A 55737-nucleotide genomic window follows, 5' to 3' on the forward strand; every position below is an offset into this window, starting at 1 on the left:
AAGCCTTCGCCGCTGATCGTCGAGCTGGTCGAGCGCGGCGCGGATTTCGCGAGCCTGAACCACATCGACTGAACGCCCACCGCCTTCGCAACGGACTTACGATGGACCTCAATTTCACTCCCGAAGAGGAAGCGTTCCGCGCCGACGTGCAGCGCTTCCTCGCCGCCGAACTGCCGGCGCGCACCGCGCGCAAGGTGAAGGGCGGCCTGCATCTGACGCGCGACGACATGCGCGAATGGCACGCGATCCTGAACGCCCGCGGCTGGCTCGCGAGCCACTGGCCGCGCGAGTACGGCGGCCCCGGCTGGAGCGTCGCGCAGAAGTTCCTGTTCGACAACGAATGCGCGCTCGCGGGCGCGCCGCGCATCGTCCCGTTCGGCGTCAACATGCTCGGGCCCGTGCTGATCAAGTACGGCAGCGAAGCGCAGCAGCGCCACTGGCTGCCGCGCATTCTCGACGGCACCGACTGGTGGTGCCAGGGCTATTCGGAGCCGGGCGCCGGTTCCGATCTCGCGTCGGTGAAGACGAGCGCGGTGCGCCACGGCGATCACTACGTCGTGAACGGCCAGAAGACGTGGACCACGCTCGGGCACTACGCGAACATGATCTTCTGTCTCGTGCGCACCGCGACCGACGTGCGCAAGCAGGAGGGCATCAGCTTCCTGCTGATCGACATGAATACGCCCGGTGTCGAAGTGCGTCCGATCATCACGTTCGACGGCGAGCACGAGGTGAACGAAGTGTTCTTCACCGACGTGCGCGTGCCCGTGGAGAACCTGGTCGGCGAAGAGAACCGCGGCTGGACCTGCGCGAAATACCTGCTCACGTACGAGCGCACCAACATCGCCGGCATCGGCTTCTCGACGGCCGCCCTCGAGCGGCTGCGCGCGGTGGCCGCGAAGGTCACGAAGAACGGCCGGCCGCTCGCGGACGATCCGTTCTTCGCGGCGCGCGTCGCGCGCGTCGAGATCGAGCTCGAGAACATGCGCACGACCAACCTGCGCGTGCTGGCCGCGGTCGCGGGCGGCGGCGTGCCGGGGGCCGAGAGCTCGATGCTGAAGATCCGCGGCACGCAGATCCGCCAGGAGATCACCGCGCTGATGCGCCGCGCGATGGGGCCGTACGCGCAACCGTTCGTCGACGATGCGCTCGACGCCGACTACGACGGCGAGCCGGTCGGCCCGGAGGGGGCCGCGAGCGCCGCGCAGCAGTACTTCAACAATCGCAAGCTGTCGATCTTCGGCGGCTCGAACGAGATCCAGAAGAACATCATCGCGAAGATGATGCTCGGGCTGTAACGAGGAGCGCGACGATGGATTTCCAGCACACAGAAGACCGCCGGATGCTGGCGGACACGTTGAACCGCTTCATCGCCGAACAGTACGCGTTCCCGGTGCGCGATCGCATCGCGCAGTCGGCCGACGGGTTCGATCGCACGATGTGGCAGCGCTTCGCCGAACTCGGCGCAGTCGGCGCGCTGTTCGCCGAGGCCGACGGCGGCTTCGGCGGCGCGGGCTTCGACATCGCCGTGGTGTTCGAATGCCTCGGGCGCGGGCTCGTCGTCGAGCCGTTCCTCGGCGCGCTGCTCGCGGGCCGCGCGCTGTCGCTCGCCGGCGGCGCCGCGCATCGCGAGCGGCTTGCCGCGCTGATCGACGGCAGCGCGAGCGCCGCGTTCGCGCACGACGAGCCGGGCTCGCACTACGAACTGACGACGGTGCGCACGCGCGCCGAGCGTGCCGGCGACGGCTGGGTGCTGACGGGCGCGAAGGGCGTCGTCGATCAGGCCGCGCAGGCGGCGTTCTTCGTCGTCAGCGCGCGCGTGTCCGGTCACGAAGACGACGCGGCCGGCATCGGCCTGTTCGTCGTGCCGGCCGACGCGCCGGGCGTGTCGCTGCGCGACTACCGGAAGATCGATGGCGGCCGCGCGGCCGAAGTGCGTTTCGAGCGCGTCGCGCTGCCGGCCGATGCCGCGCTCGGCGCGCCGGATGCGCACGACGGCGAAGCGGGCGCCGCGCTGCTCGAACGCGTGCTCGGCTACGGGCTGCTCGCGCTGTCGGCCGAAGCGCTCGGCGCGATGGACATCGCGAAGGAATACACGCTCGACTACCTGCGCACGCGCAAGCAGTTCGGGATGCCGATCGGCAGCTTCCAGGCGCTGCAGCACCGGATGGCCGACCTGCTGCTCGAAGTCGAGCAGGCGCGCTCGGCGGTGATCAATGCGGCCGCGCAGCTCGATGCGCCGCGTGCGGTGCGCGAGCGCGCGCTCGCGGCGGCCAAGTACAGCATCGGCCGGATCGGCACGCTGGTCGCCGAGGAAAGCATCCAGCTGCACGGCGGGATCGGGATGACGTGGGAGCTGCCGCTGTCGCACTACGCGAAGCGGCTGGTGATGATCGATCACCAGCTCGGCGACGAGGATCATCATCTCGCGCGCTATATCGCGCTGTCGAAACAGTAAAGACGAACGACGCGAATGGAGGAGACAACGATGACGAACGACCCGCGCGCATTGCCGCTGGCCGGCGTGAAGGTGCTCGATTTCTCGCGCGTGCTCGCGGGCCCGTGGAGCGCGATGGTGCTCGCCGATTTCGGCGCGGACGTGATCAAGATCGAGCATCCGGCGCGCGGCGATGACACGCGCGACTGGGGGCTGCGGATCGGCGACACCGAGACGACCTACTTCAACAGCGTGAACCGCAGCAAGCGATCGATCTGCGTCGACCTGCAGACGGAAGCCGGGCGGCGCATCGCGCGCGAGCTCGCCGCGCAGGCCGACGTGCTGATCCACAACTTCAAGGCCGGCGGCGCGGAAAAGCTCGGGCTCGGCTACGACGCGCTCGCCGAGCTGAATCCGCGGCTCGTGCATTGCGCGATCTCGGGCTACGACCGTTCGGGCCCGGAGGCCGAGCGGCCCGGCTACGACCTCGTCGTGCAGGGCGAGGCGGGGCTGATGGCGCTGAACGGCGAGGCCGACCAGCCGCCGTTGAAATTCGGCGTCGCGGCGGTCGATCTCTTCACCGGCATGTATTCGGCGCAGGCGATCCTCGCCGCGCTGTACGAGCGCCATGCGACGGGGCGCGGACGGCAAATCGAGATGGCGCTGTTCGACTGCGGGCTGATGATCACCGCGTACTACGGACTCGACGCGCTGCTGATGGGCGAGGATCCGCCGCGCTACGGCAACGCGCATCCGTCGATCGTGCCGTACGGCGTGTTCGATGCGGCCGACGGCCCGCTCGTGATTACGGTCGGCAACAACACGCAGTTCGCGCGTTTCTGCGACGCGATCGAGCGGCCCGACCTCGCCGCGGACGAACGCTACAGGACCAACCTCGGCCGTTCCGCGAATCGCGCCGAGCTGCTGCCGGAGATTCGCCGCGAGCTTGCGCGTCGGCCACGCGCGACGCTGCTCGCGGCGCTTTCCGGGGCGGGCATTCCGTGCGGCGAGGTGCTCGGGCTGCACGACACGCTGACGTCGGAGCGCGCGACCCGCGCGGGGCTCGTCACGCGGCAGCCGCATCCGGTCGCGGGCGGCGTCGACGTGCTCGCGCCGCCGTACCGCTTCGACGGCGCGCGCCTGCCGGTGCGCGGTGCGCCGCCGGTGCTCGGCGCCGATACGGACGACGTGCTCGGCGGCTGGCTCGGGCTGTCGACGGACGAGCTGGCGCGGCTGCGCGCCGAGCGCATCGTGTAGACCGCTTTTGCCGCCGCGGCGCGGGCGGAGCAGTCGCGCGCCGGCCATCCAACAGACACCGCTCGCAATGACGAGGCGGTTGCCCTGCGGGGACTGGAGTACGCGCTAAAGCGCCAACTCTGGTCGACCGCGAAGCATGGGACCCGGGTAAGCGCTGAAGCACTAACTCTGGTCGACAGGAGGAGACACCATGGAGCTTTCCGTCATCGAATCGGTCACGGCGTGCCGTGACTACCAGCAGCTCGTGCGTGCGCGGCGCCGCTTCAGCTTCACGCTGACGGCGCTGATGATCGCCACCTACTACGGCTTCATCCTGCTCGTCGCGCTCGCGCCGCACGTGCTGGCCGCGCCGCTGTACCGCGGCGCGACGACCACGGTCGGGATCGTCGCGGGCGTCGCGATCATCCTGGTCGCGATCGGCCTGACCGCGTGCTACGTGCTGCGCGCGAACCGTGCGTTCGACCGCCGCGTCGCCGCGATCCTGCAGCGTTCCTGATGGAGGCCCCCATGCGACTCACTTCAAGCGCGCTCGGCGCGCTGGCCGTTCTCGTTTCCTCCGCCGCGCACGCGACCTCGGTCGCGGGCCCGATGCCCGACAAGGTCGAGCTGAACCCGGTCGCGATCGCGATGTTCTTCGCGTTCGTGTTCGCGACGCTCGCGCTCACGCGCTGGGCCGCGCGCCGCACGCGCTCGACGCGCGACTTCTACACGGCCGGCGGCGGCGTCACCGGGCTGCAGAACGGGCTCGCGATCGCGGGCGACTACATGTCGGCCGCGTCGTTCCTCGGGCTCTCGGGGATGGTGTTCATGTTCGGCTTCGACGGGCTGATCTACTCGATCGGCTTCCTGGTCGGCTGGCCGTTCGTGATGTTCCTGATCGCCGAGCCGCTGCGCAATCTCGGCAAGTTCACGTTCGTCGACGTCGTCGCGTACCGCTTCGCGCAGCGGCCGATCCGGCTGCTGACGTCCGCGAACGCGCTGACGATCGTCGTGCTGTACCTGGTCGTGCAGATGGTCGGCGCGGGCAAGCTGATCCAGCTGCTGTTCGGGCTGTCGTACGGCACGGCCGAGCTGATCGTCGGCGTGCTGATGGTCGTCTACGTGTTCTTCGGCGGGATGACCGCGACCACCTGGGTGCAGGTGATCAAGGCCGTGCTGCTGCTGTGCGGCGCGACGCTGCTCGTCTTGCTCGCGCTCGGGGAATTCGGCTTCAGCATCGACGAGATGTTCCGCCGCGCGGTGGCCGTGCATCCGGGCGCGCTGTCGATCATGGGCCCCGGCAAGCTGATTCGCGACCCGGCCAACGCGCTGTCGCTCGGCATCGCGCTGATGTTCGGCACGGCCGGCTTCCCGCACATCCTGATGCGCTTCTTCACGGTGCCGAACGCGAAGGAGGCGCGCAAGTCGGTGCTGTACGCGACCGGCTTCATCGGCTACTTCTATTTGCTGACCTTCGTGATCGGCTTTTCGGCGATCGTGCTGCTCGCGCAGCATCCGGAATTCTTCCGGCTCGGCGCGAACGGCACGTTCAACCTGACGCACGACCTGCTCGGCGGCTCGAACATGGTCGCGGTGAAGCTCGCGCAGGCGGTCGGCGGCAACTGGTTCTACGGCTTCATCGCGGCCGTCACGTTCGCGACGATCCTCGCGGTGGTCGCCGGGCTGACGCTCGCCGGCGCGACCACGATCTCGCACGACCTGTATGCGCAGATGTGGGCGCGCGGCAAGCCCGACGAGCGGCTGGAAATGCGCATCTCGCGCGCGGCGACGATCGGGTTGTCGGCGATCGCGATCGCGTTGTCGATCCTGTTCGAGCACGTGAACGTCGCGTTCATGGTCGGCCTCGTCGCGGCGGTGGCCGCCAGCGCGAATTTCCCGGTGCTCGCGATGTCGATCTTCTGGCGCGGGATGACGACGCGCGGCGCGGTGCTCGGCGGCGGCCTCGGCCTCGCGTCGGCGGTCGCGCTCACTGTGCTGTCGAAGTCGGTGTGGGTCGACGTGCTGCACCACGCGCATGCGCCGGTATTCCTCGACAACCCGGCGCTCGTGTCGGTGCCGCTCGCGTTCTTCGGGATCGTCGTCGGCTCGCTCGCGGACCGCGGCGAGCGCGCGCGGCGCGAGCGCGACGCGTTCGCGCAGCAGGAGTTCTACGCGCAGACGGGCGTGCTGGCCAGCCGCGCCGTGCAGCACTGATCCGTCCGACGAATGGCCGAATCCGTCCGGATCGCCGGACGGATATTTTCCGGAAATCCGGAATCCCGGATTTCCTTGCCTGCCGTATTATGAGAAATACAATGAAAACAACGGCTTGAGGGGTTCCGGAAACCTGGCATCGACCTTGCGATATAAACAGCACGGCCGTCCCCCCGGCCTGACTATTAAACCAAGGAGACAATCGATGACCAATGCCTTCCTCCCCTGTCGGATGACTTGAGGCATCGCTTGTTGCGGCACGGCAGCCGCGCGGGCGAATGTTTCTTTCCCCCTGACATTCGCCTGCGCGCGTGACGCCGTTTCCACCGGCTCATCTACTTCAGCAGGAACCATCGTGAAGAAGAAACCCTTCTACAAAGTGCTCTATGTGCAGGTGATTTTCGCCATCATCGTCGGCGTGATCCTCGGCCACTTCTATCCGGCGCTCGCCACCGACATGAAACCGCTCGGCGACGGCTTCATCAAGCTGATCAAGATGGTGATCGGGCCGATCATCTTCTGTACGGTCGTCACCGGCATCGCCGGCATGGAGGACATGAAGAAGGTCGGCCGCGTGGGCGGCAAGGCGCTGCTGTACTTCGAGGTCGTGTCGACCTTCGCGCTGCTGCTCGGCCTGGCGGCCACGCACATCCTGCGTCCGGGCGTCGGCTTCAACATCGATCCGGCGACGCTCGACGGCAAGGCCGTCGCATCGTACGCGGCGAAGGCGCACGGTCAGTCGACGGTCGACTTCCTGCTGCACATCATCCCGAACACGATGGTCGATGCGTTCGCGCAGGGCGAAATCCTGCAGATCCTGCTGATCGCGCTGCTGTTCGGCAGCGTGCTCGCGCACCTCGGCGAGCGCGGCAAGGTCGTCACCGACTTCATCGACGGTCTCACGCGCGTGCTGTTCGGCATCGTGCACATCGTCACGAAGCTGGCGCCGATCGGCGCGTTCGGCGCGATGGCGTTCACGATCGGCAAGTACGGCGTCGGCTCGCTGGTGCCGCTGCTCAAGCTGATCGGCACGTTCTACCTGACGTCGATCGTGTTCGTGCTGGTCGTGCTCGGCACGATCGCGCGCGTCACGGGCTTCTCGATCATCCGCTTCGTGTCCTACATCAAGGAAGAGCTGCTGATCGTGCTCGGCACGAGCTCGTCGGAAGCCGCGCTGCCGCAGCTGATGGAAAAGCTCGAGAAGGCCGGCTGCTCGCGTTCGGTCGTCGGCCTCGTCGTGCCGACCGGGTACTCGTTCAACCTCGACGGCACCAACATCTACATGACGATGGCCGTGCTGTTCATCGCGCAGGCGACCAACATCGAACTGACGTGGATGCAGCAGCTCACGCTGCTCGCGGTCGCGATGCTGACGTCGAAGGGCGCGAGCGGCGTCACGGGCGCGGGCTTCATCACGCTCGCCGCGACGCTCGCCGTCGTGCCGACGATCCCGCTGTCGGGCATGGTGCTGATCCTCGGCATCGACCGCTTCATGAGCGAATGCCGCGCGCTGACCAACATCGTCGGCAACGGTGTCGCAACGGTGGTCGTGTCGGCGTGGGAGAAGGAGCTCGACCGCAACAAGCTGCGCCAGGCGCTGACTGGCGGCGGCGAAGTCAAGACGACCGAGGCGGCCGGCGTCTGACACCATGAACGAGCAGGCGGCGGCACCGCCCGCGGCCGCCGCGCCGCGCGGCGGCCGGGGCGGCCAGGGCGGTGATGCGGAGCCCTATGACACAATAGGCGATCCGCATCGCCAGGAAGTCACGTCCGTGAAGCGCCGCCTGCTCATCCTCGTCGTGCTTGCCGTCGCGCTCGCGGCGGCGTGCGCGCTGACGTGGACCATCACGTGGCGGCGCGGCGTCGCGGAGCTGCAGCGCAACGCCGCGGTGCGCGTCGACCGCACCACCAACGCGCTCAAGAGCACGCTCGACCGCTACGAATCGCTGCCTTATCTGCTCGGCAGCCATCCGTACGTGCAGGACCTGCTCGCCGAGCCGAAGCGCGCCGATTTCACCGGGCGCGCGAACCGCTATCTCGAAGACCTCAACGAACACGCGCACGCGACCGTCACCTACGTGGTCGGCGCGGATGGCCTGTGCGTCGCTGCCAGCAACTGGCGCGCGCCCGACAGCTTCGTCGGGATCGAATACCGCTTCCGTCCTTATTTCATCGACGCGATGAACGGCCGGGTCGGCCGCTTCTTCGGGATCGGTACGATCTCGCGCGACCCCGGCTACTACATCTCGCAGCCGGTGTGGCGCGACGGCAAGATCGCGGGTGTCGTCGTCGTGAAACTCAATCTCGAATGGTTCCAGGGCGCCGACGCGTCCGAACCGCTCGTCGTCGCGGACGATCACGGCGTCGTGTTTCTCTCGTCCGTGCCCGCGTGGAAATACCACACGCTCCATCCGTTGACAGGGCCCGTCGCCGCGTCCATCTACGAAACGCGCCAGTACGCGCAGCAGCCCGTCACGCCGCTGCCGCTGCGCGTCGAGCAGGTGCTCGGCGCGGACGCGGAGATCGTGCGCCTCGGCCCCGGCCTGCGCGCGCCGCGCTTCCTGGCCAGCAAGCGGCGGATCGGCGAACCCGACTGGCTGCTCGTCACGCTCGCGCCGATCGCACCGATCGACGCCGATGCGCGCAACGCGACCATCGTCACGGGCTTCGGCTTCGTGTCGGTGGCGTTGCTCGCGTTCTACTGGCGCATGCGCCGCGCTCGCGTGCGCGAGATGATCCGCGGCCGCGCGCTGCTGCAGCAGGCGTACGCGGAGCTGAACCGGCGCGTCGAGGAACGCACGGCCGATCTGTCGGAGGCGAACGAGCAGTTGCAGAAGGAAGTCGGCGACCGGATCCGCGCGGAACAGGAATTGCGCGCCGCGCACGACGAACTGATCCAGGCGAGCAAGCTCGCCGCGCTCGGCCAGATGGCGGCCGGCATCACGCATGAACTGAACCAGCCGCTCGCGGCATTGCGCAGCTTCTCCGACAACACGCGCGTGCTGCTCGATCGCGGCGAGCAGGCGGCCGCGCGCGAGAACCTCGAGGCGATCGCCGCGCTGACCGAGCGGATGGGCAAGATCACCAACCAGCTGAAGCTGTTCGTCGGCCGCGCGAAGCCGCGCAACGAACAGGCGCTGGTCGTGCGCGCGCTGCGCAGCGTGCTGTCGCTGCTCGGCGAACGGTTGCGCGGCGTCGCGCTCACGCTGACGCTGCAGGATGCGACCGTGTCGCCCGCGCAAGATGCGCCGCTCGACCTCGCGCGCGATTATCCGGACCTCGTCGCCCGCTGCGAGGATCTGCGCCTCGAACAGGTGCTGATCAACCTGCTCGGCAACGCGCTCGACGCGGTCGCGGGTGTCGCCGCGCCGGCGATCGAAGTGACGATCGCGGTGTCGGTCGCGACGCTGGCGGTCGAGGTGCGCGACAACGGCCCGGGCATCGCGCCCGACCTGCTGCCGCGCTTGTTCGAACCGTTCTTCACGACCAAGGAAATGGGGCGCGGGCTCGGGCTCGGCCTCGCGATCTCGTCGTCGATCGCGAGCGACGCGGGCGGCGCGCTGACCGCGCGCAATGCGCCGTCGGGCGGCGCGCTGTTCGTCTTGACGCTGCGGCGCACGCGCACGCATCATCCGGACTCCCTGTCCGAGCCGGCGGGCTCGCGCTAGGGCCCGTTCGCCGCACGACCGGCATCAACGAGAGCCGCGCGCGCTTCCCGCCGCGCGGCGTGTCAGGAGCAAGTGACTACGATGGCCAACCGGCTGCAAGTGATCTATATCGAAGACGATGCGCTCGTTCGCCGGGCGAGCGTGCAGAGCCTCCAGCTCGCGGGGTTCGACGTCGTCGGGTTCGAATCGGCCGAGGCGGCCGACAAGGCGATCGTCGCGGAAACCGCCGGCGTGATCGTCAGCGACATCCGGCTGCCCGGCGCGAGCGGGCTCGACCTGCTCGCGCAGTGCCGCGAGCGCGTGCCCGACGTGCCGGTGATCCTCGTCACCGGCCACGGCGACATCTCGATGGCCGTGCAGGCAATGCGCGACGGCGCGTACGACTTCATCGAAAAGCCGTTCGCGGCCGAACGGCTGATCGAGACCGTGCGCCGCGCGCTGGAGCGGCGCGAACTCGTGCTCGAGAACCATGCGCTGCGGCGCGAGCTGGCCGGGCAGAACATCGTCGCGCCGCGCATCATCGGCCGCAGCCCGGCGATCGAACAGGTGCGCAAGCTGATCGCGAACGTCGCGCCCACCGACGCCTCGGTGCTGATCAACGGCGACACGGGCGCCGGCAAGGAGCTGATCGCGCGCAGCCTGCACGAGCTGTCGCCGCGTCGCGACAAGCCGTTCATCGCGGTGAACTGCGGCGCGCTGCCCGAGCCGATGTTCGAGTCGGAGATGTTCGGCTACGAGCCCGGCGCGTTCACGGGTGCCGCGAAGCGCCGCGTCGGCAAGCTCGAATATGCGTCCGGCGGCACGCTGTTCCTCGACGAAATCGAAAGCATGCCGCTCGCGCTGCAGGTGAAGCTGTTGCGCGTGCTGCAGGACGGCGTGCTCGAGCGGCTCGGCTCGAACCAGCCGATCCGCGTGAACTGCCGCGTCGTCGCGGCCGCGAAGGGCGACATGAGCGAGCTCGTCGCGGCCGGCACGTTCCGGCGCGACCTGCTGTACCGGCTCAACGTCGTGACGATCGCACTGCCGCCGCTCGCGGAGCGCCGGGAGGACATCGTGCCGCTGTTCGAGCATTTCATGTTGGACGCGGCCGTGCGCTACGGGCGGCCGGCCCCCGTGCTGACCGACCGGCAGCGCGCGAGCCTGATGCAGCGCGACTGGCCCGGCAACGTGCGCGAGCTGCGCAACGCGGCGGACCGCTTCGTGCTCGGCGTCGCCGACATGCCGCAGGATGCGGGCGCGAGCGGCGACGATGCCGAGAGCGACCAGACGTTGAAGGAGCGCATCGAGCAGTTCGAGCGCGCGGTGATCGCGCAGGCGCTGAACCAGACGGGCGGCGCGGTCGCGGCGACGGCCGACCGGCTGCATGTCGGCAAGGCGACGCTGTACGAGAAGATGAAGCGCTACGGGCTGTCGGCGAAAGGCGAAACCGAGCGCTGAAAAACGAACGGACCGCAGTGCGGTCCGTTGTGCGGAGCAAGGCTGCGTGCACCCTGCGAGCGGGGAATCCAGCGGCGGCGCTCAGGCCGCGTTGCCCTCGAGCGCCTTCTTGAGCAGCGCGTCGAGTTCCGCGAACTGCGGTGCGCCGACGTAGCGCTTCAGGATCTTGCCGTTCTTGTCGACGACGAAAGTCGTCGGCGTGAGCTGCACGTTGCCGAACTGCTTCGCGACGCTGCCGTCGTCGAGCGCGACCTTGAACGGCAGCTGGCGCGTCTGCGCATAGTTCGCGACGTACATCGGCGGATCGTAGTTCATCGCCACCGCGACGAATTCCAGCCCCTGACCCTTGAAGCGATTGTAGGTCTCGACCATCTGCGGCATTTCCTGCATGCAGGTCGCGCAGCTCGTCGCCCAGAAATTGACGAGATAGACCTTGCCCTTCAGGTCGCCGGCCGTCGACACCTTCTGGCCCGACAGCAGCGTGAACGTCGCGTCCGGCACGCTGGACTTGCCGTTGAACGCAAAGAAGCCGGCAACGGCGATGGCCGCGACGACGACGGCCGCCACGATATAGCGGGCGGGGCCGGTGCGGCGCTGGGCGGGAGGCGTGGTGTTCATCTGGTGCTCTCGGAGTCGGTCGATGACGCGGATCGATGCAAAGGACGTCGAAATTCGGCGCTCATTTTAGCGCGAATGCGCGGCATGCACCGGCGGCCGCCACGGATCTCCAGGGTCAGCCTTCACGGATAATGAGCGTTTTGCCTGCTCGATCCCTGCCATGCCGAAGGAAGTCATCGATTCGTTGCGCCCCCTTTTTCGTCCGCTGCGACACTTCGCCGCGCTCGCATGTGTGAGCGCCGCGCTGACTGCGTGCTCGCCCTCCTATGACTGGCGCACGCTGCACAACGACGCCGGCTATACGATCGACCTGCCGGCGAAGCCGACCGTCGAGGACCATCCGATAGCGGTGGGCGGCGCATCGATGCCGATGCGGATGCAGGCCGCGCACGTCGACGGCGCGGTGTTCGCGGTCGGCACGCTGACGCTGCCCGACGACCGCGACGACACGCGCCGCGCGGCGCTCGAGTTCCTGCGCGCGGGGCTGTCGCGCAATCTCGAAGGCGCGCCGCAGACGGCGTCGGTGCCGGTGCCGCTCGCGGCTGGCGGCGCGGTGAACGCGATCGAGCTGCGGGTCGCGGGCGCGGCCAGCGGCGGCGACCACGCGCACAAGACGATCGTTGCGCGGCTCGTGGCGCGCGGCCGGCATGCGTATCAGGCCGTCGTGATCGCCGACGGCCCGCTCGCGCAGGAACAGCGCGACCAGTTTTTCGGCTCGTTCAAACTGGACTGACACCGGCCGGCGAGGGCGCTCTGACACGTTGTGACAACTGAAAGTTCATTCGCAGCTTTCGACGCTAATCTCCGGATTTTGCGGGGATTTTTCAACTATCCACAGCGCATGTGGATAACTTTGTTGAAAAGTCGGGCGAATCTTGCGCAAAGCCGCACCAGACGGCCTTCCGGTGCATTTCACAACTTCGGTGCCATTTGAGAAAAATCAATGGAAACAAGGGGATACGGATTTCGCGATGGCAAGGCGCTCACGAGCGGTGATCCGGGGCCAGATTCGCTAAATTGTGCATAAGTCAAGTCTTGACAGCCGGATTTTGTCCCTCGAGGGCGCTCACAGCGCCGTGAGCGCGCGCCGGTAGCGGATTGCCTCGGCGATCTGCGCGGCCGTCGGCAACGGGTCGCCGGCCAGGTCGGCGATCGTCCGCGCGACCTTCAGCACGCGGAAATACGCGCGCGCCGACCAGCCGAAGCGCTCGCCGGCCTCGCGCAGCAGCCGCTCGCCGTCGTCGGTCGGGCGGCACAGGTCGTCGGTCTCGCGACCGCTCAGCATGTGATTCGTCTTGCCCTGCCGCTCGAACTGCAGCGCACGCGCCTGGGCGACCCGCGCAGCGACCGTGGCGCTCGATTCGCCGTGCGCGGTCGCGCGCGCGGCGAGTTCGGCCGGCGACAGCGCGGGCAGGTCGATCTGGATGTCGATCCGGTCGAGCAGCGGCCCCGACAGCTTGCGCAGGTAGCGTGTGGCGACGTCCGGCGAGCAGCGGCAGCGCCCGGACGGATCGCCGTGCCAGCCGCACGGGCACGGATTCATCGCGGCGATCAGCTGGCACGCTGCCGGGAAATCGGCCTGCTGCGCGGCGCGCGAGATCGTGATGCGGCCGACTTCCAGCGGCTCGCGCAGCATTTCCAGCACGTGCCGGTCGAATTCGGGCAGTTCGTCGAGAAACAGCACGCCGAGGTGCGCGAGCGTGATCTCGCCCGGCTGCGGCGGATTGCGGCCGCCAACCAATGCAGCGGCGCTCGACGAATGATGCGGCGAGCGGAACGGCCGCCGCCGCCACTGCGCGGGCGAGAAGCCGAGGCGGCTCGCGGAAAGGAGCGCGGCCGACGTCAGCGCCTCGTCGTCGGTCAGCGGCGGCAGGAGGCCCGGCAGCCGCGCGGCCAGCATCGACTTGCCGGCGCCGGGCGGCCCGATCATCAGCATGTGGTGCCCGCCCGCGGCGGCCACTTCGAGCGCGCGCCGGGCGCCGCGCTGGCCGATGACGTCCGCGAGATCGGGGGCGGCCGGCCCCGGCTCGCCGTCGAGGCAGGGCGCCGCGACCGGCGCGAGCCGCGCGTCCGGCGCACCGGCGAGGTGCGCGCACAGCGCGGGCAGGTCGGGCGCGCCGAACACCGTGACGCCCGGCACGAGCGCGGCCTCGGCGGCGCTGTCGAGCGGCAGATACAGCTCGGGCGGGCGCGACGCGGCCGCCGGGCCGGCCGCTGGGTCGGACATCGCGCCGGGCCGCGCGCTGGAACCGACGCTTGATCCGGTGTCACCCGCGCGCCAGTCGCGTGCCGCGCCGCACGCCATCGCGAACGCGCCGCGCATCGGCCGCAGCGCGCCGGTCAGCGACAGCTCGCCCGCGAATTCGCGGCCGGCCAGCGCGTCGGCCGGGATCTGGCCGCTCGCGGCGAGGATGCCGAGCGCGATCGGCAGATCGAAGCGGCCGGACTCCTTCGGCAGGTCGGCCGGTGCGAGGTTGACCGTGATGCGGCGCACGGGGAATTCGAATCCGCAGTTCTGCAGCGCGGCGCGCACGCGCTCGCGGCTTTCACGGACTTCGAGATCGGGCAGGCCGACGATCGAGAACGACGGCAACCCGTTGGCAAGATGGACTTCGACGGTGACGTCCGGCGCGCGGCCGGCCGCCGGCGCGCGACTGCGCACCACGGCGAGCGACATGGCGAGGCTCCTGTAAATGAATCGGCGGGCAACGGCCGTTCGGGGCCGCATGCCGCGGGAATCGGAGGAATCGGTGCGCGCTTGCCGGCGTGGCGCGAGAAAGAACGAGGAACGACGAACTGCGAAGAGCGAGGAACAGCGAAGAGCGGGGGGACTGCGAAGAACGACGAAACGGCTTACTGATTGGCAGGCTGGCGAGGGGGCAGGCGCGGGCCGCACGAGGCAGCCCGCGCCCGGACCGGTCGGTCAGAGGGCGTCAGGCCTGCGGCGCTGCGAGCTTCTGCTCGAGTTCCGCGACGCGCTTTTCGAGTTCCTCGAGACGCACGCGGGTGCGGGCGAGCACCTGTGCCTGCGTGTCGAACTCCTCGCGCGTGACGAGATCGAGTTTCGAGAAGCCTTGCGACAGCATGGCCTTCACGTTGCGCTCGACATCCTTGGCCGGCGAGTTTTTCAGCAGATCGCTGACGCGCGACTGCAGGTCGTTGAAAACATCGCTGGGTTGCTTCATGAGATATCCCTTCCTTGCACAAAAAATGTGCATCTTCAGTTGCGTACGTGCCCATGATGCACGCATGACCGGAAATGGTGCGCCGCTGGCGCGAATTCCGGGCATGGCGCCCGCATGGGTGAATGGCCCGGTGAACCGGGACGTGCGTGCACTCTAGCAACGATCCTTTCGACGCGCCAGCAAACCGGGCCCACGTTGACCGTTCGGCCGGGCTTCCACACCTTTCAACGGGTGATGCGCCCCCGTTTCGGAGCCGTTCGAGACGGTCCTCGCGCAAACATGGCATGCGAGTTGCTGGGAAGAGACCGTCACACCATTCCAACCAATTCGACGGGACCACCCAGCGAGAGGACTTCATGAAACTGATTACCGCAATCATCAAGCCGTTCAAGCTCGATGAGACGCGCGAAGCGCTCTCCGCGCTCGGCGTCTCGGGCATCACGGTGACGGAGGTGAAGGGCTTCGGGCGCCAGAAAGGGCATACCGAGCTGTACCGCGGCGCCGAATACGTGGTCGACTTCCTGCCGAAGATGAAGATCGAGGCGGCCGTGTCCGACGATCTCGTCGACCAGGCAGTGGAAGCGATCGAGCGGGCCGCGCGCACCGGCAAGATCGGCGACGGGAAGATCTTCGTCACGCCGATCGAGCAGGTGATCCGGATCCGGACCGGGGAGACCGGCGCAGACGCGCTGTAACAGACAAAGACAAGCAACAAGAGGAAACCCGAGATGCGCAAACTTCTGATGTCCCTGCTGATGGCAGGCTCGCTGATCGCGGCCGGTGTCGGCCCCGCGCTCGCGGACGACGCGGCCTCGGCCGCGTCCGCGCCCGCCGCAACGGCGTCCGATGCAACGGCAGCCGCTTCGGCCGCCACCGAGGCATCGGCGCCTGCCGCTGCCGCCGCCCCCGCGTCGGCCGCCGACGCATCGGCTGCCGCGGCTGCGTCCGCGCCGGCCGCACCCGCCGCGCCGACCGCGCCGTTCTCCGTCGATTCGTCGAAGATCAGCGCCGGCGACACCGCGTGGATGCTGACGTCCACCGCGCTCGTGCTGTTCATGACGATCCCCGGCCTCGCGCTGTTCTACGCGGGCATGGTCCGCAAGAAGAACGTGCTCGCGACCGTGATGCAGAGCTTCGCGATCACCGCGCTGATCACGGTGCTGTGGACGGTGGTCGGCTACAGCCTCGCGTTCACGCCGGGCAATGGCTTCATCGGCGGCCTGTCGCGCGTGTTCCTGCACGGGATGACCTACGTGAAGGGCGACAAGGCGACCACGCTGACCGTCAGCCACCTCGCGTCGACGATTCCGGAATCGGTCTACTTCGTCTACCAGATGACGTTCGCGATCATCACGCCGGCGCTGATCTGCGGCGCGTTCGCCGACCGGATGAAGTTCTCGGCGATGCTCGTGTTCATGACGCTCTGGTCGCTGATCGTCTACGTGCCGATCGCGCACATGGTGTGGGAGCCGACCGGCTGGCTGTCGGCGGACGGCGTGCTCGACTTCGCGGGCGGCACGGTGGTGCACATCAACGCCGGTATCGCGGGCCTCGTGTCGTGCCTGATGCTCGGCAAGCGCGTCGGCTTCGGCCGTGAATCGATGGCGCCGCACAACCTCGTGCTGACGATGATCGGCGGCTCGATGCTGTGGGTCGGCTGGTTCGGCTTCAACGCGGGTTCGGCAGTCGCGGCCGACGGCCGTGCCGGCTTCGCGATGCTGACGACGCAAGTTGCGACGGCCTGCGCGGCGCTCGGCTGGATGTTCGCCGAGTGGCTCACGCACGGCAAGCCGTCGGTGCTCGGCATCGTGTCGGGCGCGGTCGCGGGTCTCGTCGCGATCACGCCGGCGGCCGGCTTCGTCGGTGTACCGGGTGCGCTCGTGATCGGCATCGCGGCCGGCGTCGTGTGCTACTGGTCGGCGACGTGGCTCAAGTCGAAGCTCGGCTACGACGATTCGCTCGACGCGTTCGGCGTGCACGGCGTGGGCGGGGTGCTCGGCGCACTGCTGACCGGCGTGTTCGCGGTGAAGGACATCGGCGGTTTCGACGGCAGCCTGCTGCTGCAGGCGAAGGGCGTGCTGATCACGCTGGTATACAGCGGCGTGCTGAGCTTCGTGCTGCTGAAGCTGATCGACCTGACGATCGGCCTGCGCGTGAGCGAAGAGGAAGAGCGCGAAGGCCTCGACGTGGTGCTGCACGGCGAGCACGTCGAATAAGTCGTACGGATGACGGCGGGCCGCCGCGCAGACGGCGCCCGCCACGAATGAGCGCAGCGACTTCGGCCCGCCCACCCGGCGGGCGTTTTTTTCTCCTGCGTCGTGCCGCCGCAGCGCATAACCCTTCGACCTATCGGGTCAATAGCCGAAAACTTCCTCCAAATCCTTGTGAAGCCGGGAACAATCCCCAAATGGGCAAAGCAATTGCTCTACAATCTTCATTCTCCCGCTCGCGAGTGATTCATGGTTCCCCACCTCGTTACCGCGTTGAACGGTCCGCTGCTCGAACTCGAGCAGAAGATCCTCGACGCGACGCCTGCGATCGAACGCTGGTTCAGGCTCGAATGGCAGGAACACACCCCGCCGTTCTATTGTTCGGTGGACCTGCGCAACGCCGGCTTCAAGCTGGCGCCCGTCGACGCGAACCTGTTCCCGGGCGCGTTCAATAATCTGCCGTCCGAAGTGCTGCCGCTCGCCGTCCAGGCCGCGATGGCCGCGATCGAGAAGATCTGCCCGGACGCGAAGAACCTGCTCGTGATTCCCGAGCTGCCGACCCGCAACGCGTTCTACCTCGAAAACGTCGCGCGGCTCGCGACGATCATGCGCCAGGCCGGCCTGAACGTGCGCTTCGGCTCGCTCGATCCGAGCATCACCGACATGACGCCGATCACGCTGGCAGACGGCCAGAAGATCGTGCTCGAACCGCTCGAGCGTTCGCAGCGCCGCCTCGGCCTGAAGAATTTCGATCCGTGCTCGATCCTGCTGAACAATGACCTGTCGGCCGGGATTCCCGCCGTGCTGGAAAACCTGCACGAGCAGTATCTGCTGCCGCCGCTGCACGCGGGCTGGGCCGTGCGCCGCAAGTCGACGCACTTCTCGTGCTACGACGACGTCGCGAAGAAGTTCGCGAAAATGGTCGGCGTCGATCCGTGGATGGTGAATCCGTATTTCGCGCATGTCGAAGGCGTCGACTGGCAGGCGCATGAAGGGGAGCAGGCGCTCGCCGACGCGATCGACGGCGTGCTGAAGAAGATCGCGCGCAAGTATCGCGAATACGGGATCAGCGAAAAGCCGTACGTCGTCGTGAAGGCCGACGCGGGCACCGCCGGGCGCGGCGTGATGACCGTGCACGATGCGGCCGAGATCGGCCGCATGTCGAAGGCCGAGCGCACGCAGATGGCCGAGTCGAAGGCCGGCCTCGCGGTGCGCGACGTGATCGTGCAGGAAGGCGTCTATACGTTCGAGCGCGTCGGCGACGAAGTCGCGGAGCCGGTCGTGTACATGATCGACCGCTACGTGGTCGGCGGCTTCTACCGCACGCACGGCGGCCGCGAGCGCGACCAGAACCTGAACGCGCCGGGCATGCACTACGTGCCGCTCGGCTTCGAGCACACCGCGCTGCCGGATGCCGGCGCCAAGCCGGGCGCCGCGCCGCCGAACCGTTTCTACATGTACGGCGTCGTCGCGCGCCTGTCGCTGATCGCGTCGTCGATCGAACTGGAAAAGACCGATCCCGAAGCCATCCAGGTGTAACGGCTTCGCTACGTACAGGACCCGCATGGACATTCTCTTTATCGCCGACCCGCTCGAGCGCTTCAAGATCTACAAGGATTCGACCTACGCGATGATGGCGGAGGCCGCGCGGCGCGGGCATGCGGTGTACACATGCCAGCCGCACCAGCTCGCATGGACGGGCTCGGGCGTCGAGGCGGACGTGCAGCGCGTGACGATCGTCGGCGACACGGCCGACCTGCATCGCCATCCGTGGTACGAGGCAGGCGCCCACGAATCGCGTCAGATGACGTCGTTCGGCGCGGTGCTGATGCGCAAGGATCCGCCGTTCGACATGGAGTACGTGACGGCGACCTGGATGCTCGAGCTGGCCGAGCGGGCAGGCGCACGCGTGTTCAACAAGCCTCAGTCGATCCGCGATCACTCGGAGAAGCTCGCGATCGGCGAGTTTCCGCAGTTCGTCGCGCCGACGCTCGTCACGCGCGACGCCGCGCGCTTGCGTGCGTTCCACGCCGCGCACGGCGACGTGATCGTGAAGCCGCTCGACGGGATGGGCGGGATGGGCGTGTTCCGCGTGAAGGCCGACGGGATGAATCTCGGCGCCATCATCGAGATGCTCGGTCATGACGGCACGCGCTCGCTGATGATTCAGAAGTTCATCCCCGAGATCACGGCCGGCGACAAGCGCATCCTGCTGATCGCGGGCGAGCCGGTGCCGTATTCGCTCGCGCGGATCCCGCAGGGCAGCGAGGTGCGCGGCAATCTCGCCGCGGGCGGGCTGGGCGTCGCGCAGCCGCTGACGCCGCACGACCGCGAGATCGCCGAGACGCTCGGGCCGGTGCTCGCCGCGCGCGGGCTGCTGCTGGTCGGGCTCGACGCGATCGGCGACTGGCTGACCGAGGTGAACGTGACGAGCCCGACGTGCTTCCGCGAAATCATGGAGCAGACGGGTTTCGACGTCGCCGCGATGTTCATCGACGCGCTGGAGCGGGCGGCCGCGTAGCCCGCTTCGCGCGCAATTCCGGCGGCGGCCGCGCAGGCCCCCCGTCGCCGGAGCCGTTCGACCGGCCTGCTACAATGCCCGCTTGCCCGGTGCCGCGACCAGCGCGCCGAAGGCCCGGCGGTCGGGCCGAAACCGTTGCAAGGCTGAACATGAAACGATTCCCATACTCGCTATGCTCGTGGCCCCGCCGCGGGGCGTCGGCCCGCCAGGGGCGGCCGGAGGCGGTCTGACATGGCCGGGATTCTGATCATCGCGCACGCGCCGCTCGCCACCGCGTTGCGGGACTGCATCGCGCACATTTACGGCGGCGTGCCCGCGCGCATCGGCTGTATCGACGTGCTGGCGGACAGCGACCCCACCCAGGTGATGGCGTTCGCGCATGCGGAACTCGCGCGGCTCAGGGAAGAGAACGGCGTCGTCGTGCTGACCGACATGTACGGCGCGACGCCCGCGAACATCGCGGGCCAGCTCGCGAAGCTCGACAACGTGCGCGTGCTGGCGGGCGTGAACCTGCCGATGCTGGTGCGGGCCGTCTGCTACCGTACCGTGCCGCTCGACAAGCTCGTCGACAAGGCGCTGTCCGGCGGCGCGAAGGGCGTCCATGAAGTGGCGGCCGGCACGCCGCCGCCGCCGACCGAAGCCGGCTGCGGCCAGTGCGCGCCGATTCCGCCCGAGCCGCAACCGCGCACCGAATCGCACTGACCGCCCGTTTTCCCGTTTTAGACCGAGCCGCCGCACCTCGCCGGCGGCCTCGACCGACCCGACCGAGAATCATGCTTCAACAAGAAACCACCATCGTCAATAAATTGGGGCTCCATGCACGCGCATCGGCCAAGCTTACGCAACTGGCCGGCAACTTCCAGTCGGAAGTCTGGATGACGCGCAACGGGCGCAAGATCAACGCGAAAAGCATCATGGGCGTGATGATGCTCGCGGCGGGCATCGGCAGCTCGGTGACGATCGAGACCGAAGGTCCCGACGAGCGCGAAGCGATGGATGCGCTGCTCAAGCTGATCGCGGACAAATTCGGCGAAGGTCAGTGATCCCCGCGCGGGATCGTTGCCGTTTCCGAGCAGAATGCCGCGTTTTCCGCGGCATTTTTTTCGTCCCGAGCATTGGTGCGGAACGCACAATGCTGCGGTGCATGCAGTCAGCATGGAGGGACGGAATTTATAATCGCTACCCGGGGTCATAAGCGCATCGCAGCGGTGTGCCGCGGCTTTACTTGTACAGAGGAGGTGCGCGTGTCCTTCACGCTGCATGGCATTCCCGTCTCACGTGGTATCGCGATCGGGCGAGCGTATCTGATCGCGCCGGCGGCGCTCGACGTCGCCCATTACCTGATCGAGGCGAACCAGATCGACGCCGAGGTCGAGCGTTTTCGCACGGCGCGCGAAGTCGTGCATCGCGAACTCAACGCGCTGCGCGCCGACCTGACCGACGACACCCCGAGCGAAGTGGGCGCGTTCATCGACGTGCACACGATGATCCTGAGCGACGCGATGCTCGTGCAGGAAACCATCGACCTGGTGCGCACGCGCCGCTACAACGTCGAATGGGCGCTGACCGAGCAGCTCGAGCTGCTCACGCGCCACTTCGACGACATCGAGGACGAATACCTGCGCGAGCGCAAGGCCGACATCGAACAGGTGGTCGAGCGCGTGCTGAAGGCGCTCGCCGGCGCGCCGTCCGCGTCGCAGGCGCTCGATCGCGCGGCCGCGCGCGGCCAGAACGAGATGATCGTCGTCGCGCACGACATCGCGCCGGCCGACATGATGCAGTTCAAGTCGCAGTCGTTCCAGGCATTCGTCACCGATCTCGGCGGCCGCACGTCGCACACGGCGATCGTCGCGCGCAGCCTCGGCATTCCGGCCGCGGTCGGCGTCCAGCATGCGAGCGCGCTGATCCGCCAGGACGACCTGATCATCGTCGACGGCGACCAGGGGATCGTGATCGTCGATCCCGCGCCGATCGTCCTCGAGGAATATTCGTACCGCCAGTCCGAGAAGCTGCTCGAGCAGCGCAAGCTGCAGCGCCTGAAGTTCTCGCCGACGCAAACCTTGTGCGGCACGAAGATCGAGCTGTACGCGAACATCGAGCTGCCCGACGACGCGAAGGCCGCGGTCGACGCCGGCGCGGTCGGCGTCGGGCTGTTCCGCTCCGAGTTCCTGTTCATGCACCAGAAGGAGATGCCGGAAGAGGAGGAGCAGTTCGCCGCGTACAAGCGTGCGGTCGAGTGGATGAAGGGCATGCCGGTGACGATCCGCACGATCGACGTCGGCGCGGACAAGCCGCTCGAGGCGCTCGACGAAGGCTACGAGACGGCGCCGAACCCCGCGCTCGGCCTGCGCGCGATCCGCTGGAGCCTGTCCGAGCCGCAGATGTTCCTCACGCAGCTGCGCGCGATCCTGCGCGCGTCCGCGTTCGGGCAGGTGAAGATCCTGATCCCGATGCTCGCGCACGCGCAGGAAATCGACCAGACGCTCGACCTGATCCGCGAGGCGAAGCGCCAGCTCGACGACGCGGGGCTCGCGTACGACCCGAACGTGCGTATCGGCGCGATGATCGAGATCCCGGCCGCGGCGATCGCGCTGCCGCTGTTCCTGAAGCGCTTCGACTTCCTGTCGATCGGCACCAACGACCTGATCCAGTACACGCTCGCGATCGACCGTGCGGACAACGCGGTCGCGCACCTGTACGACCCGCTGCATCCGGCGGTGCTGCACCTGATCTCCTATACGCTGCGCGAAGCGAAGCGCGCGGGCGTGTCGGTGTCGGTGTGCGGGGAGATGGCGGGCGATCCGACGCTCACGCGCCTGTTGCTCGGGATGGGGCTCACCGAGTTCTCGATGCATCCGAGCCAGTTGCTGGTCGTGAAGCAGGAGATCCTGCGTGCGCACCTGAAGGCGCTCGAGAAGCCGACGGCCGACGTGCTGGCCGCGTTCGAGCCCGAGGAAGTGCAGGCGGCGCTCAAGCGCCTGGCGGTCGCGGAGCCGCGCGCGGACGACGCGGCCGCCTAGGCGACGCGGGCCGCGCGGTGAAACCGCCGCGAACGTAGCGAAACGTCACGCATGCGCCGTTCGGCGCATGCATCGCGCGCGTCAGTGCCGGCCCTGGCACACGGGGCAGTCGGCCTGGCGCGCGATCTTCATCGTCGTCCATTCCATCCGCAGCGAATCGAGCATCATCAGCCGGCCGTTGAGCGTCGTGCCGATCGCGCCGATCACGCGGAGCGCTTCGGCGGCCTGCATCGCGCCGATGATCCCGACCGTCGGCGCGAACACGCCCATCGTCGCGCACGCGACTTCCTCGAACGGCTGGTCTTCCGGAAACACGCACGCGTAGCAGGGCGCGGCCGGGTCGCGGAAGTCGAACGTGCTGATCTGGCCGTCGAAGCGCAGCGCGGCGCCCGACACGAGCGGCACGCCGTGCGCGACGCACGCGCGGTTGATCGCATGGCGCGTCGCGAAGTTGTCGGTGCAGTCGAGCACGACGCCCGCCTGCGGCACGTGTTCGTCGAGCCACGCATCGTCGACACGCGCCGCGACCGCATGCACGGTCACTTCCGGGTTCAGCCGCGCGAGCGTGTCGCGCCCCGATTCGACCTTGCTGCGCCCGACGGAGGCCGTCGCGTGCAGGATCTGCCGCTGCAGGTTCGTGAGGTCGACCGTGTCGGCGTCGACCAGCGTGATCGTGCCGACGCCGGAGGCCGCCAGATACATCGCGGCCGGCGAGCCGAGCCCGCCCGCGCCGACGACGAGCGCATGCGCGTCGAGGAAGCGCTGTTGCGCGTCGATGCCGATTTCGTCGACGAGGATGTGGCGGGAGTAGCGAAGGAGTTGATCGTCGTTCATGGGAAGTCGTGAGCGAGGCGGCGGACGTAGCGTTATTTTAGGCGCGCATGAAAAACGGGCCATCGCGGTCTTCCCGCGATGGCCCGTCGGATGCCGGCCGGCGCTTACTGCGGTGCCGACGCGGGCTTCGGTGCGGCGGCCTTCGCGCCCGACGCCTTCGCGGGCGTCGCGGCCTTGGTGGCCGGGCTCTTCGTCGTGCTCTCGGCGAGGCGCGACTTCGATTCCTGCACCGGCTTGCCTTCGAGCTTGTTGAGCGCCTGCTGCATCATGAAGTCGTCGGCGCTGCCGAACTCGATCGGCTTGCGATCGCGGTCCTTCTGGCGCTGCTCCGGCGTCTTCTTGTCGTTCTGCTCTTCGAGGACGCGCAGCTGGTCCATCCGGCGCTGCTCGCGCTCTTCCTGTTCCTTCTTCTCGTTCGGATCCTGCGTGTTCGCGAGGTGGTTCGTGTAGTCGACCTCGCGCGTCACGAGCACGTCGTCCGGATCGCCGTCCGCGTACTGATCGACCGGAACGTCGGGCGTGATGCCCTTGTTCTGGATCGAACGGCCGCTCGGCGTGTAGTAGTAGGCGGTCGTCAGGCGCAGCGCGGTGTCGGCCGTCATCGGACGAACCGTCTGCACCGAGCCCTTGCCGAACGTCGTCTTGCCCATGATCTGCGCGCGCTTCGCATCCTGCAGCGCGCCGGCGACGATTTCCGACGCGGACGCGGAATACGCGTTCGTCAGCACGATCATCGGCACGGTCTTGAAGACCGGCGGCAGGTTCTTCAGCGGATCGCCGTCGAAGGACGGCAGGCGGTAGTTGTCGTAGGTGTCGCGGTAGACCTGCTTCGAATCCGGGATCTGGCCGTTGGTCGACACGACGACGGAGTCGGGCGGCAGGAACGCGCCGGCGACGCCGACCGCGCTCTGGAGCAGGCCGCCGCCGTTGTTGCGCAGGTCGACGATCAGGCCCTTCAGGTTCGGCTGCTGGCGCGCGATGTCTTGCAGCTTCGCGGCGAGATCGGGCGTCGTGCGCTCCTGGAAGCTCGTGATCCGGATGTACGCGTAGCCCGGGTCGAGCAGTTTCATCTTCACGCTCTGCACGCGGATGACCGCGCGCGTGACGGTGATGGGGAACGTGCGGTCGTCGCTCTTGCGGAAGATCGTCAGCGTGACCTTGGTGCCCGGCTCGCCGCGCATCTGCTTGACGGCCTTGTCGAGCGTCATGCCGCGCACCGGCTTGTCGTTGATGCGCGTGATCAGGTCGCCCGGACGGATGCCGGCGCGGAACGCGGGGGTATCCTCGATCGGCGAGATCACCTTGACGAGGCCGTCTTCCTGCGAGATCTCGATGCCGAGACCCGCGAAGCGACCCTTGGTCTGCTCCTGGAGCTCGTCATAGTCGGTCTTGTCGAGGAACGACGAATGCGGGTCGAGGCTCGACACCATGCCCTTGATCGCCGCCGTCAGCAGCTTCTTGTCGTCGACCGGCTCGACGTACTCGCGCTTGATCTGGCCGAACACTTCCGCGAACAGGCGGAGCTGGTCGAGGGGAAGCGGCGCAGTGGCGGTCTGCTCGGCCGACGCCGAAACCTGCAGCGTGGCGAACACGCCCGTGGCGAGGCCCGCGGCAATCAGGCCGATGTTCTTCAATTTCATTCGCATAGAGAGTCTGGTGCGGTCGGGAAGCGCGTGGCGGTAGCGGGGATGTAGCGGACAAGTATAACTGTTCGTCCGATTACTCAGTGGAACGCTGCGGAAATGGCTCAGGTGCGGCGGTCCCGAGGCCCCGGCCCCCGGGCCCTGGCCGGGTGCCGCCGGACGCGCAGCGGATTCGAAAGCGGATTCGACAGCACAGGGGCCGCGAAGGTTCGCGCCGCCGCGCGCCCGGGCGGGCCCCGAACAGGCCGCGCGACGCGGCCCGCCCGGCGTGACGGATGTCAGCCCGCCTTGCCCTGCTTCGCGACGGCGGCCTGCGCCTTCGCGATCGCGTCCTGGTCGCCGAGGTAGTAGTGCTTGATCGGCTTCAGGTCTTCGTCGAGTTCATACACGAGCGGCACGCCATTCGGGATGTTCAGGCCGACGATGTCGCTGTCCGAAATGCCGTCGAGGTACTTGATCAGCGCGCGCAGCGAGTTGCCGTGCGCGGCGATCAGCACCTGCTTGCCCGAGCGGACGGCCGGCGCGATCGATTCGTTCCATAGCGGCAGCACGCGCGCGACCGTGTCCTTCAGGCACTCGGTGAGCGGCAACTGCTCGCGCGGCACCTTCGCGTAGCGCGGGTCGTTGAACGGCGCGCGTTCGTCGGTCGGCTCGAGCGCGGGCGGCGGCGTGTCGTAGCTGCGGCGCCACACGAGCACCTGGTCGTCGCCGAACTTGGCGGCCGTTTCCGCCTTGTTCAGGCCCGACAGCGCGCCGTAGTGGCGCTCGTTCAGGCGCCACGAGTGGACGACCGGCAGGTACATCAGGTCCATCCGGTCCTGCACGTGCCACAGCGTGCGGATCGCGCGCTTGAGCACCGACGTGTACGCGATGTCGAACGTGTAGCCGGCCTCCTTGAGCAATTCGCCGGCCTGGTAGGCCTCGTTGCGACCCTGTTCGGTCAGGTCGACGTCGACCCAGCCGGTGAAGCGGTTTTCCTTGTTCCACGTCGATTCGCCGTGGCGGATGAGAACGAGTTTGTACATGGATCTTGCGGTCGGTAGTGATAGGGAAGCGGGGCGCGTCGCGCGGTACCCGGCCCGGGTCCGCCATCGCGCAAGACGGTTATTTTATAATGGCGGGATTGTCCTTTTCCGATTTCTCTTTTTCCGGCGGATTTCCGTGACGTTCTTCACCGATTACACGAACCTGGCCCTTATCGCGATCCTGCTGGTTTCCGGCGGCCTGCTTGCATGGCCCGCGCTGCGTCGCGGCCGCGGCGGCCTGTCGGCCGCGGAGGCGACGCAGCTCATCAATCGCCGCAACGCGGTCGTGATCGACCTGCGGGCGGCGACCGACTTCGCTGCCGGCCACCTGCCGTCGGCGCGCCAGGTCGCCGCCGGCGAGATCGGCGCGAAAATTGCGCAGGTCGCTAAAAACAAGAGCACCCCGGTGCTGCTCGTCTGCCAGAACGGCCAGCAGTCGCAGAAGGCGGCGCGCGAGGTCCAGGCGGCGGGCTATGCCGAGGTGCACGTGCTCGAGGGCGGCGTCGCCGCGTGGCAGCAGGCCGGGATGCCGGTCGTCAAACAAGGAGTCGCGAAGTGAGCAAGGTATTGATGTACAGCACGCAGGTGTGTCCGTATTGCATTCAGGCCGAGCGCCTGCTGAAGCTGCGCGGCGTCGAGCAGATCGAGAAGGTGCTGATCGACCGCGATCCGGCCCGCCGCGAGGAAATGATGACGCGCACGGGCCGCCGCACGGTGCCGCAGATCTATATCGGCGACACGCACGTCGGCGGTTACGACGATCTGTCGAAGCTCGACCGCGAAGGCGGCCTCTTGCCGCTTCTGCAAGCCGCCTGATTAGGGCAGAATGGCCGCCGGCCGCGCCGCGGCTTGGGCGCGCAGGATCCAACCGAGGCGGCCGGCGCGAAGCCGGGCCGCCCCGTCACCACTTTTAGGGAAACACCATGTCCGACGTCGAAAATCAACCGTTCTTCAACATCCAGCGCGTCTACCTGAAGGATATGTCGCTCGAGCAGCCGAATTCGCCGGCGATCTTCCTCGAGCAGGACATGCCGTCGGTTGAAGTCGAAGTCGACGTGAAGGCCGAGCGCCTGGCGGAAAGCGTGTTCGAAGTCGTCGTGTCGGGCACCGTCACCGCGAAGGTGAAGGACAAGGTCGCGTTCCTGATCGAAGCGAAGCAGGCCGGCATTTTCGACATTCGCAACATTCCCGACGAACAGCTCGACCCGCTCGTCGGCATCGCCTGCCCGACGATCCTGTTCCCGTACCTGCGCTCGAACATCGCCGACGCGATCACGCGTGCGGGCTTCCCGCCGATCCACCTGGCGGAAATCAACTTCCAGGCGCTGTACGAGCAGCGTCTCGCGCAGCTTCAGCAGCAGGCCGGCGCAGCAGGTGCGCCGAATGGTGCGCCGAATGGCGCGCCGAACGGCACGACGCTGAACTGACGTTTCACTCCGGACCGGTGCTGGGTATGAAAGTAGCCGTTCTCGGCGCCGGTGCCTGGGGCACCGCGCTCGCGGGCCATCTGGCCGCGCGGCACGACACGCTTCTCTGGGCGCGCGACGCCGCGCTGATCGCCGGGCTGCAGGCCCGGCATGAAAATTCCCGCTATCTGGACGGCATCGCGCTGCCCGATGCGCTGCGCTACGACGCCGATCTCGGCGCCGCGCTCGCGCACGGCGCCGCGGACGACGCGCTGTGCGTGATCGCCGCGCCGGTGGCCGGCCTGCGCACGCTGTTCGGCGCGATGCGCGACGCGGGCTGCGTGCCCGCGCATGTCGTTTGGGTCTGCAAGGGTTTCGAGGCCGATACGCATCTGCTGCCGCACCAGGTGATCGCGGCCGAATTGCCGGGGCAGCACAGCAATGGCGTGCTGTCGGGGCCGAGTTTCGCCCGCGAGGTCGGGCTTGCGCTGCCCGTCGCGCTGACGGTCGCGAGCACGTCCGCCGAATGCCGCGAGCGCACGCTCGCCGCGTTCCATCACGGCGCGATGCGGATCTACACGGGCGACGACGTGGTCGGCGTCGAGGTCGGCGGCGCGGTGAAGAACGTGCTGGCGATCGCGACCGGCATCGCCGACGGGCTCGGGCTCGGGCTGAACGCGCGCGCCGCGCTGGTCACGCGCGGCCTCGCGGAAATGTCGCGCCTCGGCGTCGCGCTCGGCGGCCGCGCGGAAACCTTCACGGGCCTCACGGGCCTCGGCGACCTGATCCTCACCGCGACGGGCGACCTGTCGCGCAATCGCACGGTCGGCCTGCAACTGGCGGCCGGCCGCTCGCTGAACGACATCCTCGGTGCGCTCGGCCACGTGGCCGAAGGCGTGCGCTGCGCGCAGGCCGTGCTCGCGCTCGCGCGCGCGCAATCGATCGAAATGCCGATCACCGAAGCCGTGTGCGGCGTGCTGTTCGACGGCGTCGCGCCGCGCGATGCGGTCAGCGGCCTGCTGCGGCGCGACGCGCGCGCCGAATAACAGCGACGAAACCCACCGATTTCTTGCGGCCGCGCGCGCTCGCGCAAAGCGGGCGGCGCCAAAGCGCACTACGCTTGAACAGTCTCCGGCATTTCGGGAGGGTGTCATGCTTCGGATCGGTTCCACCACGCTCGACGCGCAACGCGTCGACATCACGACGCTCGACGTCGACGCGATCGTCAACGCCGCGAACGGTTCGCTGCTCGGCGGCGGCGGTGTCGACGGCGCGATTCATCGCGCGGCCGGCCCAGGCCTGCTGGCCGAGTGCCGCACGCTCGGCGGCTGCGCGACCGGCGACGCGAAGCTCACGCGCGGCCACGGGCTGCCGGCGCGGTACGTGATTCATGCGGTCGGCCCGGTGTGGCACGGCGGCGGGCGCGGCGAGCCCGACCTGCTCGCCGCGTGTTACCGGCGCGCGATCGAGCTGGCCGAGGAGGTTGCGGCGACATCGATCGCATTCCCGGCGATCAGCTGCGGCATATATCGCTATCCGGCCGACGAGGCCGTCGACATCGCGGTCGGCACGGTCGTCGACATGCTGCCGCAGGCGCCGAACCTCGCACGCGTGGTGTTCGCGTGTTTTTCATCCGACATCTACGACCTGTATCGCGCGCGGCTCGCCCGCAGCTAACGCGTGCGGCCGGGCGCGCCGGGCTTGGCGTGTCACGCGCCGCCTTCGAAGCCGGCCTGGCGCCACGCCTCGAACACGACCACCGCCACCGTGTTCGACAGGTTCAGGCTGCGATTGCCCGGTCGCATCGGCAGGCGCACGCGCTGTTCGTTCGGGAAGCGCTCGAGCACGTCGGCCGGCAGGCCGCGCGTTTCCGAGCCGAACACGAACCAGTCGCCCGGCACGAACGCGTGGTCGTGAAAGCGGCCCGAACCGCGGGTCGTGAACGCGAACATGCGCGCGGGATCGGGCGCTTCGGCCGCGACGAACGCGTCCCAGTCGCGGTGCACGCGCATTTCCGCGTACTCGTGATAGTCGAGGCCGGCGCGGCGCATCTTCGCGTCGTCGAGCGGAAAGCCGAGCGGCTCGATCAGGTGCAGGCGCGCGCCGGTGTTGGCGCACAGGCGGATCACGTTGCCGGTGTTCGGCGGAATTTCGGGGGCGACGAGGATGACGTTGAACATGGTTGGGTCTGGCTGGGCCGGCCGGGGCGGCGCAACGTGCACGCGATCCCTGCCGGCCGGTTCGTGACGACCGTCGCCGCGTGCGGGCGGCCGGCCTCTCTATCTAATTAATCCCTGGCGGTGCGCAGCGCAACCAGATTCGTCACGCGCGCGGCGCCCGCCGCCTTCAATGCATGCGCGGCGGCCGCGAGTGTCGCGCCGGACGTCATCACGTCGTCGACGAGCGCCACGTGGCGGCCGACGAGATCGTCCGTCACCGCGAACGCGGCGATCACGTTGTCGCGCCGCGCGCGCCGGTCGAGCCGCGACTGCGGCGCGGTTTCGGTCACGCGCGCGAGCAGTGCCGAGTCGGCGCGCACGCCGAGCCGGCGCGCGAGCGGACGCGCGATCGCCCACGCCTGGTTGTAGCCGCGCGCGACGAGCCGTCCATGGGACAGCGGCACCGGCGCGATCACGTCGAAGCCGCCCGCCGTGCGCAGCGCGTCCGTGTCGTCGATCCGCTGCGCGAGCCGGGCCGCGAATTCCGCGCCGAGTGCGAGCCGCGCATGAAACTTCAGCCCGCGCGCGAGCCCGTCGAGCGGCGCGCGGTAATCGGCGAGCGCGAGCGTCGCGTCGAACGGCGGCGGTGTCGCGCGGCACGCATCGCACCGGTAGGCGAACGAAGCCGCGACGCCGGCATGCCGACCCCGCGATCCGTGCGGTCGCGGCCGCCCGCTGCCGAGCGGCACCGCGCAGACGTCGCAGCGCAGTCGCGCTTCATTCCAGTACGCGGCGTCGCAGGCGCTGCAAATCACGGCGTGTGACAAATTGCCGCACAGTGCGCACCGATTCGGCAACGCGAGCGCGATGACGCGCACAGCGAGCGCGCGAACCTGCGACAAAACGACGCGCATCTGGCGCGGGGCGAAACGGCGATCCATTCGCGAAGACTCCTGGGGGCCCCGTCTCGCTGAAGGCCGCGAGGCGAGCGAGTATACTTCGGGCTCTTCGCCAGTGTGCCCGACATGTCCCCAGCTTCGACTTCAACCGGCCGTCCGGCCAATGACGCCCGGCGTTTGCGGCGGATCTTCGATCGCCGCGCCGCCGCGTTCGACGCGGTCGCGTTCCTGCCGCGCGAGATCGCGCAGCGGATGAACGAGCGCCTCGAATACATCAAGGTGAGCCCGGCAGCCGTGCTCGATGCGGGCTGCGGCGCGGGCGACGACCTGCCGGCGCTGCGCGCGCGCTTTCCCGAAGCCCCGGTGTTCGGCGTCGACCTGTCCGGCGCGATGCTCGCGCGAGCGGGGCAGCGCGAGGTCGAGCAGACGAGCTGGCGGCGCTGGCTGCCCGCGTCGCTCGGCCGGGCACTGGGCCAGCGCGGCCCGCGCGTCGCGCACGCCGATTTCTCGGCGTTGCCGTTCGCGGCCGGCGCGTTCGACCTGATCTGGTCGAATCTCGCGCTGCACTGGCATTCGCGTCCCGACACGGTATTCCCCGAATGGCAGCGCGTGCTGCGCGTGAACGGCCTGCTGATGTTCAGCACGCTCGGTCCCGACACGTTGCGCGAGTTGCGCGCGGCCTGCGCGGAAGCCGAAGCGGCGCTCGGCATCGCGCCGCCCGCGGCGCGCGTGATCGATTTCGTCGACATGCACGACCTCGGCGACATGCTCGTCGAGAGCGGCTTCGAGATTCCGGTGATGGACCAGGAAGTGCTCACCGTCACGTACAAGACACCCGATTCCCTGCTGGCCGACGTGCGCCGCTGGGGCGCCTATCCGTTCGAGCGCGCGGCGCCGCAGCGCGCGACGCGGCGCTTTCGCGCGGCGCTCGGCGACGCGCTGGAAGCGCGCCGGCGCGCGGACGGCACCATTCCGCTCACGTTCGAGGTGATCTACGGCCACGCGTGGAAGGCCGTGCCGCGCACGACTGCCGAGGGGCACGGGATCGTGCGCATCGAAGATATCGGCAAGGGGCGTCCGAAGAATCGGTAAAGCGGTAAAGAGGGGTTTTGTTATGTCCGAAATTAGCGGTGCAAAGCGGGGTCGAATTGACGCGAAAAACGGCCGGAAAGCTTGTGGCGCTTGGCTCGCGGGCCGATAGCCGCTTGCTTGTGGATGCCATTGAACCCGCCTATAATGCGTCAGCTTGTCGTCCCGGGGTCCCCGCAATACGGGGCGACGAGTCCGATGCAGGCATGCATCGCATGCCATTCGCGTGAGGCGGCGATGGGAGCAGCGAGGGGTTTGGCGGAGACGACGAACGGTGAACCGGTCCTCGCAGACTGGCTCATGAAACGCAATTGTTCGGTGTCGCCGCGCCAGTTCGTGCTGTTTTACGCGTCGCTCGCGAGCTTCTCGCTGGTGATCGCGGCATTGCTGATGTGGCGTGGGGCCTGGCTCGTCATGCCCTTCACCGGAATCGAATTGCTGGCGGTCGGCGTCGCGTTTGCGATCTATGCCCGTCATGCGGTCGATTACGAGCGCATCAGGCTGTTTCCGCACCGGCTCGTGATCGAGCGGATGGATGCGGAGCGGTTCACGCAGATCGAATTCAACCCGCGCTGGGTGCGGGTCGAGCCGGGTGCGACGCCACGCGATCCGATTCGACTGGTATCGCGCGGGCAGACCGTCGTAATCGGGCAGCATCTCGCGCAGCACAAGCGTGCGCAGTTCGCCGACGAACTGCGCGTGTCGCTCAGGCGCTGCGGCTGACGAGGCGCGGGCACCGGCCGGAACAGGCCGGCGGCTTGCGACGGGGGAGGGGTTTGAATGGAAATTTTGGGTAAGGATGCTATGAAAACAATCAAGCGAGCCCTCACGGGCGTGCTGGCATGCAGCGGATTGCTCTTTGCCGGCGCTGCTCTGGCGGTCGGTGATAGCCCGGGCGGCCCCCGCGTCAACGAGATCAACTTTCAGCCGCCGGTCACGAAGATCGCCGAGGAGCTCTACGATCTCCACACGATGATGCTGATCCTGTGTACGGTGATCTTCGTCGGCGTGTTCGGCGTGATGTTCTATTCGATCTTCGCGCACCGCAAATCCAAAGGCCACAAGGCCGCCAATTTCCATGAAAGCACGACCGTCGAGATCATCTGGACGATCGTGCCGTTCGTCATCGTCGTGCTGATGGCGCTGCCGGCCACGAAGGCCGTCGTCGCGATGAAGGACACGACCAACGCCGATCTCACGATCAAGGTCACCGGTTACCAGTGGAAGTGGGGCTACGACTACGTGAAGGGCCCGGGCGAGGGCATCGGCTTCCTGTCGACGCTCAGCACGCCGCGTGACGAAGTGATGGGCAAGAAGCCGATCACCGAAACCTACCTGCAGGAAGTCGACAACCCGCTCGTCGTGCCGGTCAACAAGAAGATCCGCATCATCACGACCGCGAACGACGTCGTTCACTCGTGGTACGTGCCCGCATTCGGCGTGAAGCAGGATGCGATCCCCGGCTTCGTGCGCGATACGTGGTTCAAGGCCGACAAGGTCGGCACGTTCCGCGGCTTCTGTACCGAGCTGTGCGGCAAGGAACACGCGTTCATGCCGGTCGTGGTCGTGGTGCTGTCGGACGACGACTACGCGAAGTGGGTCACCGCGCAGAAGGCCAAGCTGGCCGGCGCCGCGGTCGATCCGAACAAGGTCTACACGATGGCCGAACTCGTCGCGCACGGCGAGGAAGTCTACAAGGCGAACTGCGCGGCCTGCCACCAGGTGAGCGGCAAGGGCCTCGGCGCATTCCCGGCGATGGACGGCAGCCCGATCGTGAACGGCCCGATCGCCGGCCACGTCGAGCGCGTGCTGCACGGCAAGGGCGCGATGCCGTCGTGGGCGTCGCTGTCGGACCTCGACATCGCATCGGTCGTCACGTACGAGCGCAACTCGTGGGGCAACCACAAGAACGATCTGCTGCAGCCGAAGCAAGTGGCTGACGCGCGCAACGGCAAGATGCCGGAAGACACGGCGGGCGTCGCGGCACCGGCCGAAGCGGCCTCGGCACCGGCGCAAGCCGCGTCGGGCGCGGCCGAGCAGTCGGCGGCGGCATCGGCGGCAGCGCCGGCATCGACCGCGCTGTCGACGATCTACTTCGAAACGGGCAAGAGCGTGCTGCCGGCCGACGCGAAGGCGGCGATCGCCGCAGCGGCCGACTATGCGAAGGCACATCCGGACGCGAAGCTCGCGCTGTCGGGTTTCACCGACAAGACGGGCTCGGCCGACGCGAACGCCGAACTCGCCAAGCATCGTGCACAGGTCGTGCGCGACGCGCTGAAGGCAGCAGGCGTGGCGGAAGACCACATTATTCTCAAAAAGCCGGAAACGATCACGGGCGGGGCTGACGCGAAGGAAGCCCGGCGAGTCGAGATCGGGCCGGCGGCTTGACGTGTCGCTGAGTTAGTCGACGTATTCGCATTAGGAGATTCTCATGTCTAGCATCGGGCACGACGTAGTCGCGGACCACGCGCACGACGACCACGCGCACGAAACACCGCATGGCTGGCGGCGCTGGTTGTTCGCCACCAACCACAAGGACATCGGTACGCTGTACCTGTTGTTCTCGTTCATCATGTTCCTGTCGGGCGGCGTGATGGCCCTCGGCATCCGTGCCGAGCTGTTCGAGCCGGGCCTGCAGATCATGCGTCCGGAGTTCTTCAACGAACTCACGACGATGCACGGCCTGATCATGGTGTTCGGCGCGATCATGCCGGCGTTCGTCGGCTTCGCGAACTGGATGATTCCGCTGCAGATCGGCGCGTCCGACATGGCATTCGCGCGGATGAACAACTTCAGCTTCTGGCTGCTGCCGGTCGCGGCCGTGCTGCTGGTCGGTTCGTTCTTCGCGCCGGGCGGCGCGACGGCCGCCGGCTGGACGCTGTACGCACCGCTGTCGACGCAGATGGGCCCGGGCATGGACTTCGCGATCTTCGCGGTCCACATCATGGGCGCGTCGTCGATCATGGGCGGGATCAACATCGTCGTGACGATCCTGAACATGCGCGCACCGGGCATGACGCTGATGAAGATGCCGATGTTCGCATGGACGTGGCTGATCACGGCGTACCTGCTGATCGCCGTGATGCCGGTTCTGGCAGGCGCGATCACGATGGTGCTGTTCGACCGCCACTTCGGCACGTCGTTCTTCAACGCGGCAGGCGGCGGCGACCCGGTGATGTACCAGCACATCTTCTGGTTCTTCGGCCACCCCGAGGTGTACATCATGATTCTGCCGGCGTTCGGGATCGTGTCGCAGGTGATCCCGGCGTTCGCACGCAAGACGCTGTTCGGCTATAGCTCGATGGTGTACGCGACGGCTTCGATCGCGATCCTGTCGTTCATGGTCTGGGCGCACCACATGTTCGCGACGGGCATGCCGGTCACCGGCCAGCTGTTCTTCATGTACGCGACGATGCTGATCGCGGTGCCGACGGGCGTGAAGGTGTTCAACTGGCTCGCGACGATGTGGCGCGGCTCGATGACCTTCGAAACCCCGATGCTGTTCGCGATCGGCTTCCTGTTCGTGTTCACGTTCGGCGGCCTGACGGGCCTGATGCTGGCCATGGCGCCGCTCGACATCCAGTACCACGGCACCTACTTCGTGGTGGCGCACTTCCACTACGTGCTGGTGGCCGGGTCGCTGTTCGCGCTGTTCTCGGGCTGGTACTACTGGGCGCCGAAGTGGACGGGCTGGATGTACAACGAGACGCGCGGCAAGATCCACTTCTGGGCGTCGATGATCTTCTTCAACCTGACGTTCTTCCCGATGCACTTCGTCGGTCTCGCGGGCATGCCGCGCCGCTATGCGGACTACCCGGCGCAGTTCACGGACTTCAACCAAGTTGCGACGATCGGCGCATTCGGCTTCGGCCTCGCCCAGGTGTACTTCCTGTTCGCGGTCGCGCTGCCGGCCTACCGTGGTGGCGGCGAGCTGGAAAAGGCGTCGGACAAGCCGTGGGATGGCGCGACGGGCCTCGAATGGACGGTGCCGAGCCCGGCTCCGTTCCACACGTTCGAGCAACCGCCGCACGTCGAATAAGTTTCACCCAGCGTTCCGCCGCTGCCTGCCGCGCAGGCAGGCGCGGCGGGCGCGGAATCGAGTTTCAGCGAAGTTTCAGATGAACCGGAATCCACAAGAAAGACGAACGCCCGAGCAGATTCGCGCGGGCAACAAGCGGCTCGGCCTCACCCTGCTCGTCATCGCCGCCGTTTTTTTCGTGGGTGTCGTGATCAAGCAGTGGTGGCTGTCCACCCACTGATGCAGTAACTGACGCAGTAGCGAGGAAGTCGTCGTATGTCGAAGCCGGAAGAGGGCGCAGCCGATCGCGCGTTCAATCGTTCGATGCTGGTGAAGCTCTTCGTCGTGGCCGGACTAATGTTCGGCTTCGGCTTCGCGCTGATTCCGATGTATCGCGCGATTTGCCAGATCACCGGCATCAACAACCTGGTGCAACGGGATGTCAGCGAGCGCGAGGCGAAGAACACGCAGGTCGACTATGGCCGCACGGTGTCGGTCGAGTTCGATGCGAATGCGCGCGGCCCGCTCGGTTTCAAGCCGGAGCACAACAGCCTCGACGTGCATCCGGGCGAACTGACGACGATCGTCTACGACGTGACCAACGGGCAGGGCCGGCCGGTGGTGGCGCAGGCGATTCCGAGCTACGCGCCGAAGCAGGCGACGGAGTTCTTCAAGAAGATCGAGTGTTTTTGCTTCACGCAGCAGACGCTGGCCGCGAACGAGTCGCGCAAGATGCCGGTGGTGTTCGTGATCGATCCGAAACTGCCGAAGGACGTGAAGACGATCACGCTGTCGTACACGTTCTTCGAACTGAATACGCCGGCCGAGCCGGCGCCGGCACCGCGCAAGACGGCGGCGCAGGGCGCGGCGAAACCGGACGCATGACGAGGGAGACGGGGCGATGACGGAGACCAAGCGGAGCGGGTCGTTCGGCCAGGCGGTGCGCGCGGTGTTGTGGTCGTTCTTCGGGGTGCGCAAGCGGCGCGACCTGGAGGCCGATGCGACGCAGCTCAATCCGCTGCATGTGCTGATCGTCGCGTTGATCGCGGCCGGCGTGTTCATCGGCGTGCTGATCCTGATCGTGCGTGCGGTCGTGGGCTGAGGCCCGCGACCACGAAAGAATGCAGTGCGTGGCGCCCGGGCGCCGCGTGCGGGAAAGAGCGGCGGCGGTCGCGCCGCGCAAGAAATACAGCCGGAGCGGTTTCCGGTACATAAATTGGACTGAAGTGGAGAATCAAGCATGAGCGGTCAAAACCAGACCCCGTACTATTTCGTGCCGCATCCGTCGCAGCATCCGATCAGCGCGGCCGTCGGCCTGCTGGTCATGCTCGGATCGGTGGCGCTGTGGATCAACGGTCACGACTGGGCGCCGTACACGGCGCTGCTCGGCCTGCTGTGGTTGCTCTTCACGCTGTATCACTGGTTCGGCGACGCGATCGCCGAGTCGGAAGGCGGTCATTACGGCAAGAACGTCGACAAGTCGTACCGCTGGAGCATGAGCTGGTTCATCTTCTCGGAAGTCATGTTCTTCGGCGCGTTCTTCGGCGCGCTGTTCTATGCGCGTGAAATCGCGCTGCACCAGCTCGGCAGCCTCGACTACAAGCTGATCTGGCCGGATTTCTCCGCCGTGTGGCCGAACGAAGGCCCCGCCGCGCTCGCCGGTCACTTCAAGACGATGGGCCCGTGGCCGATCCCGACGCTGAACACCGCGTTCCTGCTGTCGTCGGGCGTGACGCTGACGATCTCGCACCACGCGCTGCGCGACAATTACCGCAAGAAGGCGATCGCGTGGCTGGCCGCGACGCTCGCGCTCGGTATCTGCTTCCTGTTCCTGCAGGGCTTCGAGTACTACCACGCGTACAACGAACTGAACCTGACGCTGAACTCGGGCGTGTACGGCTCGACGTTCTTCCTGCTGACGGGCTTCCACGGCTTCCACGTGTTCCTCGGCGGCACGATGCTCGCGGTGGTGCTGGTGCGGATGATCCGCGGCCACTTCAAGCCGGATCACCACTTCGCATTCGAAGGCGCCGCGTGGTACTGGCACTTCGTCGACGTCGTCTGGCTCGGCCTGTACGTCGTCGTCTACTGGCTGTAAATGGAACAACGGCCCGCGCAGCGATGCGCGGGCCGTTTTCATTGGCGAAGGCGACGCAGCGGCCGGCTGCTTGCGCTCGACGCCCCCGGCGCCGCCGCGACTCAGTCAGGCGGCGCTTTTGCTTGGTGGCGCCGCCATGCGGCGAAATGTCACGGCAGCCGGCGTGGCGAATGCATCAACGCCCGATCGGCAGGCCGGTCGAATGGATCCAGCCCATCCAGTTCGCGAACAGGATGAACAGGAACAGCGACACCGACAGCCCGACGCGGGTGGCCAGCGACCAGACCATGCGCTTCGTATGGCCGCGGTCGTGCATCATGAAGTAGAGCGCCGAGCCCATGCTGGCGATGATGAGGACGAAGGCGATGGGAACGAGGATGTGCATGACACGAACCGGACGACGGCAATTCGAAAGGAAGAGGATAATTATCGCACTTCGCTTTCGCGAATGCGCCCGGCGGGCGGCCCGATGAAGATCCGCTGGCTGCCTGCGCTGCTGATTCTCGTCGTCGTCGCGGTCACGATCCGCCTCGGGTTCTGGCAGCGCGAGCGCGCGCACCAGAAGGAAGCGCTGCAGGCGAGCGTCGTGCGCTACGAGCACGCGGCGCCCGTCGACGTCGGTGCGCAGCCGATTCCGCTCGCGTCGATCGAGTTCCACCGCGTGCGGGCGCGGGGCCGCTTCATGCCGGAGCAGGCGGTGTTCCTCGACAATCGGCCGTATAACGACCAGCCGGGTTTTTACGTCGTGATGCCGTTTAAACTCTCGGGCGGCGGCGTCGTGCTGGTGAACCGCGGCTGGCTGCCGCGCAACATCGCCGATCGCACGGCGATCGAGCCGTTCGCGACGCCCGACGGCGACATCGAGATCGAAGGCATCGCGCGCGCCGACGCGTCACGTGCGTTCGAACTCGGCGAAGGCGGCTCGGCCGCGCACCAGAAGATCCGGCAAAACCTGGACGTCGCCGCGTATGCGAAGGAAACGGGGCTGCCGCTGCAGCCGTTCGTGATCCAGCAGACGAGCGACGACGGCGACAAGCTCGTGCGCGACTGGCCGGCGGCGACGACCGGCGTCGAGCGCAATTACGGTTACATGTTTCAGTGGTGGGCCATGGCGGCCGCCGCGCTCGGCTTCGGCCTGTACGCCGCGCGGCGTGCGGCGAAGAAGTCGGCCGGCGCGTGAGCGCCATGCCCGGACGCGGCGGCGGCGCCGCGGGTTCGTTTCGAGAGGTCTGATTTGTCCATGCAATCTTCCCGTCAGGGTCCGGCCGCGACGCCGGTTTCGCCGGCGGCCCGCAAGCGCGGCCGCTGGATGCTCGTGCTGCTCGGGCTCGTGTGTGCGGCGCCGATACTCGCGTCGTACTTCACCTATTACGTGATCAAGCCGAAGGGCGGCTCGACCAACTACGGCACGCTGATCGAGCCGCAGCGGCCGATCCCGGCCGACCTGCAGGTCACCGACGAAACCGGCAAGACGGTGCCGCTGTCGTCGCTGCGCGGCGTGTGGCTGTTCGTGATGACCGACCGCAGCGCGTGCGACGACGCATGCGCGCAAAAGCTCTATTTCATGCGCCAGATCCGCGTCACGCAGGCGGGCGAGCGACACCGGCTCACGATGGTGTGGCTGCGCAGCGACGCAGGCGCGGTGCCGCCGAAGGTGCTGGAAGCCTATCCGGACACGCGCCGGCTGGTCGCCGATCCGGCCGCGGTCGCCGCATGGCTGCCGGCCGACGCCGGCACGAAGGACAGCGACCACCTCTACATGGTCGATCCGAACGGCAACCTGATGATGCGTTTCCCGAAGAACCCGAACCCCAGCAAGATCAAGGCGGACGTCACGAAGCTGCTGAAGTGGTCGAGCATCGGCTAAGGCGAGACAACGAGGCAACCATTCGATGTCGTATCTACTGCAACTCGGCCTGATCGGCCTGTGCATCGCGCTGCTGCCGCTGTCGTACGTGTGGGTGAAGGCCGACGACGACAAGTTCCGCAAGCTGGTGTGGATCACCACGTTCCTCACGCTCGACCTGGTGATGTTCGGCGGCTTCACGCGGCTGACCGATTCGGGGCTCGGCTGCCCGGACTGGCCCGGCTGCTACGGCACGTCGTCGCCGTTCATCGCGCACGCCGCGATCACGGCCGCGCACCAGGCGATGCCGACCGGCCCCGTCAGCATGACGAAGGCGTGGATCGAGATGATCCATCGCTATTTCGCGATGGCGATCGGCGTGCTGATCATCGCGCAGGTCGTGATCGCATGGTCGGCGCGGCTGCGCCGCCGCCCGCTGCACGTGTCGCCGTGGTGGCCGACGAGCCTGCTGCTGCTGATCGTCGTGCAGGGCGTGTTCGGCGCGTGGACGGTCACGATGAAGCTGCAGCCGGTGATCGTCACGACCCATCTGCTGCTCGGCCTCGCGCTGCTCGGCACGCTCGGCTGGCTCGCCGCGCGGCAGACGCCGCTGCCGTCGCATGATCCGGAGGCCGGCCGCTACCGCGCGGCCGCGCTCGCGGCGCTGGTGCTGCTGGTCGTGCAGATCGCGCTCGGCGGCTGGGTGAGCACCAACTACGCGGTGCTCGCGTGTACCGATTTCCCGACCTGCAACGGCCAGTGGCTGCCGTCGATGAACTTCGGCCAGGGCTTCCATCTGTGGCGCGCGCTCGGGATGACGAAGGACGGCGACGCGATCACGCAGGACGCGCTGGTCGCGATCCACTGGACCCACCGCACGTTCGCGTTCGTCGTCGTCGCGTATCTGGTCGCGTTCGCGCTGAAGATGCGCCGCTTCGAGTCGCTGCGGCGGCCCGCGAACGGCGTGCTGCTGGTCGTCGTGCTGCAGTTCCTGACGGGCCTGACCAACATCGTGCTGCAGTGGCCGCTGCCGGTCGCCGTCGCGCACAACGGCGGCGCCGCGATCCTGCTGCTGCTCGTCGTCATGTTAAACTTTCGCATCCTTTCAAGCCGCCCCGGCCGTGTCGTGCAGCCCGCGCGCGACGCCGCCCCGGCGTGACCGTCCCCATGCAAAGCACCCTCTCCCAATCGCCCGGTAGCCGGTTTTCGCAGTACATGGCGCTGACGAAGCCGCGTGTCACGCAGCTCGCGGTGTTCTGCGCGGTGATCGGCATGTTTCTCGCGACGCCGGGCATGGTGCCGTGGCATGTGCTGATCGGCGGCACCATCGGCATCTGGCTGCTGGCCGGCGCCGCGTTCGCGATCAACTGCCTCGTCGAGCAGAAGATCGACGCGATGATGCGCCGCACCGCGTGGCGTCCGTCCGCGCGCGGCGAGATCACGACCCCGCAGATCCTGCTGTTCTCGGCCGTGCTCGGCAGCGTCGGCGCGTGGACGCTGTATACGTTCACGAACCCGCTGACGATGTGGCTGACGATCGCGACGTTCGTCGGCTACGCGGTGGTCTATACGCTGCTGCTCAAGCCGATGACGCCGCAGAACATCGTGATCGGCGGTGCGTCGGGCGCGATGCCGCCGGCGCTCGGCTGGGCCGCGGTCACCGGCGCGGTGCCCGGCGACGCGTGGATCCTCGTGCTGATCATCTTCGTGTGGACGCCGCCGCATTTCTGGGTGCTCGCGCTCTATCGCCGCAAGGATTACGAAAACGCGGGCCTGCCGATGCTGCCGGTCACGCACGGCGAAAAATTCACGCGGCTGCACATCCTGCTGTACACGGTGATCCTGTTCGCGGTCACGCTGATGCCGTTCATCTCCGGGATGAGCGGCGTCGTCTACCTGGCGAGCGCGGTGCTGCTCGGCGCGGTGTTCCTCGCGTATGCGTGGAAGATCTACCGCGATTATTCGGACGAACTCGCCCGCAAGGCGTTCCGCTACTCGATCGTCTACCTGTCGCTGCTGTTCGCCGCGCTGCTCGTCGATCACTATGCGCGCCCGCTGCTCGGCGTGTAACCGCACGGTTTGAACGCAATGCTCCATTCACGGTTCGGGCGCCGCGCGCGCCAAGGCTGGATGCTCGCCTGCGCATTCGCGGCAGCCACGCTGCTCGCGGGCTGCGACAACGCGCCGAAATTCCAGAATCTCGACATCACCGGCAACACGCAGTTCGGCAGCGACTTCTCGCTGCCCGACACGACCGGCAAGGTGCGCACGCTCGCCGACTTCAAGGGCCGTGCCGTCGTGATGTTCTTCGGTTATACACACTGTCCGGACGTGTGTCCGACGACGATGGCCGAACTGTCCGAGGCGCTGAAGCAGCTCGGGCCCGACGCCGCGAAGCGCGTGCAGGTGTTGTTCGTCACCGTCGATCCGGAGCGCGACACGCCCGCGTTGCTCGGCCAGTACGTGCCCGCGTTCGATCCGTCGTTCATCGGCCTGCGGCCGGCCGACGAAGCGCAGCTCAAGAAGGTCACGAAGGATTTCCGCGTGTACTACGCGAAGGTGCCCGGCAAGACGCCCGGCAGCTACACGATGGATCACACCGCCGCGAGCTACGTGTTCGATCGCGACGGCAAGCTGCGCCTGTTCGTGCGCGACGGCCAGGGCCCGGGCCCGTGGGTCCACGACCTGAAACTGCTGGTCGACTGAGCGGCGCGCGCCGCATGATCGGCCGGGCGCCCGCCCGGCGACACGCGTGACGGCCGCGATACGCCGTCACGCATGCCTCCCTCTTTCCCTCGATCTGCATTCACCGCCTCGCGCTGCCGCGGCGGCGTGCTTGCGCACGTGCAGCGGCGCCCGCGCAGCGGCGCTCGCGCGTTACGGCAGCGCCGGCACGTTGAAACCCTGCGCGGCGCGCGTGATCTTGAATTCGGTCACCCGATACGTCGCGAGCCCTTCGGTCACGAACGGATCGGTGTCGAGGATCGCGTCCAGTTCGTCGCGATCGATCCGGGCCGCGAGGATCACGCCGCCTTCGCGCGGCACCTTCGGCCCCGCCGCGATGAAGATGCCGCGCTCGAACAGCGGCTGCAGATACGCACGGTGGCGTTCGAGCGCATCGTCGATGTGTTCGAGCGACGCGTGGTAATGGATGTCGATGACGTACATGGATGGCCCCGGAATGTCGCCGGCGCGTGTCGCGCCGGCCCGCCGGTCTTTTTAGCACAGCGGCCGCTGCGTGTCGTGCCGGCCGTCGTGCGTCGGCCGCGTGTATTCAAGTTGTAAGTCTCGCTGCCGTAAATACGGGGGCAACCGTTTGCGCGCGACCGGCCGTTCGCGCGCATCGCGGTATCGACTTCGACGACGAGGCACGCAGATGAGCAGAATGAGTTTGAACCGCAAGCTGTGGCTCGCGCTTGCGCTGGTATGGGTCGGGCTACTCGGCGTCGGCGCATGGAGCGCGTACGAGACGCGCGCGACGATGCTCGCCGAACGCAAGGCAGGCATCGCCAACCTGGTCGAATCGGCGGCCGGCATCGTCAACGCCTATCACGCGCTCGCGCAGAGCGGCACGCTGCCCGAGGCCGACGCGAAGCGCGACGCGCTCGCGAGTCTGGCGGCGATGCGCTACGGCGAGTCGGGCTACGTGTTCGTGATGGATTCGAAACCCGTCGTGCTGATGCATCCGACGCTGCCGAAGCTGGTCGGCACGCAGGTCGGCGACTATCTCGATCCGGACGGCAAGCCGCTGTTCGTCACGATCCTGAACGCCGCGAAGGCGACCGGCAGCGGCTTCGCCGAATATCGCGGGCGGCTGCCGCACAGCGAGACTGCGGTGCCGAAGATCAGCTACGTCACGCGCTTCGCGCCGTGGGACTGGAACATCTCGAGCGGCGTATTCCTGAAGGATATCGATACCGTCTACTACCGGACGCTGTTCGGTCACCTCGCGGTCGTGCTGGTGATCGGCTTCGTGATCAGCGCGGCGATGCTCGTGATCATCCGCAACGTGCGGGGCAGCCTCGGCGGCGAGCCCGATGAAGCGGCCGCGCTGGCGAGTCGCATCGCGCAGGGCGACCTGACGCGGCCGGTGCCGGTGCGCATGGGCGACAGTACGAGCATGATGGCGGCGATGCGCGACATGCAGGCGCGCCTTCAGGCGACGATCGGCGGGATCCGCCAGTCGGCCGAGTCGATCGCGTCGGCGAGCCGCGAGATCGCGTCCGGCAACGACGACCTGTCGCAGCGCACCGAGGAGCAGGCCGCGTCGCTGGAAGAAACGGCCGCGAGCATGGAGCAACTGACCGCGACGGTGAAGCAGAACGCCGACAACGCGCGGCAGGCGAGCGGGCTCGCGAACAACGCGTCGGAGATCGCGCGGGCGGGCAACGACGTCGTGAACCGCGTGATCGGCACGATGGGCGAGATCGACGACAGTTCGCGCAGGATCGCCGACATCATCGGCGTGATCGAGGGCATCGCCTTCCAGACCAACATCCTCGCGCTGAACGCGGCGGTCGAGGCCGCGCGCGCCGGCGAGCAGGGGCGCGGCTTCGCGGTGGTCGCGGGCGAGGTCCGTTCGCTCGCGCAGCGCAGCGCGACGGCCGCGAAGGAGATCCGCGAGCTGATCGTCGCTTCGGTGGAGCGCGTGCGCAACGGCTCGACGCTGGTCGGCCAGGCCGGCACGACGATGGGCGAGATCCTGCAGGCGGTCGCGCGCGTGACCGACATCATGGGCGAGATCGCGGCCGCGTCCGAAGAGCAGGCGAGCGGCATCACGCAGGTCGGGCGCGCGGTCACGCAGATGGACCAGGTCACGCAGCAGAACGCGGCGCTGGTCGAAGAGGCCGCCGCGGCCGCGGCGTCGCTTCAGGAACAGGCCGGGCGGCTGCGCGGCGCGATCGGCGCATTCCGGGTCGCCGAGGCCGGCGGCCTTCGCTGAAATGCAACTAACGGCCGAGTCGCCCGCACGCCGCGGGGCACTGCCGCGGTGCATACCCATATGAGCGGGATGTATTTCACTTCCGGCCGATCCTGTGACACCATTTGCCCCTTCCTGCGAGTCCGGGCATACCCGTATCGCGCCCCCATTTTCAGTTAGCAAGAAAGCGAGAAACAGATGAAGCGTCGCAGTCTCCTGAAGGTATTTTCCGTGCTGGCCACCGGCGCCGCGCTGACGCTGTCGGCGGGTGCGCACGCCGAAGACAAGGTGATCAAGGTCGGCACGGTGGCCGGTCCGGATTCGGAAGTGTGGCAGGTCGTGCAGAAGGTCGCGAAGGAGAAGCAAGGCCTGAACGTGAAGGTCGTCGAGTTCAACGACTACGTGCAGCCGAACGCGGCGCTCGATTCGGGCGACCTCGACGCGAACAGCTTCCAGCACCAGCCCTACCTCGACAGCCAGGTGAAGCAGCGCGGCTACAAGCTCGTCACCGCGGGCCTGACCTACATCTCGCCGATCGGCGTGTACTCGAAGAAGTTCAAGTCGCTGAAGGACCTGCCGCAAGGCGCGAAGCTCGCGGTGCCGAACGATCCGTCGAACGAGAACCGCGCGCTGCTGCTGCTGCAGACGCAAGGCGTGATCAAGCTGAAGGCGGGCGCCGGCACGGGCGGCAACAACGCGACCGTGCTCGACATCGCCGAGAACCCGAAGAAGCTGAAGATCTCCGAGCTCGACGCCGCGCAACTGCCGCGCGTGCTGTCGGACGTCGACGCGGCCGTGATCAACACGAACTACGCGCTCGCCGCCAACCTGCAGCCGACCAAGGACGCGATCGCGCTCGAATCGCTGACGAGCCCGTACGCGAACGTGATCGCCGTGCGCGCGAAGGACAAGGACCAGCCGTGGGTGAAGAAGCTGGTCAAGGCGTACCAGTCGCCGGAAGTGCGGGAATTCATCAAGAAGCAGTTCAAGGGCTCGATGGTCGCGTCGTTCTGAACGCCGCACCGCGGTCGGACCGCTGAAATCTGAAACGAAAGGGCCTGTCTCGCACAGGCCCTTTTTCATTGGTGTGGCCGCTGGACGGCCACCCGGCGTCAGGCGGTCAGCGCGTGCTCACATCTCGCCGCGCCGCGAGCAGATCGACATGATCTGCTGGATCGCGTAGTTGTCGCGTACGCCCGGCAGCGACTGCACGACGCACTCGTGAAAGCGCCGCTCGCGCGGCAGCAGCATCGCGTTGTTGCGGTACAGCGCATCGCACGAGCGCTGGATCAGCTGGGCCGCCGCGCCGTTACGGCTTTCGCGCAGCGCGTTAAGCATGCAGTCGTCGTACTGCGCGTAGTCGTCGCCCAGCGCGAATGCCGCGCCCGGCAGCACCAGTGCAATGGCCGCACACGCGAGCGCACGGATCGCCCGTTTCATGTGCCCTCCGAGGGTGGGGATGGGGTCGGCGGACAGCATAGCGTAAAGCCGCAAGAGCGGCTCACGCGTTGCGCCGATACCGTGCGCGGACCGCCGTCGGCTTCCCCTGTTTTCCTCTGACGAAAATACCGGTTTCGTACCAGTACTGTGCGACGCGAGCGCATTGCCATATACTGTATATCCATACAGTTGTGGGTGGCGTCATGCTCGCATCCTCCATTTCTCCCGAATCCCTGCATCCGTCGCTCTGGCGCGGCTCGCAGCTGGCGCGCGGCGGTCCGCGCACGATCGACACGGGCTTCGCGCCGCTGTCCGCCGAACTGCCGGGCGGCGGCTGGCCGGTCGGCGGCCTCGTCGAACTGCTGGCCGCGCAGCCGGGCTGCGGCGAGATGCGGCTGCTCGCGCCGGCGCTCGCGCGTACCGTCAGCGCACGGCGGCCGCTCGCGCTCGTTGCGCCGCCACAGTCGCCGCACGCGAGCGCGCTGGCCGGTCTCGGCGTGCCGTCCGACGCGCTGCTGTGGCTGCGCGCCGGCAGCCGCATCGATGCGTTGTGGGCCGCCGAGCAGGCGCTCAAGACGGGCTGCTGCGGTGCGCTGCTGCTCTGGGAGGACGCGCGGCCCGACGCGCTGCGGCGTCTGCATCTCGCGGCCGCGCGCACCGGCGACACGCTGTTCGTGATGCTGCGCCCGCTGGCGGCCGCGCGGCAGCCGTCGCCGGCCGTGCTGCGCGTCTCGCTGCATCCGGTGCCGGGCGGTGTGTCGCTCGACATCGTCAAGCGTCGCGGGCCCGCGCGCAGCGAGCCGCTCACGCTCGATTTGCCATCGCCCATCGTGGAGAGCCGCTATGCGCGTCTTGCTCGGCATCCATCTGCCGCGCCTGCCGCTCGACGTGTGCGCCCCGCCGCCGTCTGACGCAGAGGCCGGTGCGGCCGGCTGCGCGGTGCTCGAGCAGGGTGTCGTGCTGATCGCCGATGCGGCCGCGCGCCGGCACGGCGTGCGCGCGGGCATGAAGCGCGGCGGCGTGCTGACGCTCGCGCCCGACACGCGGCTCGTCGAACGCGATCCCGCCCGCGAGGCCGATGCGCTGCGCGCGGTCGCGCTCGCGTTGCTGCGCTTCTCGCCGTGCGTCGCGCTCGACGACGAAGCGACGCTCCTCGTCGACGTCGGCCCGAGCCTGCGCCTGTTCGGCGGCCTGCCGTCGCTGTGCCGCCAGGTGCGCGCGACGCTCGCGGCGCTCGGCTATGCGGCGCGCCTGTCCGCCGCGCCGACCGGGCGCGGCGCGTGGCTGCTCGCGCGCACGTCGGCGCGTGCGCGGGTCCGGCGCCGCGTGGCCGGGCCGGCTTCGCTCGTCCGTGCGCTCGATCGTTTGCCGTGCGTGCTGCTGCCCGACGCGCGCCCGTATGCGGGCTGGTTCGACGGCCTCGGCTGCCGCACGCTCGCCGATCTGCGCCGCCTGCCGCGCGCGGGGCTGCAGCGCCGCTGCGGTCCCGCGCTGCTCGCCGCGCTCGATCGCGCGTACGGCGATGCGGTCGAGCCGCTCGCGTGGATGGCCGTGCCGCCCGTGTTCGACGTGCGGCTCGAATTGGCGGAACGCGTCGAATACGCGGAAGCCGTGCTGTTCGTCGCGCGGCGGCTCGTCGTGCAGCTTTGCGGCTGGCTGGCCGCGCGGCAGCTGTCGCTGGCCGCGATGACCTTCGAGCTCGAGCACGAGCGCGGCCGCCAGGCCGTGCCGCCGACGCCGCTCGAACTCGCGTTCGCCGCGCCCGTGCGCGACGAAGCGCACTTCATGCGGCTGCTCGGCGAGCGGCTCGCGCGCGTCGAGTTGCCGGCCGCGGTGATCGCGGTGCGGCTCACGGCCACGCGCGTCGAATCGGTCGCGCCGCCGGCCGACGATCTCTTTCCCGAGCCGGGGGGCACGAAAGAGACGCGTGCGCGGCTGTTCGAACTGCTGGTCGCGCGGCTCGGCACGGAGAACGTGCTGCGCGCGGCCCCCGTTGCCGATCACCGGCCCGAAGCGGCGAACCGCTGGCTGCCGCTCGATGCGCAGGCGGCCAAGCCGGCAGGCGGCCTGCCGGCTGCGCCGCCGCGTCCCGCGTGGCTGCTGGCCGAGCCGCAGCCGTTGCTGATGCGCGCGAACCGGCCGGTGTTCCATACGCCGCTCAGGATGATGTCGTCGCCCGAGCGGATCGAGGCCGGGTGGTTCGACGGTCAGCTCGTGGCGCGCGACTACTACGTCGCGCAGGACGAGGCCGGCGCGTGCTACTGGGTCTTTCAGGAACGGTTGAGCAGCCAGGCGGATCCGCACTGGTTCCTGCACGGCCTGTTCGGGTGAGCGGCGATGGTTGCGGAATTCAGTTGGCTGCCCGATTACGCGGAATTGTTCTGTCGTTCGAACTTCTCGTTCCTGCATGGCGCGTCGCATGCGGAGGAACTGGTCGAGCGCGCCGCCGAGCTCGGCTATCGCGGGATCGCGATCACCGACGAATGCTCGCTCGCCGGCGCGCCACGCATGCATGTCGCGGCGAAGGCGCAAGGGCTGCCGCTGATCGTCGGTTCGTTCTTCGAAGTAACGCCCGATGAAGTCGCCCCCGGCCACGATCCGGGCCCCGGCGCGTTCGGGCTCGTGCTGCTCGCGCAGAACCGCGAGGGCTACGGCAACCTGTCAGAGCTGATCTCGTGGCGGCGCATGGCGTCGCCGAAGGGCACGTACCGGCTGACGTCGAGGATGCTGTCGGCGCCGCCCGCGGAGTTCGCCCACTTGCGCGGCATGCCCGACTGCTTCGCGATTCTCGTCCCCACGTATCCGGTGCGCGCGGACGTACTCGATGCGCAGGTCGCCTGGTTTCGCGCGACGTTCGGCGCGCGGGCGCGACTCGGGCTCGTGCAATTGCAGCGCCCGCTCGACGGCGCGCAGCGCGAGGAGATTCGCGCGGCGGGCGAGCGGCGCGGCGTGCGCATCGTCGCGCTCGGCGACGTGACGATGCATCGGCGCTCCTGCAAGCCGCTGCAGGACGTGATGACGGCGATCCGCGTCGGGATGCCGGTTTCCGAGTGCGGGTATGCGCTCGCGCCCAATGCGGAACAGCATCTACGCGCGCGTGGGCGCATCGCGAAGCTGTTTTCGCCGGAGGAGCTCGACGAGACCTGCGCGATTCTCGATGCGTGCGACTTCAAGCTCGACTCGCTTCAGTACGAGTATCCCGACGAGATCGTGCCGAAAGGGCTCACGCCGACGCGCCATCTGGAACAGGAAACCTTCGCGGGGGCCGCCACGCGTTATCCGCAGGGCATTCCGGAGAAAGTCGAGAGGCAGATCCGCTATGAACTCGACCTGATCGCGCGGCTGAGCTACGAACCGTTCTTCCTGACCGTCTACGACATCGTCAAATACGCGCGCAGCCAGAACATCCTGTGCCAGGGCCGCGGTTCGGCGGCGAACTCGGTCGTGTGTTATTGCCTCGGCATCACCGAGGTGAATCCCGAGCAGAGCACGATGCTGTTCGAGCGCTTCATCAGCGAGGAGCGCGGCGAGCCGCCCGACATCGACGTCGACTTCGAGCATCAGCGCCGGGAAGAGGTGATCCAGCATATCTACGAAAAATACGGACACGATCGCGCCGCGCTCGCGGCGGCCGTCTCGACGTATCGGCCGCGCGGCGTGCTGCGCGAAACCGGCAAGGCGCTCGGTGTCGATCCGATGCTGGTCGATCGCGTCGCGAAGGCGCATCGCTGGTTCGACGGCAGTCGCGACCTGCTGCAGCAATTCGCGTCGACCGGGCTCGACCCCGCGACGCCGATCATTCGCGCGTGGGCCGAGCTGGCCGGTCGATTGCTGAACTTTCCGCGTCACCTGTCGCAGCACTCGGGCGGCTTCGTGATCAGCCGCGGCAAGCTCACGCGGCTCGTGCCGGTCGAGAACGCGGCGATGGACGGGCGGCGCGTGATCCAGTGGGACAAGGACGATCTCGAGGCGCTCGGGCTGATGAAGGTGGACGTGCTCGCGCTCGGCATGCTGTCGGCGCTGCATCGCGCCTTCGACCTGCGCACCGCGTGGCGCGGGCCGGAGGACGACGGCCAGCCGTTCACGCTGAAGCACATTCCGCAGGATGACGAAGCAACCTACGACATGATCTGCCGCGCCGATACGGTCGGCGTGTTCCAGATCGAATCGCGCGCGCAGATGTCGATGCTGCCGCGCCTGAAGCCGCGCAACTATTACGATCTGGTGGTCGAGGTGTCGATCGTGCGGCCGGGGCCGATCCAGGGCGGTGCCGTGCATCCGTACCTGAAGCGGCGCAGGATCAAGGCGGGGGAAGAGGAAGGGGAGATCACCTATCCGAGCGATGCGCTCAGGGACGTGCTCGAACGCACGCTCGGCGTTCCGATCTTCCAGGAACAGGTGATGCAGATCGCGATCGTCGCAGCCGGTTTCACGCCCGGCGAGGCCGACCAGCTACGTCGTGCGATGGCGGCCTGGAAGCGCAGGGGCGATCTCGGCCCGTATCACGACAAGATCGTGAACGGCATGCTCGAACGCGGCTACACACGCGAATTCGCCGAACAGATCTTCGAGCAAATCAAAGGCTTCGGCGAATACGGTTTCCCCGAAAGCCACGCAGCCAGCTTCGCGAAACTCGCCTATGCCAGCAGCTGGCTCAAATGCCACGAACCGGCGATCTTCCTCGCCGCGCTGCTGAACAGCCAGCCGATGGGGTTCTATCCACCGTCGCAGCTCGTGCAGGACGCGAAGCGTCACGGCGTGCAGGTCCTGCCGATCGACGTCACGCTCAGCAACTGGGAAGCGTCGCTCGAAGCGCTGCCCGACCAGCCGCCTCCGCACGGCCAGCCTGCCGTGCGGCTCGGCCTGTCGCTCGTGCGCGGCCTGGGCGAAGCCGCCGCGCGCCGGATCGAAGCGGCGCGCGCGGCCGGCCCGTTCGACAACGTCGACGTGCTGGCCCGCCGCGCGCAGCTCGAGCGCCGCGATCTCGAGGCGCTTGCCGCCGCGAACGCGCTCGTGACGCTCGCCGGCCATCGTCGCGATGCGTTGTGGCAGGCGGTCGCCGCGGCTCCCGAGCGCGACCTGCTCGCGGCCGCGCCGATCGACGAACCCGAGAAACCCGCGCTCGGCGCACCGTCGGAAGCCGACGACATCCTCGCCGACTACGACACCACCGGCCTCACGCTGAACCGCCATCCCGTCGCACTGCTGCGGCCCGCGTTGCGCGCGCAGCGGCTGTCGTCCGCGGCCGAGCTGCGTGATCGCTCCGACGGCCGGCTCGCGCGCGCGTGCGGCATCGTGACGGCCCGCCAGATGCCGGGCACCGCGAAAGGCGTGATGTTCATGACGCTCGAGGACGAAACGGGGTGCGTGAACGTGATCGTGCGACCCGAGCTGCTCGCGCGGCAGCGCCGCGAAACGCTCGATTCGCGGCTGCTCGCGGTGTCGGGCGTGTGGCAGGTCGTCAGCGACGTGAGGCACCTCGTCGCGCAGCATTTCGAGGATCTGACGCCGCTGCTCGGCGGCCTGCGCACGTCGAGCCGCGAATTCCATTGATGCCCGCGGGCGCCGTGCCGCCAGCCTCGCACGATGCATACCAGTCGGCTCAACTGGTTCTATCCGGCTCTCATATTCGCCGCCCAAAACCGGCCGAATCGCGCTCTGGAACTGTCCCCTTGCATACCAATCCGGGTAAATCCCTATCCCGCATCGCGTTGTAAACAAAGGCTTTCCCGCTACTAAAACGCTTGCCGGGCAAGGCTTCCGGCGATTTCCGTCGCGCTAATACCAGTTCGTTGACTGGTATTATGGTGGTTATATAATGCGTTCACTTTCGACGGTCCGAGATCGTCGTCCGACACCCGGAGGCACATGGAAACCGGCTGGTCCGAACTGGCGCCCGATCCCCTCGACGACACGCCGCTGTATCTGCAGCTCGCCCGCAACCTGGCGAGCGCGATTCACGCCGGCGCATGGCGGGCCGGCGAGGCGCTGCCGTCGGAGCGGCTGCTGTCGGGGTCGGTCGGCGTATCGCGGATCACGGCCCGCCGTGCGCTCGCGCTGCTGGTCGAGCAAGGGTTGATCAAGCGGGCGCGCGGCGCGGGCAGCTTCATCACGCCGCGTGTCGCCGATCCGCTGTCGCGTCTCGTCGGCTTCACCGCGAAGATGCAGCAGCGCGGCTTCGTGCCCGATTCGGTGTGGCTGTCGCGCACGCTGCGCGCCGCGAGCCGCGACGAGATCACGCATCTCGGCCTCGCGCCCGGCGCGACGGTCGCGCGGCTCGAACGGCTGCGCCGCGCGGACGGCATCGTGATGGCCGTCGAGCATTCGACGCTGCCGGCCGCGGTGGTGCCCGATCCGCAGGCGCTCGGCGCGTCGCTGTACGAATACCTCGACGCGCGCGGGATGACCGTGGTGCGCGCGCTGCAGCACTTTCGCGCGGCGAACGCGACGCACGAGATCGCGAAGTGGATGGCGGTGAAGCCGGGCTCGGCCCTGCTCGTGATCACGCGCATCGGCTACGGCGTCGATCAGCGCGCGATCGAAGTGACCGAAACGTATTGCCGCGACGACTATTACGACTTCGTCGCCGAACTGAAACGCTGACGCGCGAGACTGCCCGCGCGCCATGAGCGACGGAACACGACGAAGCGCAACGGATTTGCAAATCGCGACGCGGATGTCCGCGTCACCAGATCATCAAGAGAAACGTCATGCTGACTGGAAACATCCTTACCCCCGACGGCTGGATTCACGGTTCGCTCGATAGCGAGAACGGCCGCATCACCACGCTCGACGGCACGCCCGCCGATCCCGCGAAGAACGACGCGCCGTACATCCTGCCCGGCTTCATCGACCTGCACGTGCACGGCGGCGGCGGCGCCGACGTGATGGAAGGCGGCGACGCGATCGAGACGATCGCCCGCACGCATGCGCAGTTCGGCACGACGAGCCTGCTCGCGACGACGATGACCGCGCCGCGCGACGAACTCATGGAGGTCGTCGCCAATCTCGGCAGCGTCGCGCGCACCCGTACGCCCGGTGGCGCACGCGTGCTCGGCGTGCACCTCGAAGGGCCGTACATCAACCCCGGCAAGCTCGGCGCGCAGCCGGACGCGGCCGTGTCGGCCGTGCTCGACGAAGTGCTGAAGTACCTGTCGATCGCGCCGATCCGCGTCGTCACGCTCGCGCCGGAAATCGCCGGCCACATCGAGATCATCGGCGAGATGGCCGCGCGCGGCGTGCGCGTGCAGCTCGGCCACTCGCTCGCGACCTACGACGACGCGGTCGCCGCGCTCAAGCACGGCGCATGCGGCTTCACGCACCTGTTCAACGCGATGTCGCCGCTGCATCACCGCAATCCGGGCCTCGTCGGCGCGGCGCTCGCGCATGCCGAGTACGCGGAAATCATCCCCGACCTGCTGCACGTGCACCCCGGTGCGATTCGTGCGGCGCTGCGCGCAATCCCGCGCCTGTACGTCGTGACCGACAGCACGTCGGCCACCGGCATGCCCGACGGCGAATACCGGCTCGGCAGCCAGCACGTGACGAAGTGCCTCGGCGGCGTGCGGCTCGCAGACGGCACGCTCGCCGGCAGCACGCTGACGATGGACCAGGCGCTGCGCAACCTCGTGTCGCTCGGCTTGCCGATCGCCGACGTGTCGAACCGGATGTCGCGCTATGCGGCCGACTACCTCGGCATCGCCGATCGCGGCCGCCTCCAGCGCGGCGCATGGGCCGACCTCGTCGTGTTCGATCGCGACCTGAACCTCACCGCGACCTACGTCGAAGGAGAATCGATTGTCGAATATGCTTAACGAAGCGCGCGAGTCCGCCCAGGTCGTCGCCGCGCAACTCGCCGACACCACGCGCGTCGAAGCGCTCGCCGGCCAGCTGCTCGATCACCCGCCGGCCGTTGCGCTGACGGTCGCGCGCGGCAGCTCGGATCACGCCGCCAGCTATTTCGCGAGCCTGACGATGAGCCGCCTCGGCGTGCCCGTCGCGTCGCTGCCGATGTCGGTCGCGACGCTGCAGCAGGCGCCGCTGAAGGTGCAGGACCAACTCGCACTCGCGTTCTCCCAGTCCGGCAAGAGCCCCGATCTCGTCAACACGATGGCCGCGCTGCGCGAAGCCGGCGCGCGCACCGTCGCCGCCGTCAACGTGCTGCCGTCGCCGCTCGCCGACGCGTGCGAGCACCAGTTGCCGCTGCTGGCCGGCCCCGAGCTGTCGGTGGCCGCGACCAAGAGCTATATCGCGATGCTGTCGCTGTCCGCGCAGATCGTCGCGTACTGGCAGCGCGACGCCGCTTTGATGACCGCATTGCGCGGCCTGCCCGACGTGCTCGCGCAAGCCGGCCAGCTCGACTGGTCGCCGGCTGTCGCCGCGCTCGCCGATGTCGAGCGGATGATCGTGATCGGCCGCGGCCTGGGTCTTGCGATCGCGCAGGAAGCCGCGCTGAAACTGAAGGAAACCTCCGGCATCCAGGCCGAGGCGTTCTCGAGCGCCGAAGTCCGTCACGGCCCGATGGAGCTGATCGACCGCGACTATCCGCTGCTGGTGTTCGCGCCGCCGGGGCCCGAGCAGGCCGGGCTGCTGCAGCTCGCGCAGGACATGCGCGCACGCGGCGCCGCCGTGCTGCTCGCGGCGCCTGCCGGCACGCCCGGCGCGACCTTGCCGCTGGCGCAGTCCGCCCATTCGGCGCTCGACCCGATCGCCGCCATTCTTTCGTTCTACGTGATGGCGGCGGATCTCGCCGTCGCGCGCGGCCGCAATCCCGACACGCCGCGCCACCTGAACAAAGTCACCGAAACGCACTGATAGCCGAGACAGCCGATGAGACGCGCCGAGGAGTCCCAGTTGAAGAGTTCCACCCATGATCCGATCGTCCTGCATGCCCCGCTGACCGGGCCGATCGTCGCGCTGGCCGATGTGCCCGATCCGGTGTTCTCCGGCGGGATGTTCGGCGATGGCATCGGCATCGATCCGCTCGCGGGCAAGCTCGTCGCGCCGTGCGCTGGCGTCGTGTCGCATCTCGCGCGCACCGGTCATGCATTGACCATCACGACGCCGCAGGGCGCGGAAGTTCTGCTGCACATCGGCATCGACACCGTCGAGCTGAACGGGCAGGGCTTCACCGCGCATGTCGAAGCCGGCGCGCGGGTCGCGGCGGGCGACCTGCTGATCGAGTTCGACCAGGACGCGGTCGCGCGCAGCGCGCATTCGCTGGTATCGGTGATCGCGATCGCGAACTCCGACGCGTTCGAGGTCGTCGAGCGCGCGAGCGGTTTCGCGACCGCCGGCGAGACGCCGCTGCTGACGCTGCGCGGCAAGGGCGAGGCCGCCGCGCAGGCGGCGCAGGCCGGCGCCGCGGCGATGCAGGAAGTGCGCCGCGAGCTCGTGCTGACGCAGCCTGGCGGCCTGCATGCACGCCCGGCCGCACGGGCGCGTGAATCCGTGCGCGGCATCGACGCGACCGTCGACGTGCAGTTCGACGGCCGCAAGGCGTCGATCACGAGCGTCGTGGGCCTGCTCGGCCTCGGCGCCGGCGAAGGCGCGACGATCGAACTGATCGGCCGCGGCGCGCACGCGCAGCAAGCCGTCGAAGCGGTCGAACGTGAATTGCTGCGCGAAGCGCACGGCGAAGTCGAGGAGAAGCCGGCGCGGCTGCGTTCGCCCGCGCCGCAGATGGTCGTGCGCAATACCGGCGCGTCGCTCGACCCCAACACGCTCGCGGGCGTATGCGCGGCGCCCGGCATCGCGGTCGGCACGCTCGTGCGTCTCGACGATGCGGACATCGTGCCGCCCGAACAGGCGTCC

The 55737-nt window shown here is 68.0% G+C and carries 55 protein-coding genes (2 of these 55 running past the window's edge); 44 read left to right on the forward strand and 11 right to left on the reverse strand.

Annotated elements, in window-relative coordinates; translation table 11 throughout:
• The 9 genes from ABIC50_RS26190 to ABIC50_RS26230 form a co-directional block, all read left to right on the forward strand.
• Nucleotides 1-72 carry the final stretch of a 3-hydroxyacyl-CoA dehydrogenase NAD-binding domain-containing protein gene (locus ABIC50_RS26190; RefSeq protein ID WP_354167904.1) on the forward strand. 2064 nt of this gene lie to the left of the window's left edge, so the window shows 72 of its 2136 coding nt (coding positions 2065-2136); its start codon lies beyond the left edge, outside the window; it ends in the stop codon at nt 70-72.
• Between the two features lie 29 nt (nt 73-101).
• Nucleotides 102-1298: an acyl-CoA dehydrogenase family protein gene (locus ABIC50_RS26195; RefSeq protein WP_354167907.1), complete on the forward strand. Its 1197-nt coding sequence runs from the start codon at nt 102-104 to the stop codon at nt 1296-1298.
• Nucleotides 1299-1312: 14 nt separating this feature from the next.
• The gene (locus tag ABIC50_RS26200) at nt 1313-2458 is read left to right on the forward strand and encodes an acyl-CoA dehydrogenase family protein (protein ID WP_354167910.1); all 1146 of its coding nucleotides are present in this window, start codon (nt 1313-1315) and stop codon (nt 2456-2458) included.
• Nucleotides 2459-2488: 30 nt separating this feature from the next.
• Nucleotides 2489-3694, forward strand: a complete 1206-nt coding sequence (locus tag ABIC50_RS26205) for a CaiB/BaiF CoA transferase family protein (RefSeq protein ID WP_354167913.1) — start codon at nt 2489-2491, stop codon at nt 3692-3694.
• A 190-nt stretch (nt 3695-3884) separates the two neighbouring features.
• Nucleotides 3885-4190, forward strand: coding sequence for a DUF485 domain-containing protein (locus ABIC50_RS26210; RefSeq protein WP_126228573.1), 306 nt, complete (start codon nt 3885-3887; stop codon nt 4188-4190).
• Nucleotides 4191-4201: 11 nt separating this feature from the next.
• A complete protein-coding gene (locus ABIC50_RS26215) occupies nt 4202-5887 on the forward strand; it encodes a cation acetate symporter (RefSeq protein WP_354167916.1) in 1686 nt (561 codons plus the stop codon).
• Between the two features lie 355 nt (nt 5888-6242).
• Nucleotides 6243-7532, forward strand: a complete 1290-nt coding sequence (locus tag ABIC50_RS26220) for a dicarboxylate/amino acid:cation symporter (RefSeq protein WP_011658021.1) — start codon at nt 6243-6245, stop codon at nt 7530-7532.
• Between the two features lie 4 nt (nt 7533-7536).
• The gene (locus ABIC50_RS26225; protein ID WP_354167919.1) at nt 7537-9555 is read left to right on the forward strand and encodes a sensor histidine kinase; all 2019 of its coding nucleotides are present in this window, start codon (nt 7537-7539) and stop codon (nt 9553-9555) included.
• An 81-nt stretch (nt 9556-9636) separates the two neighbouring features.
• A complete protein-coding gene (locus tag ABIC50_RS26230) occupies nt 9637-10992 on the forward strand; it encodes a sigma-54-dependent transcriptional regulator (protein ID WP_011658019.1) in 1356 nt (451 codons plus the stop codon).
• An 81-nt stretch (nt 10993-11073) separates the two neighbouring features.
• On the opposite strand, the gene ABIC50_RS26235 is transcribed toward ABIC50_RS26230, so the two are convergent.
• A complete protein-coding gene (locus ABIC50_RS26235; protein WP_354167921.1) occupies nt 11074-11610 on the reverse strand; it encodes a TlpA disulfide reductase family protein in 537 nt (178 codons plus the stop codon).
• Between the two features lie 160 nt (nt 11611-11770).
• Between ABIC50_RS26235 and ABIC50_RS26240 the strand changes: the two genes are divergently transcribed.
• The gene (locus ABIC50_RS26240; protein ID WP_354167924.1) at nt 11771-12343 is read left to right on the forward strand and encodes a hypothetical protein; all 573 of its coding nucleotides are present in this window, start codon (nt 11771-11773) and stop codon (nt 12341-12343) included.
• A 333-nt stretch (nt 12344-12676) separates the two neighbouring features.
• Here ABIC50_RS26240 and ABIC50_RS26245 read toward each other — a convergent pair whose 3' ends face one another.
• On the reverse strand, nt 12677-14287 hold the full coding sequence (locus ABIC50_RS26245; protein ID WP_354167926.1) for a YifB family Mg chelatase-like AAA ATPase: 1611 nt from the start codon (nt 14285-14287) through the stop codon (nt 12677-12679).
• A 256-nt stretch (nt 14288-14543) separates the two neighbouring features.
• The gene (locus tag ABIC50_RS26250) at nt 14544-14795 is read right to left on the reverse strand and encodes an accessory factor UbiK family protein (protein WP_006489451.1); all 252 of its coding nucleotides are present in this window, start codon (nt 14793-14795) and stop codon (nt 14544-14546) included.
• A 356-nt stretch (nt 14796-15151) separates the two neighbouring features.
• On the opposite strand from ABIC50_RS26250, the gene ABIC50_RS26255 reads away from it, so the two are divergent.
• The 7 genes from ABIC50_RS26255 (at nt 15152) to ptsP (ABIC50_RS26285) (ending at nt 22546) form a co-directional block, all read left to right on the forward strand.
• Entirely contained in the window at nt 15152-15490 is a 339-nt protein-coding gene (locus ABIC50_RS26255) for a P-II family nitrogen regulator (RefSeq protein ID WP_006398175.1), read from the forward strand.
• A gap of 33 nt (nt 15491-15523) precedes the next feature.
• Complete coding sequence (locus ABIC50_RS26260) at nt 15524-17011, forward strand: ammonium transporter (protein WP_212070345.1); 1488 nt, start codon at nt 15524-15526, stop codon at nt 17009-17011.
• Between the two features lie 243 nt (nt 17012-17254).
• The gene (gene gshA / locus ABIC50_RS26265) at nt 17255-18544 is read left to right on the forward strand and encodes a glutamate--cysteine ligase (protein WP_006752078.1); all 1290 of its coding nucleotides are present in this window, start codon (nt 17255-17257) and stop codon (nt 18542-18544) included.
• A 25-nt stretch (nt 18545-18569) separates the two neighbouring features.
• Nucleotides 18570-19526 carry a glutathione synthase gene (gshB, locus tag ABIC50_RS26270; protein WP_165752076.1) on the forward strand — a complete coding sequence of 319 codons (957 nt, stop codon included), beginning with the start codon at nt 18570-18572 and terminating at the stop codon, nt 19524-19526.
• Between the two features lie 231 nt (nt 19527-19757).
• Nucleotides 19758-20228, forward strand: a complete 471-nt coding sequence (locus ABIC50_RS26275) for a PTS sugar transporter subunit IIA (RefSeq protein WP_006752076.1) — start codon at nt 19758-19760, stop codon at nt 20226-20228.
• Nucleotides 20229-20299: 71 nt separating this feature from the next.
• The gene (locus tag ABIC50_RS26280) at nt 20300-20569 is read left to right on the forward strand and encodes an HPr family phosphocarrier protein (RefSeq protein ID WP_006752075.1); all 270 of its coding nucleotides are present in this window, start codon (nt 20300-20302) and stop codon (nt 20567-20569) included.
• Nucleotides 20570-20770: 201 nt separating this feature from the next.
• Nucleotides 20771-22546, forward strand: coding sequence for a phosphoenolpyruvate--protein phosphotransferase (gene ptsP, locus ABIC50_RS26285; RefSeq protein WP_105833010.1), 1776 nt, complete (start codon nt 20771-20773; stop codon nt 22544-22546).
• Between the two features lie 81 nt (nt 22547-22627).
• Here the strand turns inward: ptsP (ABIC50_RS26285) and ABIC50_RS26290 are convergent, their stop codons facing one another.
• The 3 genes from ABIC50_RS26290 to gpmA all read right to left on the reverse strand — a co-directional run bounded on the left by ABIC50_RS26290 (nt 22628) and on the right by gpmA (nt 26048).
• Nucleotides 22628-23380: a HesA/MoeB/ThiF family protein gene (locus tag ABIC50_RS26290; RefSeq protein WP_105832967.1), complete on the reverse strand. Its 753-nt coding sequence runs from the start codon at nt 23378-23380 to the stop codon at nt 22628-22630.
• Nucleotides 23381-23484: 104 nt separating this feature from the next.
• Nucleotides 23485-25026, reverse strand: coding sequence for a S41 family peptidase (locus ABIC50_RS26295; RefSeq protein ID WP_011658012.1), 1542 nt, complete (start codon nt 25024-25026; stop codon nt 23485-23487).
• A 275-nt stretch (nt 25027-25301) separates the two neighbouring features.
• Nucleotides 25302-26048, reverse strand: coding sequence for a 2,3-diphosphoglycerate-dependent phosphoglycerate mutase (gene gpmA, locus ABIC50_RS26300; protein ID WP_126228559.1), 747 nt, complete (start codon nt 26046-26048; stop codon nt 25302-25304).
• Between the two features lie 136 nt (nt 26049-26184).
• Here gpmA and ABIC50_RS26305 point away from each other — a divergent pair, with 136 nt between their 5' ends.
• The 5 genes from ABIC50_RS26305 (at nt 26185) to ABIC50_RS26325 (ending at nt 29131) form a co-directional block, all read left to right on the forward strand.
• The gene (locus ABIC50_RS26305) at nt 26185-26607 is read left to right on the forward strand and encodes a rhodanese-like domain-containing protein (protein WP_011658010.1); all 423 of its coding nucleotides are present in this window, start codon (nt 26185-26187) and stop codon (nt 26605-26607) included.
• Nucleotides 26604-26864 carry a glutaredoxin 3 gene (gene grxC / locus ABIC50_RS26310; RefSeq protein ID WP_012364773.1) on the forward strand — a complete coding sequence of 87 codons (261 nt, stop codon included), beginning with the start codon at nt 26604-26606 and terminating at the stop codon, nt 26862-26864. Before ABIC50_RS26305 ends, grxC begins: the two co-directional genes overlap by 4 nt.
• Before the next feature lie 107 nt (nt 26865-26971).
• On the forward strand, nt 26972-27475 hold the full coding sequence (gene secB / locus ABIC50_RS26315; protein WP_126228558.1) for a protein-export chaperone SecB: 504 nt from the start codon (nt 26972-26974) through the stop codon (nt 27473-27475).
• Between the two features lie 26 nt (nt 27476-27501).
• On the forward strand, nt 27502-28500 hold the full coding sequence (locus ABIC50_RS26320; RefSeq protein ID WP_006752067.1) for an NAD(P)H-dependent glycerol-3-phosphate dehydrogenase: 999 nt from the start codon (nt 27502-27504) through the stop codon (nt 28498-28500).
• 106 nt (nt 28501-28606) lie between these two features.
• Nucleotides 28607-29131, forward strand: a complete 525-nt coding sequence (locus ABIC50_RS26325) for an O-acetyl-ADP-ribose deacetylase (protein ID WP_011658007.1) — start codon at nt 28607-28609, stop codon at nt 29129-29131.
• Nucleotides 29132-29163: 32 nt separating this feature from the next.
• On the opposite strand, the gene trmL is transcribed toward ABIC50_RS26325, so the two are convergent.
• Nucleotides 29164-29634 (reverse strand): tRNA (uridine(34)/cytosine(34)/5-carboxymethylaminomethyluridine(34)-2'-O)-methyltransferase TrmL, encoded by a 471-nt coding sequence (trmL, locus tag ABIC50_RS26330; RefSeq protein WP_006752065.1) that lies wholly within the window; start codon nt 29632-29634, stop codon nt 29164-29166.
• Between the two features lie 107 nt (nt 29635-29741).
• The gene (locus tag ABIC50_RS26335; protein ID WP_354167929.1) at nt 29742-30554 is read right to left on the reverse strand and encodes a ComF family protein; all 813 of its coding nucleotides are present in this window, start codon (nt 30552-30554) and stop codon (nt 29742-29744) included.
• 84 nt (nt 30555-30638) lie between these two features.
• Here ABIC50_RS26335 and ABIC50_RS26340 point away from each other — a divergent pair, with 84 nt between their 5' ends.
• From ABIC50_RS26340 to ABIC50_RS26375, 8 genes are all read left to right on the forward strand, one after another.
• Nucleotides 30639-31604, forward strand: coding sequence for a methyltransferase domain-containing protein (locus tag ABIC50_RS26340; protein ID WP_012364770.1), 966 nt, complete (start codon nt 30639-30641; stop codon nt 31602-31604).
• A gap of 195 nt (nt 31605-31799) precedes the next feature.
• A complete protein-coding gene (locus ABIC50_RS26345) occupies nt 31800-32324 on the forward strand; it encodes a DUF2244 domain-containing protein (RefSeq protein WP_011658003.1) in 525 nt (174 codons plus the stop codon).
• Nucleotides 32325-32381: 57 nt separating this feature from the next.
• Nucleotides 32382-33989 (forward strand): cytochrome c oxidase subunit II, encoded by a 1608-nt coding sequence (coxB, locus tag ABIC50_RS26350; protein WP_354167932.1) that lies wholly within the window; start codon nt 32382-32384, stop codon nt 33987-33989.
• A 43-nt stretch (nt 33990-34032) separates the two neighbouring features.
• Entirely contained in the window at nt 34033-35640 is a 1608-nt protein-coding gene (gene ctaD, locus ABIC50_RS26355; RefSeq protein ID WP_006752060.1) for a cytochrome c oxidase subunit I, read from the forward strand.
• Nucleotides 35641-35719: 79 nt separating this feature from the next.
• Nucleotides 35720-35860, forward strand: coding sequence for a cytochrome oxidase small assembly protein (locus ABIC50_RS26360; protein ID WP_006752059.1), 141 nt, complete (start codon nt 35720-35722; stop codon nt 35858-35860).
• Nucleotides 35861-35895: 35 nt separating this feature from the next.
• On the forward strand, nt 35896-36504 hold the full coding sequence (locus ABIC50_RS26365) for a cytochrome c oxidase assembly protein (RefSeq protein WP_165752070.1): 609 nt from the start codon (nt 35896-35898) through the stop codon (nt 36502-36504).
• A 16-nt stretch (nt 36505-36520) separates the two neighbouring features.
• Nucleotides 36521-36721, forward strand: a complete 201-nt coding sequence (locus tag ABIC50_RS26370) for a DUF2970 domain-containing protein (RefSeq protein ID WP_006752057.1) — start codon at nt 36521-36523, stop codon at nt 36719-36721.
• A 138-nt stretch (nt 36722-36859) separates the two neighbouring features.
• The gene (locus ABIC50_RS26375; protein WP_105832975.1) at nt 36860-37717 is read left to right on the forward strand and encodes a cytochrome c oxidase subunit 3; all 858 of its coding nucleotides are present in this window, start codon (nt 36860-36862) and stop codon (nt 37715-37717) included.
• 175 nt (nt 37718-37892) lie between these two features.
• Here the strand turns inward: ABIC50_RS26375 and ABIC50_RS26380 are convergent, their stop codons facing one another.
• Nucleotides 37893-38102 (reverse strand): twin transmembrane helix small protein, encoded by a 210-nt coding sequence (locus tag ABIC50_RS26380; RefSeq protein WP_006752055.1) that lies wholly within the window; start codon nt 38100-38102, stop codon nt 37893-37895.
• Between the two features lie 84 nt (nt 38103-38186).
• Here ABIC50_RS26380 and ABIC50_RS26385 point away from each other — a divergent pair, with 84 nt between their 5' ends.
• The 5 genes from ABIC50_RS26385 to ABIC50_RS26405 are packed head-to-tail and all read left to right on the forward strand — an operon-like array spanning nt 38187 to nt 42269.
• Entirely contained in the window at nt 38187-38897 is a 711-nt protein-coding gene (locus ABIC50_RS26385) for an SURF1 family protein (protein ID WP_241244881.1), read from the forward strand.
• 60 nt (nt 38898-38957) lie between these two features.
• Nucleotides 38958-39584, forward strand: a complete 627-nt coding sequence (locus ABIC50_RS26390; protein WP_011658000.1) for an SCO family protein — start codon at nt 38958-38960, stop codon at nt 39582-39584.
• A gap of 25 nt (nt 39585-39609) precedes the next feature.
• Nucleotides 39610-40722 (forward strand): COX15/CtaA family protein, encoded by a 1113-nt coding sequence (locus ABIC50_RS26395; protein ID WP_138847120.1) that lies wholly within the window; start codon nt 39610-39612, stop codon nt 40720-40722.
• An 8-nt stretch (nt 40723-40730) separates the two neighbouring features.
• The gene (gene cyoE / locus ABIC50_RS26400; protein WP_006752051.1) at nt 40731-41633 is read left to right on the forward strand and encodes a heme o synthase; all 903 of its coding nucleotides are present in this window, start codon (nt 40731-40733) and stop codon (nt 41631-41633) included.
• A gap of 18 nt (nt 41634-41651) precedes the next feature.
• Nucleotides 41652-42269: an SCO family protein gene (locus ABIC50_RS26405; RefSeq protein ID WP_105787167.1), complete on the forward strand. Its 618-nt coding sequence runs from the start codon at nt 41652-41654 to the stop codon at nt 42267-42269.
• Between the two features lie 171 nt (nt 42270-42440).
• Here the strand turns inward: ABIC50_RS26405 and ABIC50_RS26410 are convergent, their stop codons facing one another.
• Nucleotides 42441-42731: a YciI family protein gene (locus tag ABIC50_RS26410; RefSeq protein WP_105832978.1), complete on the reverse strand. Its 291-nt coding sequence runs from the start codon at nt 42729-42731 to the stop codon at nt 42441-42443.
• A 208-nt stretch (nt 42732-42939) separates the two neighbouring features.
• Here ABIC50_RS26410 and ABIC50_RS26415 point away from each other — a divergent pair, with 208 nt between their 5' ends.
• Both ABIC50_RS26415 and ABIC50_RS26420 read left to right on the forward strand, forming a co-directional pair.
• A complete protein-coding gene (locus ABIC50_RS26415; RefSeq protein WP_354167935.1) occupies nt 42940-44505 on the forward strand; it encodes a methyl-accepting chemotaxis protein in 1566 nt (521 codons plus the stop codon).
• 177 nt (nt 44506-44682) lie between these two features.
• On the forward strand, nt 44683-45498 hold the full coding sequence (locus ABIC50_RS26420) for a MetQ/NlpA family ABC transporter substrate-binding protein (RefSeq protein WP_011657995.1): 816 nt from the start codon (nt 44683-44685) through the stop codon (nt 45496-45498).
• A 117-nt stretch (nt 45499-45615) separates the two neighbouring features.
• On the opposite strand, the gene ABIC50_RS26425 is transcribed toward ABIC50_RS26420, so the two are convergent.
• Complete coding sequence (locus ABIC50_RS26425) at nt 45616-45924, reverse strand: VF_A0006 family four-cysteine protein (RefSeq protein WP_011657994.1); 309 nt, start codon at nt 45922-45924, stop codon at nt 45616-45618.
• A 203-nt stretch (nt 45925-46127) separates the two neighbouring features.
• Here ABIC50_RS26425 and imuA point away from each other — a divergent pair, with 203 nt between their 5' ends.
• From imuA to ptsP (ABIC50_RS26460), 7 genes are all read left to right on the forward strand, one after another.
• Nucleotides 46128-46835, forward strand: coding sequence for a translesion DNA synthesis-associated protein ImuA (imuA, locus tag ABIC50_RS26430; RefSeq protein WP_354167937.1), 708 nt, complete (start codon nt 46128-46130; stop codon nt 46833-46835).
• Nucleotides 46768-48255 (forward strand): Y-family DNA polymerase, encoded by a 1488-nt coding sequence (locus ABIC50_RS26435; protein WP_175656254.1) that lies wholly within the window; start codon nt 46768-46770, stop codon nt 48253-48255. The genes imuA and ABIC50_RS26435 overlap by 68 nt, the downstream gene beginning before the upstream one ends.
• Before the next feature lie 6 nt (nt 48256-48261).
• On the forward strand, nt 48262-51477 hold the full coding sequence (locus tag ABIC50_RS26440; protein WP_354167940.1) for an error-prone DNA polymerase: 3216 nt from the start codon (nt 48262-48264) through the stop codon (nt 51475-51477).
• A 315-nt stretch (nt 51478-51792) separates the two neighbouring features.
• Nucleotides 51793-52527: a GntR family transcriptional regulator gene (locus ABIC50_RS26445; protein ID WP_011657990.1), complete on the forward strand. Its 735-nt coding sequence runs from the start codon at nt 51793-51795 to the stop codon at nt 52525-52527.
• 107 nt (nt 52528-52634) lie between these two features.
• Complete coding sequence (nagA, locus tag ABIC50_RS26450) at nt 52635-53738, forward strand: N-acetylglucosamine-6-phosphate deacetylase (protein ID WP_006755180.1); 1104 nt, start codon at nt 52635-52637, stop codon at nt 53736-53738.
• Nucleotides 53731-54738 carry an SIS domain-containing protein gene (locus ABIC50_RS26455; RefSeq protein ID WP_175723281.1) on the forward strand — a complete coding sequence of 336 codons (1008 nt, stop codon included), beginning with the start codon at nt 53731-53733 and terminating at the stop codon, nt 54736-54738. The genes nagA and ABIC50_RS26455 overlap by 8 nt, the downstream gene beginning before the upstream one ends.
• Before the next feature lie 15 nt (nt 54739-54753).
• Nucleotides 54754-55737, forward strand: the beginning of a protein-coding gene (gene ptsP, locus ABIC50_RS26460; RefSeq protein ID WP_354167943.1) for a phosphoenolpyruvate--protein phosphotransferase. Its footprint extends 1599 nt past the window's final position; the window shows 984 of its 2583 coding nt (coding positions 1-984); the start codon lies at nt 54754-54756; the stop codon falls past the right edge of the window.

The organism is Burkholderia sp. 567, from assembly GCF_040545115.1.
Taxonomy (GTDB): domain Bacteria; phylum Pseudomonadota; class Gammaproteobacteria; order Burkholderiales; family Burkholderiaceae; genus Burkholderia; species Burkholderia ambifaria.

Bases quoted from the DNA above. Each gene is read 5' to 3' on its own strand.
- ABIC50_RS26245 (WP_354167926.1), bottom strand. From the start codon at position 14,287: ATGTCGCTCGCCGTGGTGCGCAGTCGCGCGCCGGCGGCCGGCCGCGCG.
- ctaD (WP_006752060.1), top strand. From the start codon at position 34,033: ATGTCTAGCATCGGGCACGACGTAGTCGCGGACCACGCGCACGACGAC.
- ABIC50_RS26215 (WP_354167916.1), top strand. From the start codon at position 4,202: ATGCGACTCACTTCAAGCGCGCTCGGCGCGCTGGCCGTTCTCGTTTCC.
- ABIC50_RS26240 (WP_354167924.1), top strand. From the start codon at position 11,771: ATGCCGAAGGAAGTCATCGATTCGTTGCGCCCCCTTTTTCGTCCGCTG.
- ABIC50_RS26415 (WP_354167935.1), top strand. From the start codon at position 42,940: ATGAGCAGAATGAGTTTGAACCGCAAGCTGTGGCTCGCGCTTGCGCTG.
- ABIC50_RS26210 (WP_126228573.1), top strand. From the start codon at position 3,885: ATGGAGCTTTCCGTCATCGAATCGGTCACGGCGTGCCGTGACTACCAG.
- cyoE (WP_006752051.1), top strand. From the start codon at position 40,731: ATGCAAAGCACCCTCTCCCAATCGCCCGGTAGCCGGTTTTCGCAGTAC.
- ABIC50_RS26225 (WP_354167919.1), top strand. From the start codon at position 7,537: ATGAACGAGCAGGCGGCGGCACCGCCCGCGGCCGCCGCGCCGCGCGGC.
- ABIC50_RS26255 (WP_006398175.1), top strand. From the start codon at position 15,152: ATGAAACTGATTACCGCAATCATCAAGCCGTTCAAGCTCGATGAGACG.
- imuA (WP_354167937.1), top strand. From the start codon at position 46,128: ATGCTCGCATCCTCCATTTCTCCCGAATCCCTGCATCCGTCGCTCTGG.
- gshB (WP_165752076.1), top strand. From the start codon at position 18,570: ATGGACATTCTCTTTATCGCCGACCCGCTCGAGCGCTTCAAGATCTAC.
- ABIC50_RS26280 (WP_006752075.1), top strand. From the start codon at position 20,300: ATGCTTCAACAAGAAACCACCATCGTCAATAAATTGGGGCTCCATGCA.
- ABIC50_RS26295 (WP_011658012.1), bottom strand. From the start codon at position 25,026: ATGCGAATGAAATTGAAGAACATCGGCCTGATTGCCGCGGGCCTCGCC.
- coxB (WP_354167932.1), top strand. From the start codon at position 32,382: ATGGAAATTTTGGGTAAGGATGCTATGAAAACAATCAAGCGAGCCCTC.
- ABIC50_RS26385 (WP_241244881.1), top strand. From the start codon at position 38,187: ATGAAGATCCGCTGGCTGCCTGCGCTGCTGATTCTCGTCGTCGTCGCG.
- ABIC50_RS26230 (WP_011658019.1), top strand. From the start codon at position 9,637: ATGGCCAACCGGCTGCAAGTGATCTATATCGAAGACGATGCGCTCGTT.
- ABIC50_RS26370 (WP_006752057.1), top strand. From the start codon at position 36,521: ATGACGGAGACCAAGCGGAGCGGGTCGTTCGGCCAGGCGGTGCGCGCG.
- ABIC50_RS26455 (WP_175723281.1), top strand. From the start codon at position 53,731: ATGCTTAACGAAGCGCGCGAGTCCGCCCAGGTCGTCGCCGCGCAACTC.
- ABIC50_RS26420 (WP_011657995.1), top strand. From the start codon at position 44,683: ATGAAGCGTCGCAGTCTCCTGAAGGTATTTTCCGTGCTGGCCACCGGC.
- ABIC50_RS26345 (WP_011658003.1), top strand. From the start codon at position 31,800: ATGCAGGCATGCATCGCATGCCATTCGCGTGAGGCGGCGATGGGAGCA.
- ABIC50_RS26260 (WP_212070345.1), top strand. From the start codon at position 15,524: ATGCGCAAACTTCTGATGTCCCTGCTGATGGCAGGCTCGCTGATCGCG.
- ABIC50_RS26435 (WP_175656254.1), top strand. From the start codon at position 46,768: ATGCGCGTCTTGCTCGGCATCCATCTGCCGCGCCTGCCGCTCGACGTG.
- ABIC50_RS26340 (WP_012364770.1), top strand. From the start codon at position 30,639: ATGTCCCCAGCTTCGACTTCAACCGGCCGTCCGGCCAATGACGCCCGG.
- ABIC50_RS26360 (WP_006752059.1), top strand. From the start codon at position 35,720: ATGAACCGGAATCCACAAGAAAGACGAACGCCCGAGCAGATTCGCGCG.
- nagA (WP_006755180.1), top strand. From the start codon at position 52,635: ATGCTGACTGGAAACATCCTTACCCCCGACGGCTGGATTCACGGTTCG.
- ABIC50_RS26275 (WP_006752076.1), top strand. From the start codon at position 19,758: ATGGCCGGGATTCTGATCATCGCGCACGCGCCGCTCGCCACCGCGTTG.
- secB (WP_126228558.1), top strand. From the start codon at position 26,972: ATGTCCGACGTCGAAAATCAACCGTTCTTCAACATCCAGCGCGTCTAC.
- ABIC50_RS26405 (WP_105787167.1), top strand. From the start codon at position 41,652: ATGCTCCATTCACGGTTCGGGCGCCGCGCGCGCCAAGGCTGGATGCTC.
- ABIC50_RS26235 (WP_354167921.1), bottom strand. From the start codon at position 11,610: ATGAACACCACGCCTCCCGCCCAGCGCCGCACCGGCCCCGCCCGCTAT.
- ABIC50_RS26380 (WP_006752055.1), bottom strand. From the start codon at position 38,102: ATGCACATCCTCGTTCCCATCGCCTTCGTCCTCATCATCGCCAGCATG.
- ABIC50_RS26365 (WP_165752070.1), top strand. From the start codon at position 35,896: ATGTCGAAGCCGGAAGAGGGCGCAGCCGATCGCGCGTTCAATCGTTCG.
- ABIC50_RS26200 (WP_354167910.1), top strand. From the start codon at position 1,313: ATGGATTTCCAGCACACAGAAGACCGCCGGATGCTGGCGGACACGTTG.
- ABIC50_RS26410 (WP_105832978.1), bottom strand. From the start codon at position 42,731: ATGTACGTCATCGACATCCATTACCACGCGTCGCTCGAACACATCGAC.
- gpmA (WP_126228559.1), bottom strand. From the start codon at position 26,048: ATGTACAAACTCGTTCTCATCCGCCACGGCGAATCGACGTGGAACAAG.
- ABIC50_RS26440 (WP_354167940.1), top strand. From the start codon at position 48,262: ATGGTTGCGGAATTCAGTTGGCTGCCCGATTACGCGGAATTGTTCTGT.
- ABIC50_RS26205 (WP_354167913.1), top strand. From the start codon at position 2,489: ATGACGAACGACCCGCGCGCATTGCCGCTGGCCGGCGTGAAGGTGCTC.
- ABIC50_RS26390 (WP_011658000.1), top strand. From the start codon at position 38,958: ATGCAATCTTCCCGTCAGGGTCCGGCCGCGACGCCGGTTTCGCCGGCG.
- ABIC50_RS26325 (WP_011658007.1), top strand. From the start codon at position 28,607: ATGCTTCGGATCGGTTCCACCACGCTCGACGCGCAACGCGTCGACATC.
- ABIC50_RS26375 (WP_105832975.1), top strand. From the start codon at position 36,860: ATGAGCGGTCAAAACCAGACCCCGTACTATTTCGTGCCGCATCCGTCG.
- trmL (WP_006752065.1), bottom strand. From the start codon at position 29,634: ATGTTCAACGTCATCCTCGTCGCCCCCGAAATTCCGCCGAACACCGGC.
- ABIC50_RS26425 (WP_011657994.1), bottom strand. From the start codon at position 45,924: ATGAAACGGGCGATCCGTGCGCTCGCGTGTGCGGCCATTGCACTGGTG.
- ABIC50_RS26445 (WP_011657990.1), top strand. From the start codon at position 51,793: ATGGAAACCGGCTGGTCCGAACTGGCGCCCGATCCCCTCGACGACACG.
- ABIC50_RS26335 (WP_354167929.1), bottom strand. From the start codon at position 30,554: ATGGATCGCCGTTTCGCCCCGCGCCAGATGCGCGTCGTTTTGTCGCAG.
- gshA (WP_006752078.1), top strand. From the start codon at position 17,255: ATGGTTCCCCACCTCGTTACCGCGTTGAACGGTCCGCTGCTCGAACTC.
- ABIC50_RS26395 (WP_138847120.1), top strand. From the start codon at position 39,610: ATGTCGTATCTACTGCAACTCGGCCTGATCGGCCTGTGCATCGCGCTG.
- ABIC50_RS26290 (WP_105832967.1), bottom strand. From the start codon at position 23,380: ATGAACGACGATCAACTCCTTCGCTACTCCCGCCACATCCTCGTCGAC.
- ABIC50_RS26320 (WP_006752067.1), top strand. From the start codon at position 27,502: ATGAAAGTAGCCGTTCTCGGCGCCGGTGCCTGGGGCACCGCGCTCGCG.
- ABIC50_RS26195 (WP_354167907.1), top strand. From the start codon at position 102: ATGGACCTCAATTTCACTCCCGAAGAGGAAGCGTTCCGCGCCGACGTG.
- ABIC50_RS26250 (WP_006489451.1), bottom strand. From the start codon at position 14,795: ATGAAGCAACCCAGCGATGTTTTCAACGACCTGCAGTCGCGCGTCAGC.